The sequence below is a fragment of the bacterium genome (assembly GCA_008933615.1).
In the GTDB taxonomy this organism is placed as follows: Bacteria; CLD3; CLD3; order SB21; family SB21; genus SB21.
In genome coordinates this window covers 1-57,671 of record WBUR01000021.1, presented here as the reverse complement: position 1 = coordinate 57,671, position 57,671 = coordinate 1, and the positions used below count along the sequence as shown (strand labels likewise).

General features: G+C 40.6%; 50 protein-coding genes (1 of these 50 running past the window's edge). 23 read left to right on the top strand and 27 right to left on the bottom strand.

Going from position 1 to position 57,671, the window contains the following annotated elements:
- The 18 genes from F9K33_09345 to F9K33_09260 all read left to right on the top strand — a co-directional run.
- Positions 1–506 carry the end of a peptidoglycan DD-metalloendopeptidase family protein gene (locus tag F9K33_09345; GenBank protein KAB2879457.1) on the top strand. Its footprint begins 1,678 nt before the window's first position, so only the last 506 of its 2,184 coding nucleotides appear in the window; the start codon falls outside the window, past its left edge; the stop codon is at positions 504–506.
- A 59-nt stretch (positions 507–565) separates the two neighbouring features.
- Complete coding sequence (locus tag F9K33_09340) at positions 566–1,828, top strand: hypothetical protein (GenBank protein ID KAB2879456.1); 1,263 nt, start codon at positions 566–568, stop codon at positions 1,826–1,828.
- Positions 1,816–2,439, top strand: coding sequence for a tetratricopeptide repeat protein (locus F9K33_09335; protein ID KAB2879455.1), 624 nt, complete (start codon positions 1,816–1,818; stop codon positions 2,437–2,439). The genes F9K33_09340 and F9K33_09335 overlap by 13 nt, the downstream gene beginning before the upstream one ends.
- 107 nt (positions 2,440–2,546) lie before the next feature.
- On the top strand, positions 2,547–3,242 hold the full coding sequence (locus F9K33_09330) for an ABC transporter ATP-binding protein (protein ID KAB2879454.1): 696 nt from the start codon (positions 2,547–2,549) through the stop codon (positions 3,240–3,242).
- Between the two features lie 3 nt (positions 3,243–3,245).
- On the top strand, positions 3,246–4,478 hold the full coding sequence (locus F9K33_09325) for an ABC transporter permease (GenBank protein ID KAB2879453.1): 1,233 nt from the start codon (positions 3,246–3,248) through the stop codon (positions 4,476–4,478).
- Between the two features lie 40 nt (positions 4,479–4,518).
- A complete protein-coding gene (locus F9K33_09320) occupies positions 4,519–5,238 on the top strand; it encodes an outer membrane lipoprotein-sorting protein (protein KAB2879452.1) in 720 nt (239 codons plus the stop codon).
- Complete coding sequence (locus tag F9K33_09315; protein ID KAB2879451.1) at positions 5,238–6,521, top strand: hypothetical protein; 1,284 nt, start codon at positions 5,238–5,240, stop codon at positions 6,519–6,521. The genes F9K33_09320 and F9K33_09315 overlap by 1 nt, the downstream gene beginning before the upstream one ends.
- A 293-nt stretch (positions 6,522–6,814) precedes the next feature.
- Positions 6,815–7,432, top strand: coding sequence for a TetR/AcrR family transcriptional regulator (locus tag F9K33_09310; GenBank protein KAB2879450.1), 618 nt, complete (start codon positions 6,815–6,817; stop codon positions 7,430–7,432).
- Positions 7,429–8,679: a TolC family protein gene (locus F9K33_09305; GenBank protein ID KAB2879449.1), complete on the top strand. Its 1,251-nt coding sequence runs from the start codon at positions 7,429–7,431 to the stop codon at positions 8,677–8,679. Before F9K33_09310 ends, F9K33_09305 begins: the two co-directional genes overlap by 4 nt.
- A 2-nt stretch (positions 8,680–8,681) precedes the next feature.
- Positions 8,682–9,569, top strand: coding sequence for an HlyD family efflux transporter periplasmic adaptor subunit (locus F9K33_09300; GenBank protein ID KAB2879448.1), 888 nt, complete (start codon positions 8,682–8,684; stop codon positions 9,567–9,569).
- Between the two features lie 15 nt (positions 9,570–9,584).
- Positions 9,585–10,019 carry a hypothetical protein gene (locus F9K33_09295; protein KAB2879447.1) on the top strand — a complete coding sequence of 145 codons (435 nt, stop codon included), beginning with the start codon at positions 9,585–9,587 and terminating at the stop codon, positions 10,017–10,019.
- A gap of 14 nt (positions 10,020–10,033) precedes the next feature.
- Positions 10,034–10,438, top strand: coding sequence for a hypothetical protein (locus F9K33_09290; GenBank protein KAB2879446.1), 405 nt, complete (start codon positions 10,034–10,036; stop codon positions 10,436–10,438).
- Entirely contained in the window at positions 10,438–11,358 is a 921-nt protein-coding gene (locus tag F9K33_09285) for an ABC transporter ATP-binding protein (protein ID KAB2879445.1), read from the top strand. The genes F9K33_09290 and F9K33_09285 overlap by 1 nt, the downstream gene beginning before the upstream one ends.
- Positions 11,351–12,100: an ABC transporter ATP-binding protein gene (locus tag F9K33_09280; protein KAB2879444.1), complete on the top strand. Its 750-nt coding sequence runs from the start codon at positions 11,351–11,353 to the stop codon at positions 12,098–12,100. The genes F9K33_09285 and F9K33_09280 overlap by 8 nt, the downstream gene beginning before the upstream one ends.
- Positions 12,097–13,203, top strand: coding sequence for an ABC transporter permease (locus tag F9K33_09275; GenBank protein KAB2879443.1), 1,107 nt, complete (start codon positions 12,097–12,099; stop codon positions 13,201–13,203). Before F9K33_09280 ends, F9K33_09275 begins: the two co-directional genes overlap by 4 nt.
- Positions 13,204–13,210: 7 nt before the next feature.
- The gene (locus F9K33_09270) at positions 13,211–14,323 is read left to right on the top strand and encodes an ABC transporter permease (GenBank protein KAB2879442.1); all 1,113 of its coding nucleotides are present in this window, start codon (positions 13,211–13,213) and stop codon (positions 14,321–14,323) included.
- A gap of 31 nt (positions 14,324–14,354) precedes the next feature.
- Complete coding sequence (locus F9K33_09265; protein KAB2879467.1) at positions 14,355–14,642, top strand: cupin domain-containing protein; 288 nt, start codon at positions 14,355–14,357, stop codon at positions 14,640–14,642.
- A gap of 91 nt (positions 14,643–14,733) precedes the next feature.
- Positions 14,734–15,351, top strand: a complete 618-nt coding sequence (locus tag F9K33_09260; protein KAB2879441.1) for a hypothetical protein — start codon at positions 14,734–14,736, stop codon at positions 15,349–15,351.
- 54 nt (positions 15,352–15,405) lie between these two features.
- On the opposite strand, the gene F9K33_09255 is transcribed toward F9K33_09260, so the two are convergent.
- The 12 genes from F9K33_09255 to F9K33_09200 form a co-directional block, all read right to left on the bottom strand.
- On the bottom strand, positions 15,406–16,878 hold the full coding sequence (locus F9K33_09255) for a glycogen synthase (protein ID KAB2879440.1): 1,473 nt from the start codon (positions 16,876–16,878) through the stop codon (positions 15,406–15,408).
- 37 nt (positions 16,879–16,915) lie between these two features.
- Positions 16,916–17,629, bottom strand: a complete 714-nt coding sequence (locus F9K33_09250) for an esterase family protein (GenBank protein ID KAB2879439.1) — start codon at positions 17,627–17,629, stop codon at positions 16,916–16,918.
- Between the two features lie 99 nt (positions 17,630–17,728).
- A complete protein-coding gene (locus F9K33_09245) occupies positions 17,729–18,487 on the bottom strand; it encodes a DUF3108 domain-containing protein (GenBank protein KAB2879438.1) in 759 nt (252 codons plus the stop codon).
- A complete protein-coding gene (locus tag F9K33_09240) occupies positions 18,484–19,335 on the bottom strand; it encodes a hypothetical protein (protein ID KAB2879437.1) in 852 nt (283 codons plus the stop codon). Before F9K33_09240 ends, F9K33_09245 begins: the two co-directional genes overlap by 4 nt.
- A 24-nt stretch (positions 19,336–19,359) precedes the next feature.
- Positions 19,360–20,472: a radical SAM protein gene (locus F9K33_09235; GenBank protein KAB2879436.1), complete on the bottom strand. Its 1,113-nt coding sequence runs from the start codon at positions 20,470–20,472 to the stop codon at positions 19,360–19,362.
- Positions 20,473–20,763: 291 nt separating this feature from the next.
- Positions 20,764–27,696: a cell surface protein SprA gene (gene sprA / locus F9K33_09230; protein KAB2879435.1), complete on the bottom strand. Its 6,933-nt coding sequence runs from the start codon at positions 27,694–27,696 to the stop codon at positions 20,764–20,766.
- Between the two features lie 193 nt (positions 27,697–27,889).
- A complete protein-coding gene (rsmG, locus tag F9K33_09225; GenBank protein ID KAB2879434.1) occupies positions 27,890–28,534 on the bottom strand; it encodes a 16S rRNA (guanine(527)-N(7))-methyltransferase RsmG in 645 nt (214 codons plus the stop codon).
- Positions 28,531–30,438, bottom strand: coding sequence for a tRNA uridine-5-carboxymethylaminomethyl(34) synthesis enzyme MnmG (mnmG, locus tag F9K33_09220; protein KAB2879433.1), 1,908 nt, complete (start codon positions 30,436–30,438; stop codon positions 28,531–28,533). Before mnmG ends, rsmG begins: the two co-directional genes overlap by 4 nt.
- Before the next feature lie 144 nt (positions 30,439–30,582).
- Positions 30,583–31,971, bottom strand: coding sequence for a tRNA uridine-5-carboxymethylaminomethyl(34) synthesis GTPase MnmE (mnmE, locus tag F9K33_09215; protein KAB2879432.1), 1,389 nt, complete (start codon positions 31,969–31,971; stop codon positions 30,583–30,585).
- Position 31,972: 1 nt separating this feature from the next.
- Entirely contained in the window at positions 31,973–33,709 is a 1,737-nt protein-coding gene (gene yidC / locus F9K33_09210; protein ID KAB2879431.1) for a membrane protein insertase YidC, read from the bottom strand.
- Position 33,710: 1 nt separating this feature from the next.
- Entirely contained in the window at positions 33,711–33,971 is a 261-nt protein-coding gene (gene yidD / locus F9K33_09205; protein ID KAB2879430.1) for a membrane protein insertion efficiency factor YidD, read from the bottom strand.
- 73 nt (positions 33,972–34,044) lie between these two features.
- Positions 34,045–34,191 carry a 50S ribosomal protein L34 gene (locus F9K33_09200; protein KAB2879429.1) on the bottom strand — a complete coding sequence of 49 codons (147 nt, stop codon included), beginning with the start codon at positions 34,189–34,191 and terminating at the stop codon, positions 34,045–34,047.
- Positions 34,192–34,789: 598 nt separating this feature from the next.
- On the opposite strand from F9K33_09200, the gene dnaA reads away from it, so the two are divergent.
- Positions 34,790–36,259 carry a chromosomal replication initiator protein DnaA gene (gene dnaA / locus F9K33_09195; GenBank protein KAB2879428.1) on the top strand — a complete coding sequence of 490 codons (1,470 nt, stop codon included), beginning with the start codon at positions 34,790–34,792 and terminating at the stop codon, positions 36,257–36,259.
- 124 nt (positions 36,260–36,383) lie between these two features.
- Here the strand turns inward: dnaA and F9K33_09190 are convergent, their stop codons facing one another.
- The 8 genes from F9K33_09190 to F9K33_09155 all read right to left on the bottom strand — a co-directional run bounded on the left by F9K33_09190 (position 36,384) and on the right by F9K33_09155 (position 44,768).
- Complete coding sequence (locus F9K33_09190) at positions 36,384–36,734, bottom strand: hypothetical protein (protein ID KAB2879427.1); 351 nt, start codon at positions 36,732–36,734, stop codon at positions 36,384–36,386.
- Between the two features lie 69 nt (positions 36,735–36,803).
- Positions 36,804–37,463, bottom strand: a complete 660-nt coding sequence (locus F9K33_09185) for a hypothetical protein (GenBank protein ID KAB2879426.1) — start codon at positions 37,461–37,463, stop codon at positions 36,804–36,806.
- A gap of 89 nt (positions 37,464–37,552) precedes the next feature.
- Positions 37,553–38,668, bottom strand: a complete 1,116-nt coding sequence (locus F9K33_09180) for a hybrid sensor histidine kinase/response regulator (GenBank protein ID KAB2879425.1) — start codon at positions 38,666–38,668, stop codon at positions 37,553–37,555.
- A gap of 19 nt (positions 38,669–38,687) precedes the next feature.
- Positions 38,688–40,790 (bottom strand): methionine--tRNA ligase, encoded by a 2,103-nt coding sequence (gene metG, locus F9K33_09175; GenBank protein ID KAB2879424.1) that lies wholly within the window; start codon positions 40,788–40,790, stop codon positions 38,688–38,690.
- Between the two features lie 100 nt (positions 40,791–40,890).
- Positions 40,891–41,703, bottom strand: coding sequence for an MBL fold metallo-hydrolase (locus tag F9K33_09170; GenBank protein ID KAB2879423.1), 813 nt, complete (start codon positions 41,701–41,703; stop codon positions 40,891–40,893).
- Positions 41,694–42,596 carry an MBL fold metallo-hydrolase gene (locus F9K33_09165; protein ID KAB2879422.1) on the bottom strand — a complete coding sequence of 301 codons (903 nt, stop codon included), beginning with the start codon at positions 42,594–42,596 and terminating at the stop codon, positions 41,694–41,696. The genes F9K33_09170 and F9K33_09165 overlap by 10 nt, the downstream gene beginning before the upstream one ends.
- Positions 42,597–42,632: 36 nt before the next feature.
- Positions 42,633–43,610 (bottom strand): hypothetical protein, encoded by a 978-nt coding sequence (locus F9K33_09160; GenBank protein ID KAB2879421.1) that lies wholly within the window; start codon positions 43,608–43,610, stop codon positions 42,633–42,635.
- Between the two features lie 24 nt (positions 43,611–43,634).
- Complete coding sequence (locus F9K33_09155) at positions 43,635–44,768, bottom strand: hypothetical protein (GenBank protein ID KAB2879420.1); 1,134 nt, start codon at positions 44,766–44,768, stop codon at positions 43,635–43,637.
- Between the two features lie 124 nt (positions 44,769–44,892).
- Here F9K33_09155 and F9K33_09150 point away from each other — a divergent pair, with 124 nt between their 5' ends.
- Positions 44,893–45,615 carry an SDR family oxidoreductase gene (locus tag F9K33_09150; protein ID KAB2879419.1) on the top strand — a complete coding sequence of 241 codons (723 nt, stop codon included), beginning with the start codon at positions 44,893–44,895 and terminating at the stop codon, positions 45,613–45,615.
- A gap of 1 nt (position 45,616) precedes the next feature.
- Positions 45,617–46,390, top strand: coding sequence for an acyl-ACP--UDP-N-acetylglucosamine O-acyltransferase (lpxA, locus tag F9K33_09145; GenBank protein KAB2879418.1), 774 nt, complete (start codon positions 45,617–45,619; stop codon positions 46,388–46,390).
- Positions 46,391–46,413: 23 nt separating this feature from the next.
- On the opposite strand, the gene F9K33_09140 is transcribed toward lpxA, so the two are convergent.
- The 7 genes from F9K33_09140 to F9K33_09110 form a co-directional block, all read right to left on the bottom strand.
- Positions 46,414–46,623 carry a hypothetical protein gene (locus F9K33_09140; GenBank protein KAB2879417.1) on the bottom strand — a complete coding sequence of 70 codons (210 nt, stop codon included), beginning with the start codon at positions 46,621–46,623 and terminating at the stop codon, positions 46,414–46,416.
- Positions 46,624–46,633: 10 nt separating this feature from the next.
- Positions 46,634–48,928 (bottom strand): copper-translocating P-type ATPase, encoded by a 2,295-nt coding sequence (locus F9K33_09135; protein KAB2879416.1) that lies wholly within the window; start codon positions 48,926–48,928, stop codon positions 46,634–46,636.
- 70 nt (positions 48,929–48,998) lie between these two features.
- A complete protein-coding gene (locus tag F9K33_09130) occupies positions 48,999–49,544 on the bottom strand; it encodes a DUF4396 domain-containing protein (GenBank protein ID KAB2879415.1) in 546 nt (181 codons plus the stop codon).
- A gap of 299 nt (positions 49,545–49,843) precedes the next feature.
- The gene (locus F9K33_09125; protein KAB2879414.1) at positions 49,844–50,440 is read right to left on the bottom strand and encodes a helix-turn-helix transcriptional regulator; all 597 of its coding nucleotides are present in this window, start codon (positions 50,438–50,440) and stop codon (positions 49,844–49,846) included.
- The gene (locus tag F9K33_09120; GenBank protein KAB2879413.1) at positions 50,437–51,666 is read right to left on the bottom strand and encodes an ABC transporter permease; all 1,230 of its coding nucleotides are present in this window, start codon (positions 51,664–51,666) and stop codon (positions 50,437–50,439) included. Before F9K33_09120 ends, F9K33_09125 begins: the two co-directional genes overlap by 4 nt.
- 187 nt (positions 51,667–51,853) lie before the next feature.
- Complete coding sequence (locus F9K33_09115) at positions 51,854–52,360, bottom strand: DUF255 domain-containing protein (GenBank protein ID KAB2879412.1); 507 nt, start codon at positions 52,358–52,360, stop codon at positions 51,854–51,856.
- 163 nt (positions 52,361–52,523) lie between these two features.
- A complete protein-coding gene (locus F9K33_09110) occupies positions 52,524–54,101 on the bottom strand; it encodes an amidohydrolase (GenBank protein ID KAB2879411.1) in 1,578 nt (525 codons plus the stop codon).
- Positions 54,102–54,468: 367 nt separating this feature from the next.
- On the opposite strand from F9K33_09110, the gene F9K33_09105 reads away from it, so the two are divergent.
- Both F9K33_09105 and F9K33_09100 read left to right on the top strand, forming a co-directional pair.
- The gene (locus tag F9K33_09105; protein ID KAB2879410.1) at positions 54,469–55,626 is read left to right on the top strand and encodes a S8 family serine peptidase; all 1,158 of its coding nucleotides are present in this window, start codon (positions 54,469–54,471) and stop codon (positions 55,624–55,626) included.
- Between the two features lie 196 nt (positions 55,627–55,822).
- Positions 55,823–57,671 (top strand): aconitate hydratase (locus F9K33_09100; GenBank protein ID KAB2879409.1); only part of this gene is annotated, 1,849 nt, incomplete at its 3' end.

Genomic DNA, 57,671 nt, shown 5'->3' with positions numbered 1-57,671 from the left:
ACAGCGCAGAACATGAAGCCGATTGGGAGGTCAAAATCGATTACTTTTTAAATAAGTATATTGAATGTGAGAAATCAAAGTCTAAGGCGTATTTCAAAATAGACGATGCGATGATGCACTTTATCCATTTTGAAGGCGATAGAAGATCATTACTGTATTATTTTTATTTGGCGGCGTACAAGGTTTGTTTAGGTTTTAATAAAGAATTTGTTCTGCATGACGCTTATCCCCTCAATATGGTATTCAACCCAAAAAACCTCGTTTTACAGGATTTCGTCGCGCCTTTTTTTCGCTATAAGAGTGGAGAATTCAGCTTAACTTATGCCGGTTCACATGACGCCTTATCAGATACGCGGCTTGTACTAAATTCAAAAACAACAACAAAAGTTTTCGGTAAGAAAAGCAAAGAAATAAGTTTTTTTTTCTACGTCGACAAGAGAGGTATAAAAGAGTTCGAGATACAAACCAATCAAATTAACATACGAGCTATATGTATAAACGACTAGGGGTATTCTTTTTAATACTGTTTTCAGCTTACAACGGCGCTTCGCAAGAAGTCGTGAATATGGCTACAGTAGATAAAATAACGTATTCTCTTTGGTTAGAAAAAGAATGGGATAAGTTGATTATCGAAGGGAAAAAGTCGCTTGACCACGGAATCGATTTTTATTATTTGAGAGTACGCATGGGGATAGCGTATTTTGAGAAACAAAATTATCATCAATCCATTCGTCATTTCGAAAAAGCGTATGCCGTTAACTCGGTTGAAACCTTTCTGAAAGAATACTTGTATTATTCTTACTTATATTCAGGCCGTCAAACGGAAGCTGAAATTTTAGCGGCTACATTCTCATGGCAATTGAAAGAAAAAATCGGAATCAAAGAAAATAATTTAATAGATCAATTGGATTTTACTTACAATTCAGGTTTTATCGCAAATCCATCCGTGACGAATAAATATTCTATCAATATTGATTCGCAAAAAAACGGGGCACAATATATTTCAAAAGGGCATCATTATTTCAATCTAAGCTTAAAGCATAGTTTGAATCCAAAAATTTCAATATTTCACGCTTATAGTTATATCGCCAAAACCTCTTTTGTATACTCACAACAAGGCGGCATTTTCTCTTCCAATCCTGACTATAAAACATCTTTGCACCAGTACTATTTATCGGGAAATGCCCGCTTGGCAAAAGGATTAAATATGCTTTTGGGGCTACATTACATTAATATCCGATATCCTGTTGAAGTTACGGATTTCAGGCAAGGGCAGAATCGGATTACTACCCAAACATTTTCGGAAAATGATATCGTAAGTTTTGTATCCATCTATAGAAACTTCAGCTATTTTACCTTGGGTGCATCCTTTTATTATGCAGGATTGAATAATGCCCGGCAGATCCAGGGTGACTTTTTACTTACGTTATATCCTTTGGGAAATTTAAATTTGTATACTGTTTCAACGGTATCCTATCAATCTGAAACAAATTCCGGCGATAGGTCTCAAAACAGATTAATTTTTGACCAGCTCATGGGCTTTAAATTGACAAGCCGGATATGGATTGAAGGATATGGAAGCCTCGGCGACATGCATAACTTTTTGCGCAACGATGGATTTGTCGTTTACAATGGTACTGATATTATCAAACGACGTTATGGTGGGCGACTGATACTTCCGCTAAAGCCGGCATTTAAAATTAGGTTTGATTATTCGATGCTTGCATATGAAAGTTCATTTATTCCGGCATTGCCTGATCATAATATTTATAATACTATTCAATACACTAACCATTCAATTACTGGAGGCATTATATGGAACTATTGAAAAAGCACACAAATCTATGGACGATTATTTTGTTTGTTCTATTCCCTATTTCTTTGTTTGGACAGGACGAAGTAATCAAGGCGTTTAGAGAAAACTATGTATTAGAGAAAAGCGGAAATTACATCAAAGCCATTGATCAAATCAAAGCGGTGTATCAGGCTGACTCTTATGAAATGAATCTTCGGCTTGGTTGGCTGAATTACCTCGGTGGACAGTTCAACGAATCCATCGGCTTTTATAGTAAAGCTATCTCATTAAAACCTTATGCCATTGAAGCGCGATTTGGCATGACTTACCCCGCTTCTGCGCAGGGAAAATGGGAGGAAGTGATTGACCTTTACAATAAAATTCTTGCGATCGATCCCCAAAATACAATTGCCAATTATCGATTAGGACTCATTTATTATGGCCGGGAAAATTACGAAAAGGCAGATGGTTTTATCGAAAAGGTTGTGAATCTCTATCCTTTCGACTACGACTCAGTGCTTTTGCTTGCCTGGAATAAGCTTAAATTACAAAAAACCCGTGAGTCAAAAGTTCTTTTCAATAAGGTCTTGATGTATAGCCCGGATGACAAATCGGCATTGGAGGGTTTGAAATTAATCAAGTGATAACAGAAAGAATAAAGTTTAAAAAGATTGGCTAAGCTCGTTTTACTCGATTTTGATTTTATGAGAATTTTAGTATACTTTTTATCAAACATTATTGAAAGGCACCCATGAGTTTGATTCGTCTGGAAAACGTGAGGAAGGTCTACCAAACGGGAGAAATTCCTGTTCATGCATTGAAGGAGATAAATGTAGAAATCCTGAAGGGAACGTTTGTGTCGTTTATCGGCCCATCAGGAAGCGGAAAGTCTACCCTGCTGAATCTCATCGGCTGTCTGGATAAGCCTTCGGAAGGAAAAGTGTTTGTGAACGGTGTCGACGTAGGATTGTTCAGCCGCGCCGAAGCGGCGGCGTTTCGCGGAAAAACCATTGGGTTTGTTTTCCAGAATTTCAATCTCATTCCGGTTCTGACGGTATATGAGAACGTCGAGTATCCTCTCCTTATGCTCGACCGGCTTCCTTTAAAGGAGCGCCGTGATCGTGTGCTGCGACTGCTGGAAAAAGTAGGCATGACCGATCAAAAAGACAAATATCCGAACAAAATTTCCGGCGGTCAAAAGCAACGTGTGGCGGTGGCTCGCGCATTAGTAACGAATCCGCAAATTGTACTTGCCGATGAACCCACCGCTAACCTCGATCATACCACCGCGTTTAAAGTTATAAGCATCATGCACGAGATGACGAGCGAATACGGCACCACGTTCATCTTTTCAACTCATGACCCTAAAATTGTCGGAGAAGCAGAAATTCTTTACACTTTGGAAGACGGAAGCATCGTCAACACGGAAAACAGAAAGGCGGGATGAACTATGAAGAATCTGATCATAATTGCGCTCCGAAATTTGTTTCGTAACAAACGACGAACGCTCTTGACTACATCGCTTATTGCGTTTGGAGTGATTCTCGTGGTGGTCTTCGGTGGTTTGGCCATTTCCTTCAAATCACAAATGGTTGGCGTATTGACAAACACAGTGATGGGCGATCTGCAAATACACGTAAAAGGGTATGTGGAATCTATTGATAATCAGCCCCTCAACCTCATTCTCTCAGGAGCGGAGTTGGCGAAGATCGAAAAGATGCTGAAAAACATGCCTGAAATAGCGGCATACAGTCCGCGGATTAAATTCGGCGCGATGATCAGTAACTACGCTCAGACATCCAACATTCGCTTGAGCGCTGTTTATCCGGAAATGGAAAACCGCACTGTGTCAGGGTTCGTAAAACGTATCAAAGGAGACGTACCGGATCCCGACCAATTTCTAAAACCGGGAGAAATCTTGGTTCCGGAAAATCTCATGAAAGGGCTTTCGCTGAAGACGGGAGATGAAATTGTTCTTGTCGCAACGAATAAGGAAAGCTCGGTTAACGCCGTAACGCTGCGTATTGCTGCGGTAACGGAGAGCGTCTTCGGTCCGTCCGGCAAGGATGGCTACATACACATCCAGGACGCACAGACGCTTCTGCGAATGGATCAGCCGGAGGTTGTTGAAATTGCGATTCATTTACATAAGTTCGATAAACTTAGCGCGGTTTCTTTGCAGCTGAAAAAAGAATCCGCCGCGCCGGATGCCTTATTTGAAGTGCACACATGGGAACAACTTTCACCGTTTGCCAGTATTGCACGTATCGTTGACCTTCTGATCTTTGTTGTGAAATTCATTTTGATTACCATTGTTCTGGTTAGCATTCTCAACATTATGACGATGTCAGTGTACGAGAGAATCAGTGAAATCGGGACCATCGCGGCAATCGGAACGCCGCCCCGGCGGATTCTTTCTCTTTTTCTGATCGAAGGATTTGCTATGGGATTGCTTAGCACGATTGCGGGCATAGTTGTCGGACTCGTCATGTTATGGGTGATGAACATAACGAAGATTGATTTCACGTTTGGTCAGATGAATGTGTCTCTCGCGCCGAGTATCCCTACAGGCGAAATTGTTTGGCTTGCGGTTATCGTCATGCTCGTGTCGCTCTTCGCAGGATTCCAACCCGCGTATAAGGCGTCGAAAATGGAACCGGTGGATGCGTTAGGACATGTGTAAGATAAATCACTACTTTTAATATGAAAGAAACGAGAGTTTTATGAAAAAACTAATTATCATGGCGCTTTTCTCATATACTCTTTCAGCGCAAGACGCCAACAGCCTCTTAAAGGATGTTGACGACAATCTCATGCCGGAATCCTATGAGGCTAACCGCAAACTTATCAACGAAGAGCCAAACGGATCGAAGAAAGAGTTCACGTTCTACACGATAAAGAAAGGAAAGGATAAGATTGCGATGCTCTATCTACTCCCTGCGAGTGAAAAAGGAAGGGCAACGCTTCGCTTGGGGGAGAATATGTGGCTTTACGTCCCGAGCGTAAACAAACCCATACGCATTACAAGTTTGCAGTCCGTTGTTGGCGGCGTTTTCAACAATGCGGACCTTATGCAGTTGGAGTATTCTGAGGAGTACGACGCGGCTTATGCGGAAGGAACGGATTATGAGTTCATTCTCGATTTGAAGGCGAAGAACAAAACGGTTGCGTACGACAAACTGAAGATGTGGATTACGAAAGACAAGAAAATACTTCGTAAAGTTGAAGCGTATTCGGCCAGCGGCATGCTTATTAAAACACTCGAGTTCAAAGATGACAAAAATTTTGGAGGCGGATTGACACGGCCTTCCGTAATCGAAACATACAGTCCTCTATACAAAGGGTATCGTTCCTTGATGATTTATCAAACCATCAAAAAACGGCAATTCCCCGATGAAGTGTTCACGCTGAATTACATGGGGCGGTTAGGAGATCTAAAATAATGCGACTTGCTGGAAAATTTATATCTATTTTGGTCTTCGTGTCATGGGGTGTTGCGTTTGGGCAAGTCGAGACGACTGGAGCGCCGGCCGAAACTCAAGATGAAAAAAAACTTGACTGGAGCGGCAACCTCGATGTGAAATACACGCTGTTTCACATGGACCAAAGCTCGGCGCTATACAAACTTCAATTCCTGAAAGAGCGTCCGTCATCATCATTGCTCTCGCAGTACAGGTTAGAGCCTTATCTCAATGCCGACTATCGCACGAAAGATATCGGCTTTCATTTGAAAACACACGCAACCTATTACAACGATGCCGATATGCGATTTGATTTGTTTGAGGCGTACGGCAGCTACAATCCATCCTTCAATACAACATTGCAGGCGGGAAAGCGCACCTACAATTGGGGAAAGGGCTACGCGTTCAATCCCGTCGGATTTGTCAATCCGGTGAAAGACGCTGAAAACCCGGAACTTGCACAAGCAGGACTGCTTTCGGCCAATGTCGAGTACATAAAAAGTTTGTCATCCGAAGCCTTGCAGAGTTTCGCTCTGACGTTTGCTGTGATCCCTTCCTCAGAGATCCCGAATAGCCGATACGGCGAGTTTAAGAAAACGGATCTTGCGTTGAAAACGTATTTTTTGTTATGGGACACAGACATTGACCTGATGACTTATTATAGTAAAAATGAAACGAAAAGATACGGATTGGATTTTGCCCGGAACGTCAGGGAGAACTTTGAAATTCACGGTGAGCTAGGCCTCAACATGGATGCACCGCGGTATACAATTTTTAACGATTCCATTAATATTCGACGTGCCGATAAATTCTCATATCTGTTTGGCGTTCGCTACTTAAACGCCTTCAATATTACCCTTATTGCTGAATATTATCATAACGGTCTTGGATTGAAAAGACACGAGTACAAACAATATATCGATTTTTTACAAAAGAGCGCCGATAATAGTAGTTTCTTAGCAGCGCAGCAGGCGCTTAGTATCAGTCAAACATACTTTAGAACCGGTACACTGATGCTGGATTATCTGTACGTCAAACTAACATATCCCGAGCCTTTTGACTGGCTTTACTTCACCCCGTCTCTATACACGATTTACAATCTGTCTGACAAGAGTTATCTTCTCTCGTTACAAGTGAATTACAAGCCTGTTACGAACGTAGAATTCATTTTTTGGCCAAGCATACTCGTCGGCGGAGGTCAGACGGAGTATGGAGATAAGCAGATGAAGGAGCGTGTCGAATTGTGGATGAGGGTATATTATTAAATTAAGAGATATTATTTTAGTGCATGTAACTTAATGAGATTGGACTTTTGGGCATTGGCAACGATCCAAATAGCGACAAGAAAGCAAATAGATATTTTAGTTCTCAGCCATGATTTCCCGTCTCATCGACTTGTCTGGGATTCAGTTTTCGAAAAACACACTTCATGGGTATTTTTTAACAAAAACTTGCAATTGATGAATTTTTTTCTTGACAAACAGCGTTTTATGTTTTATATTCTGTTTAACCAAATGATTTAACTATATAATTTGACCGTAAGGTTAATTAAAAACATATGATTAATAATGGTTTAGATAGCAAAACAGAGGACAAAATAATAGAAGCGGCGAGGAAAATATTCCATCGACGGGGTTTTGATGGCGCCAGAATGCAGGAAATTGCGGATGAAGCACAGATCAATAAAGCTATGCTTCATTATTATTTTCGAAGTAAAGATCAGCTCTTTGAAGCGGTTTTCAGAGAAGCGGCACTGAAAATATTGCCGCTGGTTGGTTCCATAATTGAGTCCGACTTGACTTTGGAAGAAAAGATAAAAAAACTTATTCATAATTACATTGATCTTATCAAATCCAACCCTTACATCCCCGGATTTGTTCTGCATGAGTTAACTCAGAATCCGGAGCGAATGAAACAATTCATCGCCAACAATGCACTCCTGCGTCCGCAGAAATTTTTCACTCAAATCCAGGAAGGAATTGATACGGGAAAATATATTCCAATTGCTCCATTGCAGCTGATGGTCACGATAGTTTCGTCATGCATTTTCCCTTTTATAGCCAAACCGATGTTACACGCTGTTTTCGGCCTTGATCATGATGGTTTTGACGAATTTATCGAACAACGAAAAGAACAAATGACCCAATTCATATTAAACGGATTATACAAAAAATGAAGATTCTTTTTTTATACTGGTTTTTCCTCTCGCCCCCGACAGACACCCTGAGGCTGGAGGAGTGTTATCAAAAGGCAATGGAACAATTTCCTCTGAGCAAGCAGATCAAACTGTACGACAACATGCTCGAACTGCGTCTGAAAAACCTCAATGCGAAATATCTTCCTGAGCCGACATTGAATGCGCAAACATCCTATCAGTCGGACGTAACCGTACTTCCAATTTCGCTGCCAACAGTCTCAATCCCTCAGCAGCATAAAGACGGGTACCAGGCTTCGCTTGTGGCCAATCAACTTATCTACGATTTCGGAGTCATTTCAAAACAAAAAGAAGTCGAAAAGGCTCAGACAGTTGTTGATAAAAAGTCCGTTGAGGTGGAACTCTACAAGCTCAAAACTCAGGTCAATGAGGCCTATTTTTCCGTATTGCTCTTGCAGGAAAAAGAACGTTCACTCAGGTTAACCGATGAGGATGTGCGCACCAAACTTACGAGTATCCGATCAAAAGTAAAAAACGGGACCATACTCCCGAGCAATGCAGACATTCTCGAAGCGGAACTGCTGAAGATCACTCAAACCGTAGCAGAGACCAAAGCGAACAAAATGGCCTCGATCGATATTTTGTCGCAATTACTCAATACCCCGCTGGACGAATCGCTGAATCTTGCGATCCCCCATGATGTTACTGCCGGCGGTTCCGGTACATCACTAAAACGTCCCGAATACGCGGCGTTCGATCTGTCACGAAAAAAGATCGGCCACTCGATCGATCTTACCGGCCGGCGCAATTTGCCGAAGGTCTCGGCATTCCTCCAGCTATCCTATGCGCGTCCGGGTATCAATGCGTTTGACAATACATTTCAGAAATACTATATCGCCGGCCTCCGCGCAACCTGGACTTTCTGGAACTGGAACACCGATAACCGTGACAGGGAGATCCTGAAACAACAACAATCAATAATCATCACTCAGGAAGAGGTTTTTACAAAAAACATTAGCATTGCCGCTCATAAAAACCTGTCGGAAATCGACAAACTGCAGGAGCTTATAAAGCTGGACCAGGATATCATCGCGCTGAGAAAAAAAGTTACGCAACAGTTGTCAAGCCAGCTTGATAACGGCGTGGTCACATCGTCGGAATATCTGACCGAACTTAATGCCGAACATCAGGCATCATTGACTTTAGAATCACACAAGATACAACTCATCAAAGCTCAAAGAGATTACCTCATTACCATAGGAGAATAAAGGTGAAAAAATTATTCTTAGCGCTCACATTGTTAACCGTCATAAGTTGTTCTGGAAATAACGATAAATCGGACGCGTACGGTAACTTCGAAGCCACAGAAATCATTATTTCCGCTGAGGCCGGCGGAAAGTTGCTTCGTTTTGAAGCAGAAGAAGGGTTGACGCTCAATGCTAATGCCGTTGTGGGTTATATCGACACGACCCAGCTTGCTCTGAAACGCGAACAGCTTTTGGCATCACAACAAAGCATCCGCTCAAAGTCAGCAAATATTCTCGCTCAGATCGACGTCGTGCAGGAACAAAAGAATGTTGCGCTGATCGAAAAACAGCGATTGGAAAAACTGTTCGAAGAGAACGCGGCAACGCAGAAACAGCTCGACGATATTAACGGACAATTGAACGTGCTGGATAAACAAATGGCTTCTATCGAAACACAAAACGCAGCGGTTTTGTCGGATATACGTTCGTTGGATTCTCAAATTCGCCAGATCAATGACCAGATTCAGAAAAGCATCATTATCAATCCTGTCAAAGGAACGATTTTAACGAAATTTGCTGAACCTTTTGAGGTCATCGGTTTCGGGAAACCGCTATACAAGATCGCGGATCTTTCCACGATGTTTCTCCGCGTGTACGTTAGCGGCGACCAGTTGCCCAAGGTTAAGATCGGCGAGAAGGTGGAAGTTCTGATCGACCAAAACAAAACGGAAAACATAAAACTCGAGGGCGAGATCAGCTGGATTTCCTCTAAGGCGGAATTTACGCCCAAGATCATTCAAACCAAACAGGAGCGTGTAAATATGGTGTATGCCGTGAAGGTGCGTGTGACCAATGACGGATCGCTCAAGATCGGCATGCCCGGAGAAATTAAATTTAAACAACCTTATTAAATAAAGGAGGCAGTTATGAAAACATTACTCACATTAGTGATTGTACTCAGCTTCGTTTCTCTCGGAAGCTGTAAACACAAACACAGCGAAGATGAAAGTTCGCACAAGATCGAACCCGTACAACTAGACCAAGGGAAAAAATGGAAGGCGGATCAGCAGACAAATGAGGGCGTCGCCAAGCTACAACGTCTTGTTACCGTATTCAAAACGGAAACTCCGCGTCCGGGCATCGAAGACTATAAACGTCTTAATTCACAACTTCAGACTGAATTGGACTTAGTTTTCAAAAAATGTACGATGACCGGAAACGCCCATCAACAATTACACAATTTTTTGGCGTCGGTTATCAAAGAACTCAACACACTCAAAGAGGATGACTTGAAAGCCTCCGAACATGCGGTTCTTGTCATGGAAAAGAACTTATTCTCCTATAGCAATTTTTTTGAATAAGGATGTAAACAAAAATGAATCATGTACTTTTTTTTAGAATCTTGGCGGCTTTTGCTTTATTCTTCGGTATCGCAACGATCAAAGAAGGCGGCGCCGTATTGTTTTTTAACGGGGAGGCTAGGTTGGCTGCAGGACAATATGTTCCTTTTGTTCTGTGGTTCAATTTCTGTGCGGGCTTTCTCTACATATTGTCTGGTATCGGGCTTTGGTTTATCAGATCCTGGGGCGTAAAGCTCGCATTTTTCATTTTCATTTCAACCGGAGTGATTTTCATCGCGTTCGGTATTCATGTGTGGTCTGGAGGATTATTTGAAAACCGGACAGTCATGGCTATGACGATAAGGACAGTCGTGTGGGCATTGATCAGCTTTGCCGGATATTATTTATATCAACGGAAACAAACAGATTTGGTGAAATAATGCCTGCGGTTGTCGTTAAAAATCTGACTAAAAAGTATGGCGATATTGTTGCTGTAAACACTTTAAATTTCTCCGTTGAAAAAGGCGAGCTTTTCGGTTTCATCGGGCCGGACGGTGCAGGAAAAACGTCTTTGTTTCGAATGCTTACAACTCTTCTTTTGCCTGATGATGGAGAAGCGTCCGTCAACGGTTTGGATGTTGTAAAGGATTACAGAAAACTGCGCACTCAGATAGGATACATGCCGGGGCGTTTTTCTTTGTATCAGGACTTGAGTGTCGAAGAAAACCTTAAGTTTTTTGCTTCCGTTTTTGGAACAACCGTCGAAGAAAATTATGACCTGATCAAAGATATTTATGTTCAGATCGAGCCTTTTAAAACCCGGCGCGCTGGGAAATTATCCGGCGGCATGAAACAAAAGCTTGCTCTTTCGTGCGCATTAATTCATAAACCTGAAATTCTTTTTCTGGACGAACCCACAACCGGCGTCGATGCGGTTTCACGAAAAGAATTTTGGGAAATGTTGAAACGTCTTCAGCAAAAGGAGATTACGATCGTGGTTTCAACTCCTTATATGGACGAGGCCGGTTTGTGCGACCGGATCGCGTTGATCCAGAACGGGAACATTCTTGGAATTGATACCCCGAAAAGCATAGTAAAGACTTTTGACCGGCCGCTTCTGGCGGTTAAAGCTCAGAGTACACACGAGCTGATCGTTGCGCTTAGAAAATTCCCTCACACCCATTCGGTTTATCCATTCGGCGAATTTCTGCATTATACCGACCGGAGAAATAGATTTTCGAACGATGAGATCGGTAATTATTTGTCGGAACAAAACATAAAGCAGGTCGAAATGAAATTGATCGAGCCCAACATCGAAGATTGTTTTATGTCTTTAATGGAGTCTCATAACAATGGTTGATACTGCTTATGCCATTCGGGCGGAAAAATTGACCAAACGCTTCGGCGATTTTATTGCGGTCAATGAGATTACTTTTGATGTCAAACAAGGCGAGATCTACGGGTTTCTCGGCGCTAATGGCGCCGGAAAAACCACGGCAATTCGTATGCTCATCGGGCTTCTTTCGCCTACATCGGGAATGGCAACCGTTGCAGGATTTGACGTGTTCAAAGAAACAGAAAATATCAAAAGAAATATCGGCTATATGAGCCAGCGGTTTTCTTTATACGAAGATCTGACAGTTAAAGAAAATATACGCTTTTATGGCGGTGTGTACGGCCTCAGTGATCTGCAGATCCGCGATAAAACAGATTCTTTGTTGAAAAGACTTGAATTGGAACATGCACGTAATATGCTGATCAGCGAACTCCCCCTCGGATGGAAACAAAAACTGGCCTTTTCCATTGCGGTGATCCATGATCCAAAAATAGTATTTCTTGACGAGCCTACGGGCGGCGTGGATCCGATCACGCGACGCCAGTTTTGGAACCTGATCTATGAGGCGTCTTCCGACGGCGTAACGGTTTTTGTCACGACGCATTATATGGACGAATCGGAATATTGCAACCGCGTTTCCATTATGGTGGATGGGCGTATCGCGGCGCTGGATACGCCGCGGGGGCTTAAAGAAAGCTTCCGGGCTTCTTCGATGGATGATGTTTTTCTCAAGCTCGCGCGTCCTCAAAGAGCAGGTGCGATATGAAAAGTTTCAGAGGATTTGTCATAAAAGAGTTTTATCATATTTTCCGAGATAAACGTACCATGCTAATTCTTTTCGGCATGCCAGTGATCCAACTTATTTTGTTCGGTTTTGCCATTCGCAATGAAATCAATGACGCGAATATCTCCATCGTCGATCATTCCAATGACTATGTCACATTAGAAATAAAGCAAAAATTACTCTCTTCAGGATATTTCTTGCTTAAGGACGACATCAATAAAGATTCGGATATGGAAGCGGTATTTCGTAAGGGAATTGTAAAAGAAGTGATCGTATTTGAACCGGAATTTGCGCAGCGGCTCCTGAGAGACGGCCAGGCGCATATTCAAATCATCGCTGACGCCAATGATCCGAATATGGCAAACCTGTTAATCGGCTATACTTCATCGATAATTCAAGAATATCAATTGAGCCTGAAAAATCAAGGTGAGTTAGTTCCACAAATCGTTCCAGAGGTAAAGATGCTTTATAATCCTGAACTCAAAAGCGTTTTTATGTTTGTCCCGGGATTGGTTGCTGTGATTTTGATGTTGGTTTCCGCTTTGATGACTTCCATAACAATCACACGGGAAAAAGAATTGGGAACTATGGAGATACTCTTGGTTTCACCGCTTAAACCATATGAGATTATTGTCGGAAAAGTTCTTCCATATTTGTTTTTGTCATTTGTTAATACGGCCACGATTATTATTCTTGCTCGTTTTGTGTTTGATGTCCCGTTTAAAGGCAGCTATATTTTGTTTTTTATAGAAGCCCTGCTTTTTGTTGTTACTGCTTTGTCGCTTGGAATTATGATATCAACTATAAGTAAAACCCAGCAAACAGCTATGATGATCGCATTAGCTGGTTTGATGCTCCCTGTAATTATTTTGTCGGGATTCATCTTTCCGGTTTCCTCGATGCCTTGGCCACTGCAGATTTTTAGTAACATCGTTCCCGCTAAATGGTTCCTGATTATTGTGAAAGGAATTATGCTAAGAGGAATCGGTCTGGAGTATCTGTGGAAGGAAACGTTAATATTAGGCGGAATGACATTGTTTTTTATGGCTGTCAGCCTAAAAAAATTTAAAATAAGATTACAATAAAAGACTTATGCGCATCATTTGGTTTCTCATTCAAAAAGAGTTTTTACAAATATTCCGAAACAAAGGCATGCTCCCGATTATATTCGGAATGCCCGTTATCCAGTTGTTGATCCTGACTAACGCCGCAACATTTGATATCAAAAATGTACGATTTCACTTGATTGATCGTGATCAAAGTACGATCTCTCGCAAAATGACAGAAAAATTTACATCTTCAAAATATTTTATATTAGTTGATCGGTCTTTTTCAGATGAACTTGGTGAAAATGACCTTAAAAGTAATAATGCGCAGATGATTCTGCAAATTCCTAAAGACTTTGAAAAAAATATTCATAAGCTCGGCGTTTCAAAAGTTCAGTTCGTTATCAATGCGGAAGACGGTAATTCAGCCGGGCTGATACAGTCGTATGCATCCAATATCGTGAGCACTTTTTCTCAGGAGCTTCAGTTTAAACCTCAGGTTGCCAATATTCCGAACGTGATCAAAATAGAGTATTCATATTGGTATAATACGGAGCTAAATTACAAAACGTACATGATACCGGGGATCCTGGTTTCTCTCGTATCTATGATCGGGCTTTTTTTGTCTGGAATGAATATTGTGCGAGAGAAGGAAATTGGGACGATAGAACAATTAAATGTGACACCCATAAAAAAATATGAATTTATAATAGGCAAATTGCTTCCTTTCTGGTTGTTGGGATTGTTTATTCTTGCTTTTGGATTAGCTGTTGCAAAATTGATTTTTCATATTCCAATTGTAGGCAGTCTTTGGCTTGTTTTCGGGACGGCAGCCATTTATTTGTTGGTCGTACTTGGAATGGGTTTATTTATTTCTACTATCACAGATACTCAACAGCAAGCGATGTTCATTGCTTGGTTTATTATAGTCATCTTTATATTGTTGGGCGGACTTTTCACATCCATCGAAAGTATGCCGCAGTGGGCGCAAAATATGACTCTTTTGAATCCAGTCGCACATTATATAAAGATCATGCGCGACATTCTGCTTAAAGGCTCCGGTTTTTACGATATCCGTTTTCATGTTATTGTATTATCTGTGTTTTCAATTATCATGCTCACTCTTTCGGTATTACGGTATCGAAAAGTGAGCGACTAAAAGGAGGGTTGTGGATAAGAAAATTTCTGCAATGACTGAGCTCGGAAATTACCAAGAGGGTTCGATTGTAAGTAAAACGATAATTAACAAAAAAACGGCAACGATTACTTTTTTTGCTTTTGATGAAGGTCAAACTTTGAGTGAACATACCGCGCCTTTTGATGCGATGGTTCAGGTTTTTGACGGCGAGGTGGAAATATATATCTCAGGCACACCGTTTCATCTAAAGTCGGGCGACATGATCATTATGCCGGCAAATGAGCCGCATGCGGTCAAAGCGCTTACTAAGTTCAAAATGATACTCACTATGATCAAATAGTGAATTTAAACTTTTTGTTTTTTTTTTGAAATTTTTTGTTATATTCGCGTTATGACTTTTTCTTAAGACCAACTTATTTTACGGAGAAAAAATGAAAAATTTACTGATGTTATTTCTAATTTTCGTTATCGGCTGTAATTCCAACCCAAAAAAAGACGACAAGACTCAACCTGGTGAGGGCGCCTCAAATAAAACGGAAGATGTGCACAGTGGTGGGATGTCTTCTATGCAAAACACCCAAGGCAGTGAGGTTACATTCAAAGCCCCGGACGGTTGGCTAGCGGAGGCCCCAAATAATCCGATGCGTAAAGCTCAATACCGTTTGCCGGGAACAGCGGGCGACGCTGAAATGGCAGCCTTTTTCTTTCCGGGAGCAGGCGGAAGTGTTGATGCTAATCTCGACCGTTGGTATGGACAATTTAAGCAGCCGGACGGCAGACAAACAAAAGATAAGGTTGTTTCACAAATTAAAGAAGTGAACGGATTAAAAGTGACCGTTGTTTATGTGACCGGAACCTACTTAAAATCCCGTGATGGAAGCATGATGGGTGGGCCTGTGGATGAAATGGCAAATTACGCTCTGCGCGCCGCCATTGTTGAAACGCCTAACGGTCCTTGGTTCTACAAAGCTGTCGGACCCCAGAAAACGATTGACGGCTGGAGCAAAGGATTTGATGAAATGGTAAATTCATTTAATATCGTCAAATAACTTACGATATTTATTCTGTTTTTGTCATAGAAATGTTCTTAAAAAGAAGAGGGTTTATTGCCCTCTTCTTTTTTTTACGGCCAATTCATAAAGCGCCATATATTTTTTTGCAGAAACCCGCCATGAATAATCTCGATTCATGCCGTTTTCCTGAATTTTCCTCCATGTCTTTTTTTCTCTGAATGTCTCCACAGCGCGCAGAACCGTCGTATGAAGCGCAAATCCTGTTGCATCATTAAAAGAAAAACCGTCGCCCGTTTCGTCCCCTCGTGCTTTGAATTCATGCCAATCCTGTACTGTATCTGCTAATCCTCCTGTTTTTCGAACGATAGGAACCGTACCATATTTTAAACTGTAGATCTGATTTAATCCGCAAGGTTCATACCTCGACGGCATCAGAAACATGTCCGCGCCGGCTTCGATCAAATGAGCCAGTTCATTATTGAATCCGATATATGCCCATACTTTATCAGGAATTGAATGGCTCAATATCGTAAACATTTCTTCATACCTGTCTTCTCCGCTTCCCAATATTACCCATTGTGCGTCCAAAAACATGAGTTCATTGATTGCCTCAGCAACGAGATCAAATCCCTTTTGTGCAACTAACCGAGATACAATTCCAATAATCGGCTTATTCTTGTCAAAAGGTAAATGGGTTTGCTTTATTAAATATTCTTTGTTCCTCAGCTTATTTGACAAGTCCGCTGTTGAATAGTGGTAAGGAATAAACGGATCGCCTTCTGGATTCCACTGATCATAATCTGCGCCATTCAGTACGCCAAAAAGGTCATCCCTGCGCGGCAACAACTCTTTCTCCATTCCAAATCCATATTCGCCGGTCAGTATCTCATGTGAATACGTTTCACTCACCGTGCTAATGATTTCAGAATAGACGATGCCTGTTTTCAAAAAACTAAACGTATTGTAAAACTCCAGCGGTCCTCCGGGATAATATAGACTTCCTTTTAATTCGGCTTTATGAATTGTTTGATTTGGAAATCGTCCCTGATAGGCGATGTTATGAATAGACATGAGTGTGGCGGTTTCGTCAAACATCCTGTCCCAACTGTAATTGTCCTTGATAAAAAGCGGGATCAGGCCGGCTTGCCAGTCATTACAATGAATGACGTCCGGCGCCCATTTCAATCGTTGCATGGTCTCAATAACCGCTTTGCAAAATAAGATGAACCGTTCGTCCTCATCGGGATCCATTGTGTAAATATGTCTGCGATAAAAATAGTGCGGACAATCAATAAAATAAATATCAACTTCAGAGCCATTAATTTTGGATTTTTGAACATGAACAGATCGTGTATGACCATTTACACGAATCGGCATTTCGCCTATGGCAGGTTCGTATGTTAGTTTATGCTTGTTTTCATCGATGAGAGAATACTTGGGCATGAAGACTTTGACGTCATTACCTAATTTTTCCAAAGTCTTCGGTAGAGCCTCTATCACATCGGCAAGTCCGCCCGTCTTAGCGTAGGGAGCAACTTCTGTAGCCGCTACAGCTATTTTCATGATTTGTTCCCTATTGAGAATTCAAAAGTTATTCGCATTATAGATAATGACCTATCATTCTCTGCCATGATGGCCAATCGTGATTAACGTGGCCGTCCCAGAAATAATAGTTATGCCGTATTCCTTTGTCGGTCAACAATTTATGAAAATATTCATTCCGATCTCTACAAACATCCCAGTCGCTTGTTACTAATGACAATTCCGTCGAGTGATTATAGCGATCTATATAGTACGGGTCGCGCATGTTTTGCATGTAATGCGCCGGATTATTGTAATAGCAAAGATCGTCATAATATCCGTTTAGAAAACCCTCGATTGTAAATGAACCGCTTAGACTAATTGCTTTGTCTACGAGCTCCGGATGCCGTAATGTGAAGTTGATGGCATGAAAACCGCCAAAACTGCAGCCAAATAAGACAAGGTATTCCGTTCCCGTTTTTTGGCGAACATAGGGGAAAAACTCTTGAATGAGGTATTCTTCATAAGAAACGTGGCGTTTCACCTTTTCATGAGGATGAATTTGGTTGTTGTACCAGCTTTCATTATTAATAGAGTTCACACAAAAAACCTGTATAAGACCTTGTTCAATTTTCCACACAATCGGGTCAATCATATTCCTGTCAGAGAATTCATAATGATTACCCAGGGTTGTAGGAAACACAATTATCGGCGCACCTGCGTGTCCAAAATGCTGAAAGTCCATTTGTCGGTTTAATCTTTCGCTGTACCATCCATATGTATAGTGGTGCATCTTTTTCTCCTGAGCAAAGCGTGGACTAAATTTTGTTCTAATTAATTATATGGCCTTCAAATGAGCGATAATAGGGAAGCCGGTCTGAGTTTTATAGGTTTATTCAGCGGAAATGGATTCTAACTCTGCGCGAACTGAGCCGATAATTATTTTACTTTTCATGAGAACAGGAATACGCCTCACGTCATCGGTAAGCCAGATATTCAGATCAGATTTGTTGCTAAACGGGCCAATGGGTGTTTGAACTAGAATACAGTCAAATTCCCCTGCGTCTACGGAAATCCGCTCTTTCCTTATGACTTTGACAGTAACGTTATTGTATCGTCCATTATCAAAGACAGATAATTGAATGTCTTGTCCTTCAACCATTGGCTGGGTTCTCACAAAATAGAAAGACGAAATTATATCCTGTAAGTATTGAGGAATTTTTATTTCTCTATTCCCGGAATCGGCATCAGAAATCAATGCAACTTGCGATTCGTGATGAAAATTGACGGTAAAATTCCTTTCATATCCCCCTTCGTACGTTTTTTTAATGTATCTTAACGGATAGATTCCATTTACATCAACATAGGATTCCAGACGATCTCGAACTTTATAGAGCGTTGAAAAAAAAGTATTAGAATTTGTAACTGCGGAGATGTGGTAACACGGGGAATTATTGATACTGACAATCTTCTCTACATTCAGAATCGCCGTACCGGCATTAATGAATTCCCAGCCTATTGAAAAAGTCAGTTTTTCTCCAACTTTGAATGCGTTATTTTCAATTTTTCGCTGGTTTTGGCCAATTAGCTGTGAAATTGAACAAGAGAGAAAAAAAATAGCGGATAACGCTATTTTTTTGAAAGAAATCATAGACTTAAATTATTTTTTTGAAATATTTTCTGTTGCGCTGCCGCTACAATCATTGGAAACGCAGAATCAATCGCGTTTTTTATTTCAGTAAATGTTTTTATATAGAATTCCATCGAAAAACCTATCGGGTCCGGAATCGAATCGGCGATCGTTATGCTTCTTTCTTTTCCGTATGTTTTAAGTAATGTAGATTTATGCCTTGCCGTAGGAAAGTTCTCAAGTATGAAGTTCAGATGATCTATTGAAAGCGCAAAGATTAAATCAGACTGTTCGATTTGAACCCGGTTGATCGGCTTAGACCTAATTTGTGATATATCAATAAGATTTTGCAACGCTACTTTAACTGAGTTTTCAGACGGCTTATTTCCTTCGTATGCGTAGATGCCGGAGGAGTGTACGAAAATCTTGTCTTTTAATTCAACAGGTGCCTCTTCGCTGATTTTTTTCTTTAATAAACCCTCGGCGATAGGACTCCGGCACATATTGCCGGTGCAAACAAATAGAATTGAATATATATCGTTAAAACTGTAATCTCCCATATAGCTTTCTATAATATTAAATGGTCTTGTTAGATTTTCCTGAGGAGAGTTGTTAAATTTTTTCTTTTTTTCAATCGGTTTTGTTTGATGTGATTTTGAGCTCTTATTCTTTGTTATTGTTACTTTCTTTGCTGCCCTTTTCTTGGATTTTGTACGTGTTTTCTTGGATGACCGAACAGGTTTTTTTGTTGGTTTTTTCTTTGTTTTAGTCGGTTTTTGTGTCTTTTTTAGTTTTTTTGATGTTTTTTTTGGTTTTTTTGTTGTTTTTTTGACAAGTTTCTTTTGTTTTTTTAATTTTTTGTTTTTCATAATCGATGCCTGCTATTTTCTAAGTTAGATGTGTGCGGATTCAAATGATTTGTATTTATTTTGTTCCTGGATATGTGGATTGTTTATATCATGGCGAACGTTCTCTTTTTCAAAAACCTCGACTTCGAGACCTTCGGAGCAATTGCTGCAAATTGGAATATCCTTCCTTTTAGTAAAGATTTGTTGGCGAAACTTTGCATATTTTTCACTTTTCCATATTTTCTTTAATCCGCCATTGGAAAAGACGTTGCCTAGCCCGTATTCAGCGTTCTTATCAAAACAGCAAGGAGATACGGTTCCGTCCCAATTTATAACGGGGCACAGAAGAACCCACCTACAAAAATTTATCTCTTTTAGTTTTGTCTTGATTTTTCCATGAGCATCTAATTCATACCGTCTATATTTTTCTTTAGTTGGCAAAAATTCTGCAGCTTGTTCTTCTGTGTAAACTTGCGCCGTCTTAATTGATATAACTTGTGCGCCGCACTCATAAGCCAGGCTACGAATTCGATCTGTCTCATGTTCATTATGCTTCATAACGATGAATTGGAGTTCTATCTCCGGCGTTTTGCTGTTTAGTCTTTTTTTTGCTTCGGAAACCGCTTTCATGCCGTTCCGGACTTTTTCGAAGTTGCCGTTAACACGGTATTTTTCATATGTTTGTTGTGATGCCCCATCCATCGCGACGATAAGCACATCTAGACCTGAGTTGACAATTTTATCAGCGTTTTCAATCAGAAAATGACCGTTGGTGCTGGTCATTGTTTTGATTCCTTTATCCTTTGCAATACGTATCATTTCAGTAAAATTGCGATTCACAAAAGGTTCACCTTGACTCCATAGCGTCAGATGAACGAGATAGTCGCCAACTTCATCCATTAGCCTTATAAAATTATTAAGCTCCATGACGCCGTCTTTGCGCGTCATCTGATCGCTTCCTGTAATACAGAGCGGACATCTCAAATTACATATGTTGGTTGGTTCCAGCATTAACATAAACGGATATCCAAGAACAAAATTTTTTTTAGTTAATTTACATATGAAGTAGGAAAGAACTACAAGAAAAATATTCGGGAGTTTAGTAAAAGTTTTTGGCCGCTGTAATATTTGAAAGGCTTCTTTAATTAGATAATTCATGGCTGGAATATATTAAAACAATTGGTCTATAAAATCAAGTTTATACTCATATCATATATATATAATTGTTAATTTATTTAATTAGTAATAATAGTAGTGTTACAAAGTTGATATGTTAATAAACAAAATGATGCATTGTTTTTATTTGATTTAGATTTAGTGTTTTGTTGATTCGATCTAGCTAAAATGTTAATATTGATTATTTTTGTTGTTCTGCAGTCTCGCTCTGCTTTTTACCCGAAGTCTATTAACGCTAACTAAGAAGTTACCAACAATTTAATTGAGTGTCAGTTATGTACCAATGGTAATATTTATAACAATACCGGCAAGGATTCTCGTGATTTTTCCCGTTCGTAAAGTTTTTGAACTTTCGTATCTGAAAAAACTGCCTCCGGTTATCCATTTTGTAAATGAATAATCAACACGCGGCTCAACCGACCAAGTTATACTATCATCAATTTTTGTTTTATCCGAAGTTTGATCGGTTTTTTTGCTTTCATTGTATGCGATTCGTTTTGTATACGAGGCAACAGCCCCAACTCTTATTTCATTATCAAGTTGCTTTTTTTTGAGGAACCAGATTGGCACTTTAAACCCTCCGCGTTTTGTGTAACTTATGTTTGTTGTTATAGATTTCGTGTTTGAAGTTTGAATAGAAGACTTGTTTTCACCCGTAGTATTAGTGTTGGTGAATACTATGTTTTGCGTAATATTCCCTTTCCATATAATATCGTAGTTAATTTGAGGAAATGTTTGTTGATTAGATACACTTTCGAGCTGTATACTTCTTCCATTCAGCTTAGTAGAATCAATACCGGTAAAATTATTTCCAGTAAAACTTATCCAGTTTTCAGTTTCTTTAGAATTAAAGGTAAACCCGAAACCCATATTATTGGTGATTCCAGCCATAAGATTGAATATCGGCCAACGCCCGATATTATTTGCACGGATTGTAATATCGTAGAACATCGGTATCGGAGAAAATTTCAACCAAGGGAATAGTGCTGACCTGGAAACGGTTCGCCGCAAAATGTTTGGAGGGCTAAGAGTTCTATTTTCCGCATAATCGTAACGAAGGTCCACCGTAAAATAGACAAAATTAAATCCGTAGTTAAACCCATAATTGATGCTTTTACCGGCGCTGTAATTGAAAAGATTTTTGCTCGTGTCGAGTTTTGATTTATTGAATTGTTTGATCGTATCAAGATCAAAACTGAAAATATTATCAACAAAACCCGAATTTTGAGTTGTAGTATAGCCAAACCATTGCAGGGAAGGATTTATTTTTTTATCAGTGTTGTTTATTTGAAAATTATTATCAAAACCAATTGTAAATCGAACGTCATTAATCATCTTCAAGGCTCTTTCGGTAGCAGACCCAACTTTTCTAGACACATCTAGAATTGAGGTTTTGCTGTTGTCTTTGGTTGTATCGGCCCCGTCTCTTCCGGTTTGCACGCCCGTACCTTGGTTAAGATTTTTAAATTTATCCCTTCGGCTTTTTTTGGAGTCGTCGGGCTTGGCCTGATCTTTACGACCTTGTTGACTGAACGGCTCTTTCACAGATGAAATAAAAGATCTAATACTGAAGCCCATGTCAACTTGAACTCGTCTGCTTATGGAAGAAGACTCATTGTAGATTGAAATGGGTGGTTTTTGCCTTCTTCCAGTGTTTGAAAATGTATAATTGAGCGTGTGTGTCAAAAAGGGAAATGTTAACGGATTATAATTGACGTTGAACGTATTCGTAGTTGCAAAATCGCGATTGTATATTAAAGAGTCGAGGGTCTTGCCTCCTTTTATGGTATCAATGGACCGATCAAAAACAAAATCGTTAAAACCGTCGAAGGGATTTAGTCCGTTTGCAACGCCTTTTAGAATTTGACCGGCGGACAATCCGCGTAAGTCGGTTTGATATTTCACTCCGATAGACGAATTAAGAGTCTGCCATGGGCTAAGAGATAAACCATATCCTCGTGTGGAGGATAGCGTTGCAATAGTCGGTTTGTTTATAGGGTTGCCCAATTGATCCCGCTCAATGGCTTCGCTTTTCGTGGATGTAATCGAAAAATCTGTAGTAGCCCCAGTAAAAAGCATGTAGTTGAATTCTGTATCCTTAATGTTCTTGAAGACTGTGCCCAACATTGGCATGCTGCTTAACGGTATCCAACTCAATGGTTTAAAAGGTTTTCTCTTGAAGCCAAGATTATAAGAGGTTGCACTGGTCCATGATATGTTGCTGTTTGAAATGAACTGTGGGTTTTTCTGTTCTGACGTATTGTAATTAAAACTGGACGTAATATTGTCAATAGTGTAGCGAAGTAGCCAAAAATTTTTCTCATTTTTCGCTTTGGAAAAATTTAAGCTAAATCCTTTAGTGACACTTGATGTTCGCAACGTTGATTCAAAATTTTCTGCTAAAGTTAAAATATTATTTTGACGAACACTGTCTCTGACAAACGGATTTATCAGTGCCGTATCAGAAGTAACAGATCTTAAACTATCAGATCTTCTCCTTATTTCATCAGACTCTAATCGAAGTAAGATTAAATCTTTATCGTTTTGGTCTTTTGCAGATTCAACTAATATATCATTTCCTGGCAAGTATTTTGGATCGGACCGGCTATTGCTTATGTTGAAGGTAAAGGGTAAATTAATTCCCCAATTTTCCAAATAAAATTTATGCAGAGCAACGCTTGTATTAATATTCCAATTACGCGTGTCGCCGGAATTTGCATTAAACCGCTGGTCCACGGTTCTGAATTCGGACGTTTGATATTGTACAAACCCATTAAAAGATGCAAAATCTGCAAGATTAAATGATAAATTAGCTTTAACTGCCTGACCGGGTTTATCATTTGCATCGGTAAGACGTAATTCGTCAAACCAGATATCGCCGGTGTACGTATATACCGTTTCGTTATTAATCGCGCCTAAATATAACTGTGTAATACCGGCAATCGTCGGGCTTCCTTTAATTCGTAGGGTTTTACCGTCCGTTAATATAAATGTTCGTATGTCAGTCAAAGCATCGGGTACATTCGTTTTATCAAACTTAAGCGCTGTTATTTCATCAAAACTTATTTCCACAAAATTTCTCTCAGCCCAGCCTGCAAAGAGCGGATATTCAATCTCATAATAATTTGTTGAATTATTGCCAAACCTAAAAAAGAAATTGATCGGACTATTGTTTGTGTTTTCATTTTCATCCGGAAGAAGCACATTGCCTTTAGGTATGATATCGCCATGAACGAACATCTTGATTCTGCCGTAATTTCTAAGATCAGACGATGAAATATTTTTTACAATTAGCGCGGTAGATCCCGCGGGAAGCTCGTTAAGCTTCAAAGACAGCGACTGCTCTTTTACTTCCCTTTTGCGCCCGTCGCTGGATCCTTGTATATATTCTCGTCGAACACCGGGTGGTTTTTGATATTCACCGCCTTCTTCTGTGCTGATGGAGGAAATTTCGACAATCTTCTTAATATCATTACTATCAATTTGTTTCCCGTTAGGGTCAACAATGACCCCGCTGGGGTTTTCTTTTGTAAATGTCCACTCACTGGTCACAAATTGAAGTTCTGCGATCTGTAAGGCGATGACATCGTCTGAATTGTCTTCTGGATTAATCCATATGCGTGCGTTGGTAATATCAGGCAGAACAACGGCGTTAATGGCACTATCCGGACTTAATATCGGTATCCTATACAAGAGCCAATCATCCTTTCCTCTTCCGATAACAAAAGACGTATCTTTGCTATTTCTATTCGTTGAAAATGAATATCGAAAATAGGAATTGGTCTGTTGGTCTATAACGCCATTGCCGTTGAGGTCTTCGGTATCACCTATTCGTGTTGTTCCATCCTCGATGTTTTTTTCAAGGCCGTTAACTTTTATTCCGGAGATATCGTTATTAGTAATGGCATTTTCTATTTCTTCTATGTTTTGAGGTTGTGCTTGTTCCCTATTCCAGTTATCACCGAAAGGGTCGTCCGCGCTTTTGTTTATTATGCCCCAAGGATATCTAATTTGAAGTGAGTCAATGGTCGACTGTTGAGTTGGTGTTAAGTTCGTGGATCCCGGCGTAATTCCCAGCGATAGCAATGTATCGGCTTCCTGTTGATCGTTAAGGCCGTCCAATCCCACATCCTGCTCTTCAGTTACACCTACCTGCAGAGCTGATTTCACTTCGCGATCCGGTTCCCCGCGATTGCCGTTTTGATCTTCAGAAATCGCTCCCAGATCAATATTGATGAGAGATGTTCCTTTAATGTTTTTCACCCATAGTTCTATAAATCGTGATTCAGATAGTTCTTTTGCGGCCGATGAAGAAAATCCCCTTATAATTCCACCCCATGAATTAATGGGATCATCGGATTTAGGTTTCAAAGCTAATCCGAGAGTTAGCACGTTATCGGTTGGGTTGGTCCTAATAAGCGAAATTTTTTCGCGCGCCTCTTGTTTTATAAACCAGACAATTTGCCCACGATCAGACGCCCGTCTCTCAAGCGGCGTGCTTGCTAATGACCAGGCTTTTCTGGTGGTGCCGAGAGGAAATGTTCTTTTAACAGCCTCAAAGTCATCAAGATAGGCTACGCCGTTTTCATCGTTTTTCATTAATCCGTTACTTGTGTTCGGAGTGGGAAATATTTTGGCGTATTCACCGCGAATATTTATTTTTGAAGGCTGGTTGCTTGAAACAAGGGGAATGTAGTTGACCAGCTTAGTCAGAAATTTAGCGTTAAATTCAAGGTTCGTGTTAACATCCCATACAAAATTGCTAAATGGTTCTTCGCCCAGTTGAACTCGCTTGTTGATAGTGGATTGGCTTTGAAAAAGCGCCGTAGTTCCAATGAACGAATTCGCCCCCATTCCATAATCGGCTAAGCTATACTCTGCACGAGCGCCGAAAATAGTCCTTTTGTTAATCTGGAATAGCTGGGCTTGTTCGTATTTTATTTCAATATCTGCGGACGGGAGTAAAGCGCGAGGGTCAAGCAATTCAATATTTCCTGAAAAATAGTCAATCGCATATCCTATATCTTTTTCCAGTTTTTCACCGCTTAATAGAACCTCTTCACTGCCTTCAAGAATATTTATTCCTAATGATATGGTTGAACTTTTTTTACTTGAGGACAGATATATATTAAAGGTATTTATATTCTGCAGCTGAGTAATATTAGTTGGCGTGCGATCAAGGTCGTAAATGGAATTTGTTTTCCATATTCTCAAAGTATCCGGATAAACCTCTTCGGAAAAGCCATCCAGCTGTTGAGTGCTGGGGTCAAATGGCCTTAATTTAGGAAAAATCAAATACCCGTTTGAGAAATCAAGGCCGTATCCGTACAGCGCTTCATCCACGATATCGTCAGGCTCTGAGTTTTGACCCTGCTCATCCACGTGCAGCATTTTGAGCAGGCCTACATCGTTGCCGTTTTTATCTTTTACAATCGTTTGATCCGTTCCGGTTCCATTAGCCCTATAGCTTATTTTTAGTGTTTTTGCATCTTCTGCGCTCAGTCCGGTTATCCCAAAGTCGTAAATATTTTTTAATTCAAGAGTCCATGATGAATCTGCCGGTTTAGGCTTGTTGCTCCATAACATTTTTAACTTAAGATAACTCGGCGTAAAGAGACCTACGGTTTTTGTGGCCGTTTGGTACGTTACCGCAAGAAGATCGCCGTCCGCAATGGGAGAGTGTAATTTAAGAATCCCAAGCCTAGTATCTAAGTCGTACTGCTCCTCACCAATTTCAAGAAAGTTGCCGTCTATCGTTTGGCCATTATCGAGCGTGTCGATTTCATCATTGGTTAGATTTGCCAAATTAGGATCAGTAAGGATTGACATCCTATTAATTGCAATTCCCGGTATGTTACCCGGAATTGACTGATTGTTGGGAGAGTAACGAAAAACACGGATATTCGAAATATCATTTTCGGGATTAGCAACATGAATTCTGCCGCTGTAATTTTCATAATTGTCTCTGTAATAGGATTCAAGGAAGAAAAATTTAGCTTTGGCGTAATCATACACTTTTTTGTTAATTTCCGATTTCAATGCGCCGCCCGATAATGACAATTTCGTTTTTTCACCATTTTGAATACTTGCGATAGTAGTTATGTTCAGATTGGCAAGTTTGAACAACGCTTTGATGCCAAAGAGGCCTTTATTTTGTCCGCCGGTTGTAACAAACTCTGTTCCTGGAAGGGACAAATCAATATTACCCGCTTCTAATTTTTGGAGAACTTCATCGTCAAAACCGGTATAAGTTATTTTGATGTTGTTTTCAAAATCAAATTCACGCTCGCTGTCCTGGTCAAACAAGATTTCGACCTTTTTACCGATGGTTCCGCGTAAATTAAATCGTTGGCGTTGTTCGAATTTTGGGGTAAAAGTGGAGTTTTTACCTGTGTTTGAATTTTGATTTGATGATTTTTCAGAGGCACCGGACACGCTCAAGTTGATATTTCCGGTAGCGTCAACAGCAACTTCGTCGCCTCCAAATATTTTAGTAAAAGTTTCGTTTGTTGTAACTGAAGCGGTAAATAAACGAACCGCACCTGAGGTTCTCTCGTCCTTTCCCGACAAATTTGCTAATACAGACTTGGAGAAAGTGTTTCGAATCTGATTGTTAAAGTTTGATTCAATGTAAGTCTGTTTACCAATGATAGTTGGTTTTCTTAACGCTTGTTTCGAAGTGCCGTAGCTATCTGAAAAGACGTAAAATCGCCCCGTTGAATCCAATTTCACTTTAACAATATAGTTTGGCAACAGCGTATGGGTTTGTGAATAATCGATGAGCGGGCCTTTAAGCAGTAAAAAATTTTCATTTGGGTTGGTTGAAATCGATGGCAAATATTTAAACGGATATAACATGAAATCACTTTGGATGACGGTGTCAGGAGGCATATACTGAGTGGCGGCCTTTACTGCTTCATTTGCCACATTTTGAATAGCGCCGTTGATTCCAAAAGATCCGGAGAAGTTCATTGCGATCTTCTGAAAGAGGTCATCAATATATCTAATTTTTTCCAGAGAATCGGAAATAGAGTGAGATGGGAGCCGGGAAGAGTCGAGACTGGATTTAGCTTTTGAATCTTGGTTGTCGGTCTGGCCGCGCAGAACAGCGGGCGCGACGAGGCAGAATAAAACTACAAGAGTTAATGTTAATTTCTTTGGTAAGTTATTCTTTATAAAGAAAACGATCTCAGAAATAAATCCCACACCATCACCTTACTGTAATATGTAAGCGGTAAGAATCGCGATTGTCCAAAATACATTTTGGAATTAACCAACTCAATATGTTTTTTTCTGGGAAGGTTAACAGTAAAAAGGGTCTTTAGAGGATTCTCCACGATTGATCATAGGTGATAGAAAAAAGTAAGTAACTTAAATGATGATTTCAAGAGAATATTACTTAATAGGCAGAAATGACCAAAAGCACACCGTCTTGACTTTCTGCGATGGAAAACAGTTTGTGTATTTTAAGTTGTCGCGGCTCAACTGAAGCGGCGGTTATTTCATCAGCATAACTTCTCCCTTTCAAGAACACCATATTTCCATTTTCTTTAAGAAACGGTTTTGACAGACCGACAAGATCTTTTAATGAAGAAACTGCACGTGCAGTAACGTAGTCAAAAGAGTTATAAAATTTTTTCATAGAAGATATTTCTTCAGCTCTATCATTTATTATGTCTATTTTAGTCAACCCCAAATCCCTAACAACAAGACGTAGAAAATCAGTTTTTTTTCTCACAGAGTCAACTAAGGTAAAATAAGATTGAGGAAATAATATTTTTAAAATAATTCCAGGAAACCCTCCGCCCGATCCAAGATCAATGATTTTATCATCAGGATTGAATTTTATAAAGTGGGCGATACAAGAGCTATTCAAAAAATGTCGATCAACTATGTTTTTTTCATTCCGAGAAATCAAATTTATTTTTGAGTTCCATTCTACCAATATATTATAAAACGCGTTAAACTGGTTTTTTTGAACATCAGTAGTTTCAAACATATGTTTATCAATATGTTGAAAAAACCCATCTAAAGTGTTGTTCATATTATATTTGTGACATAAGAAATTTCTTTTGTTAAACCTCTAAATCCTTTTTCAATATAAACTAGCAAAAGAGAAATATCTGCGGGTGTAATTCCGGAAATCCGGCTAGCTTGTCCTAGATTTTCAGGCCTTATCTTGTTGAGTTTTTCCTTCGCTTCATTTGATAAAGAAGAGATCATATTGTAATCGAATTGCTTCGGGATTTTTTTCAACTCCATTCGAGTAAATTTTTCGATCTGTTCGTTTTGCCGTTTTAGATATCCATCATATTTTATCGACGTATCAATTTCCCTCATCGTATCTCTGTAATTGAGAGATTCTATAATTTCTTGAGGTATAAGATCCCCGTTCTTGATAAATCCGGATAATGAAACTTCCGGTCTTTTCAATATTTGCAATATAGAAACGGGCTCGGTAATTGGACTAGACTTGATCGCTTGTAAAACAGGATTTATCGAGCTTGGATGAACATTAGTTGTCTGCATCCAGTCACCTATATTTTTTAGCGCCTGTTTTTTACGCGTATATTTGTCATATTGTTCATCACACAATAGGCCTAAATTCTTACCAAAATCGGTCAAACGAAGATCAGCGTTGTCGTACCTAAGTATGAGACGATATTCCGCCAACGATGTAAAAATTCGGTACGGTTCAAGAGTACTCTTATTGACGAGATCATCGATCAGAACTCCGATATAAGCCTCGTTCCGTTTTAGTATGAACGGTTCTCTATTCTGTACCTTCAGTGAAGCGTTAATTCCTGCCATAAGACCTTGTGCCGCAGCTTCTTCATACCCGGATGTCCCATTGATTTGCCCCGCAAAGAAAAGCCCTTCTACAAATTTCGATTCCATATTCAAGTTAATCTGATATGGTGGGAAAAAATCATATTCGACGGCATACCCGGGTCGAAGCATTTTGACATTTTCCAACCCGGGAATTGTTCGAATAGCTGCCTCTTGAATTTCCTGAGGCAAGCTTGTAGAAAACCCATTTACATAATATTCGATTGAATCGTATCCCTCAGGCTCCAGGAATATCTGATGCCGATCTTTGTCTGAAAAACGATTGATTTTATCTTCGATCGAAGGGCAATATCGAGGCCCGACTCCTTTTATTCTTCCCGTAAACATGGGCGATTGATCGAAACCCGCTCTCAATAAATCATGCGTCGTTTCGTTAGTATAAGTTAAGTGGCAAGGAATCTGTTCATTCGTTATTTTTTCTGTTCTATATGAAAAAGGTTCCGGTGACTCATCTCCGAATTGCGCTTCGCATACAGAAAAATTAATAGTTTCTTTATGAACACGAGGAGGCGTGCCGGTTTTCAGTCTGCCGCTTTCGAGGCCCAAACTTACAAGCGCTTCAGTGATCCCTTTTGCTGGAGCTTCTCCGTATCTGCCGGCGCTTTGGTTCGTTAGGCCGATGTGAATGATTCCGTTCAAAAATGTTCCGCAAGTTAGAATTGCAGTTTTACAAGATATTACATGGCCATCAGAAGTAATGATTGCGCATATTTTGTTGTGCTCAATTTTAAGATCAACTATATTAGCACTCAAGAGCTCCAGATTTTTTTCTTTTTTCAGGAGCATCTGAGTTGTACGTGGATATTCTGCGCGATCTACTTGTGCACGCGGAGACCAGACAGCCGGCCCTCTTGATTGATTCAAAATACGAAATTGAATTCCAACCTGATCGGTTATGAATCCCATCTCACCCCCAAGAGCATCAATTTCTTTGACAAGATGGCCTTTAGCTGTTCCTCCGATCGCGGGATTACACGAAAGAGTTCCAATCTTTGAAATCTCCATGGAAACAAGCAGCGTCTTGCAGCCCATTCTTGATGAAGCAAACGCGGCCTCGTAGCCCGCATGACCGCCTCCAACTATAACAACATCATACATATTACTCTGTTTTTAAATAATTTACATTTGTTTCACGTGAAACACGAAGGCAACTCAAGGAGCATCCATTTTACAGATGTTTCACGTGAAACTTTTAGATAATCTATCTATACATGTTATGATGAAGATCTACCTCAAACAAACTCATTTACCAATGCAAAAATTAGAGAAAATATTTTTCAACACATCGTCAGATGAAACGTCGCCAACAATTTCCGCCAAGGCTTGAATAGCGTTATGTATGTCCAACGCAACGAACTCAAAAGACAAATTATCAGCCAAGGATTTTTTTGCAATCTCCAGGCTAGATAAACTCTTTTCTAACGCGATTTTGTGCCTCAATCTTGATATCATTGGCGAACTAAACGAAACATTGGAATTAAATAAAACACCGATCTTTGTTTTTAGTTTATCAATGCCTGATTGTGATTTTGCGGATATTTTTATGAAATCTGATCCAATATCAGAAACGAATTTACTTCTGTCGAATTCTCCAAGATCCGTCTTGTTTCCTACATATATGGTTTTAACCGTCTCATTTTGCAACACGGCGTCGTGAATAATATTTTTGACTCTATCATCATCAGCGTCTAATGGAGATGATATGTCGAACATAGCAATAATAAGGTCACTTGAATGGATAATTTCTTTTGAGAAATGAATCCCGTGAATCTCTATATCATCTTTTGTATCTCTTATTCCGGCAGTGTCAACGAATGTAAATGGAATACCGTTAATATCTATGGTTTCTTCGATATAATCACGCGTCGTGCCGGGCAGATGGCTCACGATTGCCCTGTCCTTCTGTAGCATGGCGTTCATAAGGCTCGATTTCCCAACGTTGGGTTTGCCAAGAATAGAAACCCTGGCACCTTCCCGAATGATATGTCCGGTATTGTACGTTGACAGAAGCTTTTTGATCTGATTTTCTACAGCGTACAATTGATCTTTTATTTTCATTGTATCTATTATTAACAGATTTTCTTCGGCGAAATCCAGGTCAATTTCTAAAAGTGAACAAAGTTGAATGAGTTGATTCCGTAGATTGGAAACTTCATTTCTTAAGTTGCCTGTGAATTGAGACATTGAGGCTTTACGGGCGCCTTCAGTTTTAGCATGAATAAGGTCGGCGATAGCTTCAACTTGAGAAAGGTCAATTTTACCGTTTAAATAAGCGAGCTTTGTAAATTCCCCCGGCTCTGCCAGCCGTGCACCTTGTGACAAGACGAGATCAAGAACCTTTTTTGTGTTTACAATTCCTCCATGGCAGCTAATCTCAACCGAGTCAAAACCTGTATAAGATTTTGGAGAGCGCATGACGCTAAGTAAAACCGAATCAATTTTTTCTGTATTTTCCGGATCGATAAGGTAACCAAAATGGATAGAATGAGATTCAGCAACGGAAGGTTTTACTCTTCCATTAAAAATCTTATCAGCAATAGAGATAGAGTCTTTTCCGGAAATACGTACCATACATACGGCGCCTATGCCCAAAGGTGTCGAAATTGCCGCTATAGTATCTTCGAGGAACATACTATTTTATCACATGTTTTGCCATCAAAAGCTGCTGTGCCATTGTAAGAACGTTGAACATGGTCCAATACAGTACGAGTCCTGAAGCGAAATTATTGAACAAGAAAAAGAACATGATAGGCATGCCATACAGGAGAAATTTTTGATTGAATTTCTGGGAAGGATCAGAATTGTCCATCGGAGTCATCGGAGCAATTTTTTGCTGAACAAAAGTCAAAACTGTCATTATGATAGGCAGCGGGTTTACATGAAAATCTCCGATAAACGGTAATCCGGTATGTAAAATCGCAACTGTATCAGGAATAGAAAGATCTTTGATCCAGCCGAAGAAAGGCGCCTGCCTTAAATCGAGGGATTCATTGAATACCTGATAAATAGGAAACAATATTGGAAGCTGAATGAACATGATAAGGCAGCCCGAGAGAGGATTATATCCAACTTCTTTATAGAGCTTCATCATTTCTTGCTGCATTTTTGTCGGGTTGTCTTTGAATTTCTTTTGAATCTCTTTTTGTTTTGGCATGACCTCTTTCATTTTCTGCATACCAACAAAACTCTTATGCGTAAGAGGGTATAGCACAATACGCACTAATAAGGCGAAAACAATAATTACCCATCCATAATTCGGAATTATTCCGTATAGAAAATTGAATGTGTACAGAATTGCTTTTGTAATCGGACGAATAATGGCCCACCCCCACTCCATTATCACGGTGAGATTTTCATCATATTTATTGAGCGTTGAAAAATCCATAGGTCCAATATAAATCTTGAACCGGTCTTTTTTGTTTGATTCGAATTTCATACTCATGGAGAGTAGGTATTCTTTTTTGTCCAGTGCCCCGTTTTTCGTAAATGCCTCGCCTCTGAGTTTGCACCCCGTGCCGTCCTTTTCCTGTGGAATAATGAAGAGAACGAAATACTTAGTACGCGAAGCCAACCACTTTGTTAAACCTGAAAAAGCAAGTTCCGATGAATTCTCGCTTACATCAAATTCTTCTTTCTCATCACCCAATAGTGAATACGCTTTAAAATAAGTCAGATCGCCATGTAAATCTTTTTCAGTTGAATGAAGGCCCGACAACCATTGCAACTGATATTCAGAATTAATGACTTCATCGCCAAAATTTTTGAATTCAACATCAACATCAAAATCATACCGGTCTTTATAAAATGTGAACGTTTGCACGATCGCCCGTGTCTGATCGAATACGAGCGTATAACTAATTGACCAATTACCGACATAATCTAGATCAATTTCACTCTGATTTGAAGAGGTTTCGAAAACAGCATCGCTTAGATTAATAACTTGATTGTGATAGTTGAAAGAAAAATTGATGTTTTTTTGAGAGTCAACAAAACTAACTTTATTGCCATTGCCGTCGTTGTAATTTTGTAGAATCCATTCTCTGATCGTGCCGCCCGATTTATTGGAAATTTTTGTTGTGTATAGTTTGCTTTTTATTGAAATAACCTTTTCGGGAGCGTTGGACCATAACGCATTTTCTTTTATCGGAATATCGGTTCTTGTTTTTTGAGTTTCATCTGCATTTACTTTTTTTGCTATGACAGAATCGCGTTTTTCATAAATTGATTTTGCCGTATCTATCTTAACTGCAGCGCCTTCTTTATTATATTTCACCGGTACGGGTTCCGGCGAAATAAGCTTCGTATAAAAAGGCCAAGCAATAATAATGACCGCAATTAGGATCATTCCAATAATCGTTCTTCTGTCCATCTTAATGAGACTCCTTACAAAATGAATGCAAATGATCTTTAGTTGGAACCGGATCGTAGCCGCCCGGATGGAATGGATGACATTTGAGAATTCTCTTTACCGATAGCCAGGAACCGCAGACAACACCGTGTGATTTGATAGCCTCAACTGAATAATGGGAGCACGAAGGAAAAAAACGACAGGTAGACGGCAGGACAACCGAAATGGTGTTTTGGTAAATTCGGATGAGGAAGATAAAAATATGTGTGAAAAAAAAACTCATATTAACTAATAAGGCTTCCTCCGATACGAAAGAAGCCTTACTTTCAGAATGATATTATAAAACTGATGCGACACTAAAACTCATCGCTAACAGAAAGTTTTTTTCTGCCCTTTGCCCTTCGGGATGCAAGAACCCTTCTTCCCCCTTTAGAATTCATCCGTTCTCTAAACCCGTGTTTATTCTTTCGTTTTCTCTTGCTAGGCTGATAAGTTCTTTTCACTACATCTCCTTCATTCCATCAAATAATTTATTGATTTATATAAGCTTACAGAAATTTTGCCTCTAATAGCCTAATATAAAATTAGGGTAGCAAATTTAACATAAATGATATAAAAAGTCAAGATAAAACTCAAAAAAAATAAAGAATTACACCACAGCACTTAACTTATTAAAATTAATAGTTTAAATCAAACGACCATGTGGGCAATTTAAAAAAAAATGTGAATTGAAAAAAATTATTTGTTTATTAACATATTCATAAATATAAGGATATGATAATCTCAAAACAGGCGCAAAGCTTTTTTCTTGACAATCATATGCGGATTCGTAAATTAGGCTTAGTTCAACCAGCCGAACATATAATGTTGATAAAATGTTAATTGTTAATAATTTGTTGCATGATAGTCTATAAAAAAACAAAAGTTCTTACGCTTTACACGACCGGTAACGGACACAAACCCATATTCTAAACACCTGTTTATCAATATTTTATAATTGAAAATCGCTGCCTAAGGAACGATGCCTGTAAGCACATATTTAAAAAATGTTTCATGGACTTGATTCATATTATTAAATGTGAATAAGGCATAAAAAATTAGATGATAGAGTCTCAAAGTCAAAATAAATTCAGTTTTTCTACGTTTTCCACAACTGATAAAGAACAGGATCATTCAGTAGTTTCTCAGAAGTTATTGGATCCTAAAGAGATATGGGGCGGTTGTTGTGAAATAATACAAAACCAAATTTCAGGGCCTTCATTTCGTACTTGGATAAACCCAATTGAGCCGATAAGAATTGAAAATAACAAATTAATTGTATCTATTCCGAACCAATTTTTTATCGAGTGGCTTGAGGGGCGTTACAGCGAATTTATACTATCGGCCTTACATGAAATTGTGAATGAGAATTTTGGTATTTCTTATTTGATAAAAGATTCTTCGGGCGCTTTTACAAATGATAAATCGAATTTCATACACGAGACGCCCGGACAGACGCAAACCATTGTATTGCCTTCAAAAACTCCGGCCGATCGATTTGAAACGTTTCTGAATGCGCGTTATACATTTGAAAGCTTTATTGAGGGAAACGGAAACAAATTTGCGAAGGCCGCAGCACTTGCTGTTTCAGAGAAACCAGGTCTTACGTCTTTTAATCCACTCGTGATCTATGGCGGGGCAGGTATGGGTAAGACGCATTTGATTCAAGCAATCGGGAATTACGTTAAAACAAACTATCCCAATAAAAAGATTGCGTATGTAACGAGTGAAAACTTTACGAATGATTTCGTCGGCGCAATTCGAAACGACAAAATTCAGGAATTCAGCAAACTCTATCGAAATTTTGACTTATTAATGGTTGATGACATTCAGTTTTTTGCAGATAAGGGAAAAACCCAAGAAGAATTTTTCCACACCTTCAATACGTTGCATCAGATGGGTAAGCAGATTGTTTTGACCTCAGATCGCCCGCCCAAAGAACTCAAGCAGGTTGAAGAAAGGCTTATTTCGAGGTTTCAATGGGGTTTGGTTACCGACATTCAACCGCCCGATCTTGAAACACGTATAGCGATTTTACAGAAGCGAAGCGAAGAGGATGGCGTATATCTGCCTCCGGAAGTTTGTGAGTTTGTTGCGATGAATATCACAGCGAATATTCGTGAACTGGAAGGCGCATTGATCAAATTACTGGCTTACTCTTCCATTGCCAATACGGAATTGAATCTCGATTTGGCAAAATCGGTTTTGAAAGATACGATAGCGATCAAAAAGAAGAATTTATCCATAGATATGATTCAAAAAACCGTCGCGGCTTACTACAATATACCGGAAGACATGTTGAGAGCGAAAACGCGAAAAAAAGAAATTGTTGAGGCGCGGCAGATTTGTATGTTCCTGACAAAAGAAATATTAGGCTCGTCGCTAAAAACAATAGGGTTACATTTTGGCGGGCGGGACCATTCAACCGTAATTTATGCTTGCAGACTGGTCGAAGAATCTATGGGCTCTAACCCAAAAATAAAAGACGATGTAGAAACGATGAAACGCAAGATCGAATTAGCGGGTTACTAATTAAGATATTTCCTTTCACCTTCAGATAAATTAATAGAGGGGCTTGAGCAATCTTGCCCCTTTATTATTTATTATACCATAAGTGGCAAACGACTAACGAATCAGGCGGCGTGGCTTCACCTGATCATTGTTTAAAAGTAATTAACATTTTAACATACTTACCCTTTTCACCATCTACCTTGACGGAAGCCTGATATGGAACCAGGGCTTCAACCACCTGATCGCTGATTGCAGGAAACTCCAATTGGGATGTGAATGCGGTAAAGCCCAAAAGATAACCGCTTCCGCCAGCATTAAGCGAAATCTGCATTGGCTGATCCGTTAATTGACTTACATAGTTAATTGCGTAATTGATCACCTTGACCAAAGGTTTGTAATCTTCAACTTCCAATCTACAATCAAATTCCAACGCAAGGTTGGCATTCATTTCCTTCTTTTCTTTGATCATCATGATCAGGTCTCGTAGATCGATCATCTCTTTCTCCATTGGAACAGCCCCTTTCTGTAAGTTAGAAAAACGTAAACTTCTAATATAAGTCATAATTCAAATCTTTAAAACCGCAATCCGATGGCGGTCAACCCAATATGCCCAAATAACGAATAGCCAAGCGGCGTTGGCAACAATCGCTAATGCAAATTCGTTTGGAGGCGGCGGGCCAAGAAAATTACTAACGTAAATAAGCAGCAACACACTTAGCAAAGACCAGAATCCGTAAACGCCAACGCGGTCTATAGATTTCGTCGCTCGAACATAAATAAGAGTACCGGTCATAAACAAACCAAGTTCAATCAAAATGGTTCCAATCGGAGAATTCCATAGCCCGAGCCCAAAGTACATGTCCTTGTCGAAGGCCAAAGGAAGGTCGGGCCGGTGCGTGATAAAATCAAGGATCCAATGACTAAAAACACACAACCCAACAACGAAAGAGCTTTTCTTGTCCCGTTTGATAGAAAAAATCAAAAAACCAAGCACCCCGGACCACACGATTGCAGCAATAAAACTATGCGAAATAGGATAATCGTAAAAATCTATAGGAGTAAGAATCGTGTTGCCCGGATCAATGCGAACGTGCTCGAGACCGACGAGCAGCAGCAGGGGCCATAGTAAATCGACAAATTGTGCTGCCAAAAATAAAGTGCCTAGCGATACTTTTGGCGCAGCTTTTTTTACCGCAAATGCAACCGCGTAATGACCAACAAACATCGATTACTCTATAGTTTCTAAAACAGAAAACTGTCTAAAAAAAATGTAACAAATAGCATCGAAAAGATTAAGTTGGAGAAAAAAGGATTTTAAATTAGAAATGTCAAGATGAACTTGCTGCCAACCCCTTCTTCGCTCGTGACGGAGATCTCGCCGCCATTGATTCGCGTAAGATCGCGAGCAATATTTAGGCCGAGGCCGGCGCCCTGTTGTTCCATTTCGCCGCGATTAACCTGAAAAAATTTATTAAAAATGAGCGGAATATTATCAGCAGAAATTCCAATTCCGGAATCCTCGATAACGATTACAATTTTTTCTTCATCATGAGAGGTGTTAATTTTTACAAAACCTTTTTCTTTGTTGAACTTAATCGCGTTGCCGATCAGGCGTTCCATTACGTCTGCAATTTGATCTACGTCCAACTTTAGCGACGGCATATTAGCTGTAAAATGAGATGTTATACTAACATTTCTTGTTTTAGCGTCGTTATCAAATCTAGGTAAGAGGTGTTGTATGATGAAATTCAGGTCCACATCTTGTTTTGTCTTTTCAAACTCATTTTTTGCTTCACCGGTCGCAACACGCACTGTTACCAAAAAATCTTTTAGTAGAGAATCAAGGCGTTCACCGCTGCGTTTGATTCGCAGTAACAACTCCTGAAGTTCGTCCTGTTGAAAATCCATTTTTTCGTCAAGCAGTAAATTTGATGTTAACTTGATAATAAAAAGCGGAGTATTGACTTCGTGTGTAATAGTTGACAGGATTTCACGTTTTAATTGATCAACTTGATTTAGAATTTCTGTTTGTGTAGAAGCCTTAATTTCATTGACGCGTTTGAGCTTACCGCGAATCGACGCCAGGAGTTCTTCCTGTTCGATCGGTTTGGTCAGAAAATCATCGGATCCGATTTCCTTACTGTGCCGCCGTTTTTCGGTGTCTGAATAAGCTGTTAAAAAAATGAAAGGAACCGATCTAAGGTGTGGAAAGCCTTTGACTTTATCGTAAAGCTCAAAGCCATCCATAAAGGGCATTGCAATATCGCTGATGATAAGATCGGGCGTATAATTTTGCAGTTTGTCCAGAGCCGCAGTTCCATTGATTGCCGACACAACCTCGTATCCGGAACGGCTCAGGTAAATGTTAATGAGTTGACGATTTTGAAAATCGTCTTCCACTACTAAAATTTTTGTTCGATCAATTTCCATAAACAAAGTAGGTTATAGATTAGCTGACTTTCGATCCGGATGCAATGAGATTTTCAGGCATTAATATTTTTAAGTTTTGTCCGTCACCAACCGTTAATATCATCCCATTAGATTCCACACCGCGAATTTTTGCAGGTTTCAGATTAGCAACAATGATCACCTGTTTACCGATCAATTCATCGGGCTTATAGTATTCCGCCAGTCCGGAAACAACTTGCCTCTTTTCACCTCCAAGATCGAGCTGTAATTTGAGTAACTTAGACGTTCCCTCAATTTTTTCGCATTGAAGCACTGTTGCAGAGCGCATATCTACTTTTGCGAAATCATCAATGTCAATCGGGGCTGATAATGGCTGCATTTTTGATGGCTCTGATTTATCGGATCCCTTGTGTTCTGTAATCTGATTTAAAGCATTCGTTTCTTTTAATATCATGTCATCCTCAATTTTTGTAAAGAGAATCTCTACATTGCCTAAGATATGTCCGGCTGAAACTCTATTTTCTGAAACCTGATTCCAATTTTGACCGGCAACCTGTTCTTTCATGTTAAGCATTTTCCAGGCTTTTTCAGATGTAAACGGCATAAACGGATGCATGATCACGGCTAACGCCTTTACAATCTGAACGCTGACATACAGCGTATTCTGACATTTTACACGATCCGATTTCAGCGTTTTCCACGGCTCGCTATCGTTGAAGTATTTGTTTGCATTACGCGCTAAATCCATGAATCGGCGGCACGCGTCTCGGAACTTAAAGTCTTCAATAAATTCACCAACTTCAGCCTGAGCACGGTAAATCTCGCTCAACATTTCATTGTCCATTTCGCTAAATGTGCCTGGCGCGGGAACTTTGCCATCAAAGTTTTTTATAGTAAATGCCAGGCTTCGATTTACAAAATTTCCCAAAATATCAGCAAGTTCATTATTATTTTTTGCTTGGAAATCTTTCCAGGAAAAATCTGAATCCTTGTTTTCCGGTAAATTGGATGTCAATGTATATCGCAGCGGGTCCGGGGGAAATTTTTCCAAATAATCTTTGACCCAGACTGCATAGTTTCGACTTGTCGAAAGTTTCGCACCTTCGAGATTCAAAAACTCACATGCAGGGATTTCGCTGACCAAAACAAAGCGATCGACGCTTTTATTTTTATTGTATGCCATCATGATTGCGGGAAACATGATCGCGTGAAAAACAATATTATCTTTTCCGATGAAATGAACCAATTTAGTATCTTCCTGCTGCCAATATTCCTTCCATTTACTTGGGTTACCGATCTTCTGTGCCCATTCCTTTGTTGAAGATATATAGCCAAGAACAGCTTCAAACCAAACATATAATACTTTTCCACTAACCCCTTCAATAGGTTTTCCATTATTGTCTTGTTGCGGAAGAGGAACTCCCCAGTCAAGATCACGCGTAATAGCACGATCGGCCAATTTTTGATTAAACCAGCCTTTGCAGTAATTTATGACGTTGTCTTTCCAATGGGTTTTACTCCCAATCCATTTTTCCAATTCCGGTTGAAAATCGCCCAAGGGCATGTACCAGTGGGTGGTTTCCTTTGCAACCGGGGTTGAGCCCGACACTTTGCTGCGCGGGTCGATCAACTGCATTTGATTGAGATACGTTCCGCATTTTTCACATTGATCGCCGCGGGCGTCTGTGTTTCGACAGATGGGACACGTTCCTTCAACATAACGATCGGACAAGTACATTTTCGCCGTCTCATCATACCATTGCATTTCAGGTTTTTTTCGGAGAATAGCTTTTCCTAAAAGATCCAAAAAAAATTCCTGCGCGGTCTCGCGATGAATGAAGCTGGATGTACGGGAATAGTGGTCAAAACTGATTCCCATTTTGAAAAACTCATCTTGGATCATCGCATTATAGCGATCCACAAGCTGTTGCGGCGTAACGCCTTCCTTTTCAGCCTGAATGGTAATCGGAACACCGTGTTCATCGCTACCACAGATATAAACAATGTCACGTTTCATCATGCGTTGATAACGGACATAAATATCAGCAGGTAAATAAGCGCCGGTAAGGCGTCCTATGTGACTTGGGCCGTTGGCATAAGGCAGTGCGCTGGTAACCAATATTCGTTTGAAATCTTTTTTCAAGGCAACTCCGTTGTGATCAGGATAAAATATAGTTGATGCATCAGTAATATGCACAAGATCAGATAAAAAAACAAATTACCGGCGGGTAACGTGAAGGAGCCTATGAAGAGTATGTTACAACCTGTTGCGCACAAATTAGATCAAGGCCCGGATATTTCTTCTTTAGCTCCGATTCGATTCGATCGAGTTCTTTGTCCGAGCGCAGAGGTTCATGATGCGTAAGAAGCAGTTTTTTTGTTGCAATTTTTTTTGCGTTTTCACAAGCCATATCAAATGTGCTATGACCCCAACCGATCTTATGCTCATATTCGCTATCTTCATACATGGCGTCATGAATGAGAATATCACAACCCTTTGCCCAGTCGATAAAATCCCGGTTTACCTGATTATTAATGGCTTCGTGATCGCTTGCATACACAACGGATGAATTCCCTTCGCTAATTTTATAAGCATAACACGGATCGGTGTGATTGACCGGCATCATTGAAACGGTAAATCCGTTAATCTCAATGTCACCGGTAAGTTTATGAAATTCAAATTTGGAGTTCAGAGCTTCCCATCCGTTAAACGGGCCGTAGGAGCCGTCAAAATAAATATCCATGACTTCCTGTAGCTGCTCAACTTTAAACGGTGAATAAAAATTATTGGTACTTTTTGGATGATGAACAGGGCCGAAATAATTCAAACCCTGAATATGATCCCAATGAAAATGAGAAATAAGGACATGAAAACTTCCCATTTTATTAGCGAGGTGGTCTGAATAAAAGCCAATTCCAAAACCGGCGTCTATTACAATACTACGATCACCGCTTTTTACGACAACACAGGATGTGAGCGATCCGTATCTTAAAATGTCTTCGTGCGGGGCGCTGATGGAGCCGCGCGTTCCATAAAACACGACATCTAAAGGCATACTTCATCTCCTTCACTAAGGGCGACAACCTCAACCGAATTCAACTTACCGACGGATTTCAAATAGTCCTTGGCCGACTTAATCTTAATTTCAACGTCATTGTCTTTATCTTCAGGTGCATGATGCCCAAGAACCACTTTTTTGACATTAGCTTTTAAAGCCAGATCCACGGCCATTTCAGGAGACGAATGCCCCCAATTTTCTTTGCCTTTGATTCCTTCTTTCGTAAAATGCGTATCATGCATCATTAAATCGGCGTCTTTTACAAATCGAACCAATGTATCATAGAAAACTTTTTCCTTCGCGGTAAAGTCGTCTTTTTTCCATCCTTTCATTAAAACCCCCAGATGGTTGTTTTCAATAGGCGCGTGGTCAGTAATGATACAAATAGATTTTCCGTCGTGTTCTATTCTATACCCCAATGTCAATCCTTGATGATTAAGTTCCACTGTTTTAATAGTTGCATTTTCTATCATAAACTCTTCATTAGGATACAACTCTTTGAAATCGATTCTTTCCTTGAAAATTTCAAACGGAATGGGAATGAGCCCTTTATTGTGTTGATGTTCGAAAAGCGATTTTATATCATATTTTTCAGATCGGGGGCCCATGATCGTGAGTTTTGTTCCGGGCATGAAAAGTGGCGCGAAAAACGGAAAAGCAAGAATGTGATCCCAGTGCGTATGTGTAATGAGAAAATGCGCATGAAGTCCTCGTGAATTCGCTTTTGTGATGGCGACGCCTTCACGAAAAATTCCCGTACCTCCGTCTACATAAATAGGATCCATTCCGTCGATAGAGATTTTGAAAGCAGTAGTGTTTCCGCCGTATTTAACCTGCTCATTAGTCAAAATTGGTCTTGAGCCACGTGTTCCAAGAAGCGTGAATATCATTGCATACTCCTCTTGATTCTAACGAAAAGAGATGTATTAGTTCTTTGGTCTCGGGAAGTTGTGCTCGTCGAAATAAGGATCTTTTTCCATAAAATCTTTCAGAGGGTTTTGCATTTCACCATCTTCCACTTTGTCATGTGTGCTGCATTTTCCGGAACTGCAGCCGCCTCCATTTACAGAACATCCGCCAATATCATCGAGGTTAATTCCCAGTATCTTGGCCACATCTTCCAGTGTCAGAGTTTCCCATTCATCATCCTTATGATGGTGCACAAAAATCTTGTTTCCTATAATATCAATATGCTTGATCTCGCCCGCGCCTTTGGATGTCTTTATAGGCGCTCCGACTCCAGGAAATTTAGATAGAGTATTGACGTAAAAATCGCGTTCGTAGGCCAGGCAGCATTTTAGACGGCCACAAAGACCTGTTAATTTTGTAGGATTAAGCTGCAATCCCTGATCTTTGGCGAAGTCGGTTGTGATGGGTTTAAATTCAGTCAAATGCGAAGAGCAGCATAGTTCTTTCCCACAAGGGCCGTAACCGCTAACGCGTTTTGCTTCATCACGAACTCCGATCTGGCGGAGTTCGATTCGCGTTTTAAAAAGACCGGCAAGATCGCGCACCAGATTTCTAAAATCGACGCGCTTGTCTGCAGTAAAAAAAAAGACAAGGCGCTTACGGTCAAATTGGTATTCTGCATCGACTAATTTCATTTTTAGTCCATGCTCGCCGATCTTTTGTTTAACTACCGATTTTGCTCTTTCTTCTTCATTCCGATTTTCACCGAGTCGGGCAATTTCATCTGGATTGGCAACGCGGACAAATGCCCGTAATTCCCGGCCTTCGATTTCATGAATTGGAATTTTTTCAGGGGTAAGACAGATCTTTCCGAGATCAACGCCGGATTCAGCCTGAACAACAACGTGCTCGCCGAGTTTTATGTTCAAATTATGTTTGTTATCAAAATATTCTTTGCGCAGAGCCTTAAATTCAACTTGTATAGGGTTGGTCATATATTAAAAATCTCTCAAAAGTCGTCAGTTTTTTGGATCAAAAATGATTTTTCTTAGTTGTAAACCTAAATTAATCAAGATTAAATTAAGATAGACATTTCGCGAAATAAGGTCAACAGCTTTTTCTATCTCAGTTATTGCCAAATCCAAATTTGTTCGCGGGAAATTGGAGATGAATTTTTCAACACGATCGATTTTATCGCGATTAATCACAAAAGATTCTAAAAGCTCCGAATGACTTCGCAGATTATTTACATAAAACGCATCCTGGAACCAAGTGGCCATGATATTCAAAACGTCGATTATCATTGCTTTATCTTTTTTGTTTTCAGCAAGAAGTGTGTCGACGGCTTCAACGATTGAAGATGACCTTGTTCCTACGATGCCGAGCAAAAAGCCAATCATCAATTCGCGTTTATTTTTAAGATCACCTGACAAAAGCTGAAGAGCGGCGGCATAATTTCCATCCGCTAGTTTTGCAATGATTCGGGATTCTTCGATTTGCACATGATTTTTTATCTGCAATGCGGATTCAATTATTTCAGGTTTGATTTTATAAAGTTTGGCTAATTGGCACCGGGAAACAATGGTTGGAAGCAATGTCTGCAAATATCCCGTAGTAAGAAAATAAAGCGTATTTGGTGGCGGCTCTTCCAGGATCTTAAGTAGTGCATTCGCCGATTCCTGGTTCATCTCTTCAACAAACGTAACAATAAAGACCTTTATATTTCCCTCATACGAGCGCAGGCCGATTTCGCGTAATAATCCGCGGATTGAATTTTTTTCCGGATTATCCTGGTCGCCGATATGAAGGCTTCCGCCGGCAATCTTTACCTTGAAATATAATTCCTGTGATTTTTCTTCCAACATTGTGAGAATTTCGGAGTTGTCGGTTGACTTCAGAACAGGAAAATAGTAATGGACGTCCGGATGCTGAAACGCAGAAATTTTTCTGCAATTGGAACATGTCTGGCATGGCTCAGAATTGGTTTTATCAGGCCGAGCGCACATAATAAACTTTGCCATTTCAATGGCTAGTTCTTCAGCGCCTAATCCCTCCTCACCGGCAAGAAGATAGGCGTGCGCAAGTCGTTGATGATTAAACGCGGCGAGTAATTGTCTCTTAGCCGATTCCTGGCCTATTATATTGGAAAGCATGATCTAAACTGTTTTTTTGAAAAAGGTAATTTGAAAAAGGTAAGGAGTAAAGACAAATTAATATACTAATAATTTTGAATTATAAAATATTATTAATAATCTTTAAAGAAAAAGGAGGCATGAGGTGCTGGAAAACAAAGTTTGTATTGTGACCGGTGCATTGGGCGGGTTGGGGCAAACGGCTGTAAAAACGTTTTTACATAACGGGGCAACAGTTGTTGGTGTAGACAGCGAAAAAGTTTTAACCGATGAGTTTAGAAAAAGCGTCTTTTGGCAGACCGTGGAAAAGCATAATAAGTGGAAGTTTAGAGCGACGGACGTTTTGTCTGAGTCTCATGTAAATGAACTTACTAAGGAAACCATCCTGAAGTATTCTAAGATAGACATTTTAATTAACCTTGTTGGCGGGATTTATCCATGGTCAGAAGTCACGGAAGTGGAAACCAAAACATGGGATTTTACGATCGACCTAAATTTAAAATCAACTTTTTTATGTTCGCGCGAAGTACTGAAAATAATGAAAACACAAAAAAACGGTAAAATTATAAATGTTGGCGCAATTGCAGGATTAAAAGGCGGGTCAAAGGCCGGCCCCTATGGCGTCGCCAAGGCGGGTGTAATAAACTTGACCGAAACGATGGCTGAGGAAAACAAAATTCACAATATTCAGATAAACGCCATTGTTCCAAGTATCATCGATACGCCGGCCAATCGTAAATCCATGCCGGATGCGGATTTTTCAAACTGGGTCAAGGCGGAAGAAATCGCGGAATTACTTTTGTTTTTAGCTTCTGACAAATCATCGGGCGTTACAGGATCGATTATCAAAGTTCCAGGCAGGGTATAAATTGAAAAGTATACATCCCACAGCCATTGTTTCAACTAATTCGCAGATCGAGCCTTCGGTTACGGTGGGGCCGTTTTCGATCATAGAAGAAAATGTTTCTATCGGCGCCGGAACGGAAATTTCTTCACATGTCAGAATCGAGAAGTTTACGCGCATAGGCGGTGAATGCAAGATCTTTAACGGCGCAGTTGTGGGGGCTATGCCGCAGGACTTAAAATTTAAAGGCGAACATTCCGTACTTGAGATTGGTGATCGCACAATCATACGTGAGTTTGTCACGATCAGCCGCGGTACAGCCGAGAGTGGAAAAACACTGATCGGATCCGATTGTTTGCTGATGAACTATGTCCATGTTGCGCATGACTGTAAAATCGGAGACCACATTATATTATCCAATTCGGTTACCTTGGCTGGACACATTGAAATTCAGGATCACGCAGCCATTGGCGGACTGGTTCCGGTACATCAATTTGTTCGGATCGGGAAACATGCATTTGTCGGCGGCGGGTATCGCGTTGCCCAGGATGTACCGCCGTATATTTTAGCCGCAGGCGAGCCGTTAAAATTTAGCGGATTAAATTATGTAGGATTGAAACGAAATAATTTTTCTGAGGAACAAATCAAAACGCTGGAGAAAGTATATTACATAATTTATCAATCGCACCTCAAGCGATCGGATGCTTTAACAAAGATCAAAAACGAAATGGAAATGAGCGCAGAAGTGAAAACAATCATTTACTTTTTTGAAAACAGCGAACGAGGAGTTATTAAATAAGAAATAAGTACTGACAAAAAGAACTAAAAATCCTCTATTATAAATCCCGCCTCTTTGACTTTCGACACTACCATGTCTTTTGAGATCTTTTCGCCTTCGACCATCAAAATTTTATTCGGATTTTGAATATCTACGTTCCAATTTTGTATGGCTGCTTCTGAATTCAGAAACGGCGTGACGGTTGCGATGCATCCGTTACAGTTGATATTTGTCTTAAATTTGAATGTAGTCATGGAATTGCTCCTATATTTTCTGATTTTTTAATCGCAGGCTATTGGACACCACTGAGACGGAACTCATAGCCATAGCCGTTCCGGCTATCATCGGGTCGAGCGTGAATCCGAAGAACGGATACAGAACACCGGCGGCAATCGGAATTCCGATAAGATTATAAATAAAAGCCCAAAACAAATTTTGACGAATCGTAGCCACAGTCGCCTTTGATAATTTGATCGCGCCGAGAATGTGCTCCAGGTCTGATTTCATCAGCGTAATTTTTGCAACGTCCATCGCGATATCTGTTCCTTTGCCCATCGCAATACTCACATCAGCCTGCGCGAGCGCCTCGGAGTCGTTGATTCCATCGCCGACCATCGCGACAATTTTACCCTGTGCTTGCAATTCACGAACACGGGTAGCTTTTTCAAAAGGCAATACTTCCGCGAAATAGCGATCAATACCGGCATCCTTGGCAATCGCGGAGGCTGTTTTTTCATGATCTCCGGTAATCATATAAACGTCAAGTCCGATATTCTTAAGATCGTCAATTGCCTTTTTGGAGGTGTCCTTGATCACGTCGGCGACGGCTAGAATTGCTAACACCTTTTTCTCGTTTGAAAAATAGACTACGGTTTTCCCGGCGGATTTAAATTCGTCCGCACGACGGATTAACAATTCAGATATTTTGATACGGGATTCCTCAACCGACTTTTCACTGCCAACAAAAAATTCATTTCCTTCAAATTTCCCTCTAACACCTATACCGGTTATTGACCTGAATTCAGTTATCAAAACATGTTGTACATTTTGTTCTTGTAATTTCTTCACCACTGCTTCAGCGAGGGGGTGTTCGGAATGCTTTTCCAGGCTCAATAAAATAGATTCATGCAGCTTGTTGTTGATCGAATCCCCCCAAACAATATCAGTTACTACTGCTTCACCCTTGGTGATAGTTCCGGTCTTGTCCAAAACGATCGCAGTGACCTTATACGCGAGCTCAAGACTCTCCGCATCCTTGATGAGAATGCCATTTTCAGCGCCTTTACCGACCCCAACCATTATCGCAGTGGGTGTTGCAAGCCCTAAAGCGCAAGGGCAGGCAATGATCAAAACCGTGATCATTGCAAGCATGCCGCGAGTGAAAGCGGGCTCCGGACCGACAAAATACCAGATGAAAAAAGCTATAAGAGAGGTAACGATCACAACCGGAACAAAAACGCCGGCAATTTTGTCCACCAGCTTTTGGATCGGCGCTTTACTGCCTTGCGCTTCCTGAACCATTTTGATAATTTGAGCAAGCATGGTATCGCTGCCAACTTTTTCCGCGCGGATCTGAAAACTGCTTTTTTGGTTAATAGTTCCGGCATAAACGAAAGAAGCGATATTCTTTTCAACAGGAATCGGTTCTCCGCTGATCATACTTTCATCAACAAAAGACGAGCCAAGAATAATTTTACCGTCGACCGGAATTTTTTCACCCGGGCGGATCACGATAATTTCGCCGATTTGGACATCTGCGATTGAAACTTCAAATTCCTGTGAATCTCGTATAACGCGGAGTGTTTTCGGTTGCAATCCCATCAATTTTTTGATAGCCGTTGAGGTTCGACTCTTGGCGCCTTCTTCCAGCGTTTTTCCGAAAAGTATCATTGCGATGATCACTGCGGCGGATTCAAAATAGACATGCGGCTCTAAACCTCGGCTAATAAAAAATTCCGGATAAATGGTATTAAACGCGCTGAAAAGAAACGCAATTCCCGTGCTCAGCGCGACGAGCGTGTCCATGTTGGAGGTACGATGTTTAGCCTGTTTGTAGGCATTCACAAAAAAAGATTGACCCGACCAAATCATCACAGGTATGGTCAAAATGAACATAATCCCATTCGCATACGGTAGGCTCGTGTGAAAAAACATACTAATAATCGCGGTTGGTATTGCAAACGCAACTGCGAATAATGTTTTTATTTTTAGAACGCGAAAGTCTCTTTCATTTCGGTTTTCGATATTTTCTTTCTCAAAATTATCTATCAATTCGTATCCGATGCTCTTAATCGCTTTTTGCATATCCGGGAAGGAAATTTTGCCCGGCAGATATTGTACCAGAACGGTATTGTTGGCAAAATTGACGTTTGCATCAATGACACCATTCTGAGAACTTAGCATCGATTCCACGCTCGACGCGCATCCGGCGCAGGTCATTCCGCGGACGGGAAAAGTGTTTTTGATCGAGTGGCTATCATCATTATTTTTTTTTGAATCAGCTTTTTTATCAGCTATTGGCGAATTCAATACGGGAAGTTGTATTTTATGACTGTTCATTTTCTTTGTTTGTGTTATGTATAAATCGCAAGTAATATACAAAATAGAATCAAAACTCAAATCATTTGAATCAGTGATGCGAATGATTCATTTGTTCAGGGGCTCTTGTACCAGCTCTCATAACATGCACAGCGGATGTATCATTAGTGGATTTATGATGATTATGCACCACTGCATGTCCGCGATTTCGTGAAATCAATAGGCGATTGACAGGGAATGCAACTAGCCCCGCCAGAAGCAATGATAGAGTCATACTGCTCCAGAATATCGGATCGGTAAGGCTTGAATTCATTGCCCCGGGAATCATCAACATAATCGCGTTATCAATAACTTCCATGACTGCAATTGAGATAGTGTCAGAGGCAAAAACCAATCCAAGGGCGGACTGAAAATCGACATTTGCGCGTAAAACAGAGATTAGAGTCAGTGTATAGCCAAACACAAAGGCCAGCGTTACGGATAACGCGATCGTAGCCCAATTCCCCCAGCTCAACGAAATACCAACAAACATTCCGAGAATTTCCCCGATAGCACAACCTGTCAGACAATGGACTGTTGCACTGAATGCCGTTCGGTTTAATGATGGTTGATTAATAGCAGGAGAGGTCAGTTGCATTTTTGTTACCTCCATAAGTTAATTTGTTTGTTTAAGAAAATATAATGTGCTTGTCGGGTTTACTCACATACGTCATGGTGAGCCCTTCGGCAGGGCTCAGGACAGGCTTGTCGAACCATGACCAAGTTTAGTAAAATCAGTCTTCGACTTCGCTCAGACTGAAGGGCTCTCTTCCATTTGTGAGCCAACCCGATAAGCACGAAATATAATAACAAATGCCTACGGAGACGTTACAAAATTAGGAGAAAATGTTGTAATTTATTCAGATCGTCTGATCTAAAGGTTGCAATGAAAGGGAACTATGTTTTTTTGATCAGGTCAATAGACTGCCTGGAAGACGTGGTCATGCTTTTGAAAGCGCTCGGTGTAAAGCCGGTTACTTTTTTGAATTGGTTTGACAGGTAGGCAACGCTGCTATAACCCATCTGATACGATATTTCACTCAATGTCAGCTCACCGTATTTTAGAAGTTCCTTTACACGTTCGATTTTTTGCAGGATAATATATTTTTCAATAGTAATGCCTTCAATAGAAGAAAACAAAGCGCTGACTTGATGATAATCCGCATGAACTTCTCCCGCGATATATTCTGAATAGCTCATTTCAAACGCTTCCAGATTCTCATTGTGGTGTATGAGACGAATAATAGCGTTTTTAATTTTTTCCACCGTTTTGGCTTTCCGGTCATCCACAATATCAAAGCCGTTTGAGTTTAACACGCCCTTTATTCTGTTCATGTCAATTTGAACATGGCCTGACGCCACAGTAGCCTCACCAAGGATAACACTTCGAACATCCAACCCCAGTTTTTCCAGTTCCTCCCGCACCACCCGCACGCACCGATTACACACCATATTTTTGATAGTCAAGGTCACCGTGCCACGCTCATTCTTCATGCCCGCGCCCATCTAATAACCTCATTTAATGTTGGTCTTTTACCATGCATGAGCAAAGAGACATGGAATATCTTGCTTGCGAGTTTTAGCATAAAAAGTAATGATAATAAGAGAACGATCATGGTTCCGATAACCTGTATCAAGGAAGGCTCGGAAATAACTAGCCGTAAAATCATTAGCGTTGGTGTCAGCAACGGAATATACGAAAGAATGGTAACAAGAACCGAATCGGGGTTTTGCAGAACCAGGATGGCAAGCGCTATCGGAAGAATACCAATCATTGAAAGAACGGCTTGAACGGGTTGTATATCATGTTCCGATGATAAAACGGAACCGACAATCGAAAAAATTCCTGCAAACAATAAATATCCTAAAACAAAATAAGCAGCAAAACAAAAAAGCAGGAAAGGCGTTAAAAAGCCCAACGCTTCCCGTCCAAAAAGTGCGCCTAATAATCCCCATACAAAGATCTGAGTTAATCCGACACAGCCTAATCCCAAGATCTTGCCGGTCATAAGTTCCCTAGGTGAAATGGACGAGATCAGAATTTCTATAACACGATTGTTTTTTTCTTCACTGATGCCGCGCATGAAGGAGCCGCCGGAATTGAAAATAGCAAAGAACAACATCATAACCAGTATTATTCCGGCCAAATATTTTTGTATAAGTTCCGTATCTTCCGATCCGATAAGGATCATTTTAACGTTAATAGTTTGTGTGATACTTTGAATTTGAAGAGGCGACAAATTAAGTTGTTTTGCATGATGTTCAATGATGACGTTGTTTATACACCGCTCGAGGTTTTGAAATGTTCTGTTGTTGCCCGCTCCTTTAACAAAGTATCGAACTTGTTTCTGTCGAATGGCTTCATCATCAACGACGAGGAACCCATCCACGATGCCTTTATGAATTAAGTGCTTGCCGGTGATTAAAACACTGTCGGCCGTTGTGTAGGGAAGAGGTACGAAATTAACGGGACTTCTACCGTTTTGGAGGGGGAATTGGGTTTCTAATTTGAATGATAGTTCATCTGTGGCAAAACCCGTTTGATCTGCGATGGCTATATTGAGCGCTCGTTCCGGTTCCTGATCGGCGAAATACGTCGGAATAAGGGTGAACCCTATGATCACCACCGGCATGAATATCATCGAAAAAATAAAACCTTTTGATTTTACCTTTTGAATGAACTCCCATGCGAGAACGGTGAACATTTTTTTTGTGAACATGAAGGCGCCACTTAGTTTTAATGTCTTTCCCGCAGACAGCGTTAATGCATGCAGATAAAACCGGATGAAGAATACGACGGAAGATGAGTCTGCAAGTTTCGATTACATTCAAGCCAAAATAATCAAAACAAAGTCAAAAGCAAACCCATGAAAGGCAAAAAAAGACGAATATTATCCGTCCTGCTGATTAATTTTTTTCTCTTTGTTTAATAAAGTCATCGAAGCCGATGTCGTTGTATCTTTTTTCGCCGATGTATTCCAGAATAGGTAAAAATTCATCGGCTTTCAGATAACCGGGAACGAGTGTGATCAATTTTGCGTCGGATTCAAAAAAAGCCGTAGCGGGATAACCATTGACGCCGATACCTTGCGCGAAATGGTCGGCATTGTATGTTTTGCCGTTGAACATTACAGGGCCGTCTTTTTCCGGGTTAAGTTTGATCAACACGAATTTTGAGTTAAGGTACTGTACAATCCGAGAATCAGTGTACGTTTTTTCGTCCATGACCTTGCACCAGCCGCACCAGTCGGTGTAGATGTCGATTAGAACCTGCTTGTTCTCATTCTTCGCTTTTTGAAGGCCTTCATCAAAACCATACCAAGTTAACTGTGAAGCAGAGCGAAAACCGACGGCAACGATGATTAAAACTATCAAAAAAACCGGAATCGTTACTTTTAACACATTGTTTTTCATATCATATCCTTATTTATTCTTAATCATCAAACTTGCAAAAGACCAAAATATTCCTGTATAATTATATTGTTCCTAATGAAACTAAAAACGAAGAATAAAATTGTCGAAACACTTTTCAGTTTTGGATTTTCCCTTGCGCTATTTGCGGCGAAATTGATTTCTTTTAGGCTTCAAAAACCATTTCACCGCCAACAATCATTTTTTGCACTGAGATGTTTGGAATATCATCCGGTACGCAAGTAAAAATATCATCTGACAAAACCATCATATCCGCAAATTTGCCACGGGATATCGAACCTTTTATTTTTTCCTCACCCGATGCGAAAGCGGCGCCCATCGTATAGGCATAGATTATTTCATGGAGGTTCAATATTTGTTCCGTAAACCAGGGCTTTATTTCATTTTGTTTTACCCGTCTCAACGCAGCATGAATTCCTTTAAAGACATTACACGTTTCTATCGGCATATCGGAACCCATGGCGATAACAGCTCCGGAATTTAATAATGAACGAAACGGATACGCCCATTGCGCCCGCTGACCCCAATATTTATTAGCGGCATCAATGTCCTCAGGAATATGCACGGGCTGCATTGATGCTATAACGCCTAGTTTTCCAAATCGCGCAAGATCATCCGGATGAATGAGCTGGCAGTGCTCGATTCGCTGGCGAAGGTTTTTTTCCGGCAACAAACTTTTTTGATATTCATATGCATTCAAAGCTTTCCGGTTTGCCATGTCGCCGATAGCGTGAATCGCACAAGCTATATCGTGACGCGCTGCATTCAAAACAAGCTCATTGACCTTATCTTGATCAATAATCTCTGTTCCCCACGTCTTAGGAAAAACGTGATCAAATGGAGCGATCATGTGGGCGGTTTGCGAACCAAGCGTTCCATCTAAGAAGATTTTCATCCCGCCAAAACGAACCCATTCATCACCGAACCCGCTTTTCAATCCCAGATCAATGACATGATTCAAATAACGGATTGGAAAATAAAAATTAACGCGAAGTTTCAATTCGTTTCGCGCCTGTAAAATCTGATACGCCTCAAAATCTTTAATCGTTTCCATGCAGTGCACGCCGCCCAATCCGTTTTGATAAGCGAGCTTCATCCCACTTTTCAGCGCAACGACACGTTCCTCGACAGACTCTTCACCCATCACATCCCAAATCAATCTGCGCGCTTCTTCTTTGATAATACCGGTGGGTTCAGCCCGGATGTCTTTGACAATTTCGCCGGTCGAATCAAACGCTGTTGAGGAAGTTATACCGGCTAACTTTAACGCTACGGAATTTACCCAGGACGTATGCGCGTCGCGCGCTTCGAGGCAAACCGGATGGCTCGGCGAAATTTTATCAAGATCGAACCGGGTCGGATATGTAACCGGATTCCATAAGTTATGATTCCATCCACTGCCTTTGATCCATTGGCCTTTAGGTGTTGTTTCAGTTCTTTTTTGAATGATCTGTAAGCATTGTTCCAGAGAATTTATTCCGTTGAGATCTATCTGATCTTGTTTCAGGCAATACGCTAAAAAATGAGTATGCGCATCCGTAAAAGCAGGTAAAACGCGTTTTCCGTTTAGATCGATTCTCTCGAAACGGTAAAATTCCCTCAACAAATCTTCGGAAGAACCGACGGCGATAATTTTGTCTTCCAAAACAGCAACGGCCTCGCATTCCGGTATGGTTTTGTCGCCGGTGTAAAATTTTCCGTTATGGAGTAATAGGTTATTCATTTTGCATTCAATTTTTCATTGTAAAACAAAATATCTTTTTAAAGGCGTATTTCAAATAAGATTCGAATCTAATAGTTATATTACAAAAATGACAAACCTCTTGACAGAGCGTAATAATAATCTTATACTGATCATCATAAAATAAGCGTCTGTCTTTTACGTAATCATATCTTGTCTAAAGTTCTTGTCTAAGAATCACACCCGGTTTTGTAAGATCGAATTAGTCATATCATTTTCGAATAAATCCGTAGGGATACGGATTTCTCAAATTACAACTTTTCGATACGTTATAGCCCAATTGTAATTTTATCGTTTTTTTGTAATTCACTTAATTAACTTATTTTCTAAACTAGAGGAGGAGAGGATTATGCACATTTCTAAACTTTGGCGCAATGCCGCCGCACTTTTTACTGTCGTTTGTTTAGTTGCCCTGATTGGGTGCGACAACAATACGAAAGAAGACGTTCAATTGGAGGACTTCATAGCGGCATCACCGGCCGGCACGCCCATTGAAGGCCAATATATAGTTGTTCTTAAACCCGCTCTTGCGAAGTCCAGTGCGCAAATGGCGACAGAAATGGCAAGTTTGTATAACTTAGAGACAGAGTTTGTTTATGAAACGGCGTTAAATGGATTTTCCGCCAAAGTTCCCGCTGAAAAACTTGAAGCATTACGGAATGATTCCCGAGTGAGTTATGTCGAACAAGATCAGGTCGTGAAACTGATACCCTACATTCAGGAAGTCCATGTTCAGAAGTCTTTAGCACAATCGACTCCTTGGGGAATTACTCGTGTCGGCGGTTCCGGTAACGGGGTCGGCAAACGCGCATGGATCATAGACACAGGTATTGATCTTGACCACCCGGATCTCACCGTTGATCTGGCCAACAGCAAAAGTTTCCTGAGCGGTAACCAATCAACCAATCCGGATGATCAGAACGGACACGGGACCCATGTTGCGGGAACAGTTGCTGCAAAAAGCAATACAATAAATGTTGTTGGTGTCGCTGCCGGCGCAACGGTTGTATCGGTTCGAGTACTTGATCGTCGCGGAAGCGGAACGACATCAGGGGTCATTGCCGGAGTAAACTATGTGGCAAGCAAGGGTGTGACAGGGGAAACTGCCAACATGAGTTTGGGCGGCGGTGTTTCTACAACGCTTGACAATGCCGTTCTGGCAGCCTCTTCCAAGGTCAAATTTGCACTTGCCGCAGGTAACGAAAGCGATAATGCCAACAATCATTCTCCTGCTCGCGTGAACGGTGCAAACATATATACAGTTTCGGCTGTTAATTCCAGCGATGTTTTTGCGTCTTTCTCCAATTACGGCAATCCACCGGTAGATTATGCTGCACCGGGCGTAAGCATTTTGTCTCTGTGGAAAAACGGCGGCACGAATACCATCAGCGGAACCTCAATGGCAACGCCTCATGTTTGCGGGATATTGCTTTTAGGAAATATCACGAGCGACGGAACAGCCGTCAGTGATCCGGCAGCTCCTGCAGATCCAATTGCACACCGATAGCCATTAGATTGAAAATAGGACTTAACGAAAAGTCTCCGCCAAAAGCGGAGACTTTTTTATTGTTAACACGCACCGACTCCGCATAAGAGTGAAGATCTATACCAATATATGCTTGATAAAAAAGAGATAATTGACTAACTTCCTCGCGTTGAAACAATCTTACGATCATCAACGATTCACATAAGGAGTTACGAAAATGTTTGATCTCGATATGATAAAAAATGTTTATAAAAACCTGAAAGTAAAACAGGAAAAAGCGCGACAACTTTTCGGAAGGCCGCTCACGTTAACAGAGAAAATTCTCGTCTCGCATTTTACGGAACCGCCTAAAACGGCTCCTGAAAGACTAAGAACTTATACAGATCTCTCCCCCGACCGCGTTGCGATGCAGGATGCGACTGCGCAGATGGCATTACTTCAATTTATGTCTTCCGGGCGCTCAAGGGTTGCCGTACCGTCCACTGTTCACTGCGATCACTTAATTCAGGCCGAAGTTGGGGCAGAAGACGATCTGTCAAAGGCAAAAACGGATAATAAAGAAGTTTATGATTTTTTAGCAAGCGTGTCGAATAAATACGGAATCGGCTTTTGGAAACCGGGTGCGGGTATTATTCACCAGGTTGTTCTTGAGAACTACGCATTTCCTGGCGGTCTCATGATCGGAACGGATTCGCACACACCCAATGCGGGAGGACTCGGCATGTTGGCGATCGGCGTTGGCGGAGCGGATGCGGTGGATGTCATGGCGGGATTGCCGTGGGAACTGAAATGGCCGGGGATTACCGGCGTTAAGTTGACCGGAAAACTTAACGGCTGGACTTCACCGAAAGACGTTATTCTAAAATTAGCCGGTATTCTTACGGTGAAAGGCGGCACCGGTAAAATTATCGAATATTTCGGGCCGGGCACGGAGTCGATTAGCTGCACAGGCAAAGGAACGATATGCAATATGGGCGCGGAAATTGGCGCGACGACGTCGGTATTTCCGTACGATAGCCGGATGGCAGCGTATTTAAAAATTACGGAACGAGAATCATTAGCAAAACTGTGTGACGAATATGCTGATTTGTTGATTGCGGACCCTGAAGTTTTTGCAAATCCAGAAAAATATTACGATGAGATCATTGAAATCAATTTAGACGAATTGGAGCCGCATGTGAATGGGCCGTTCACACCCGACAAAGCGTGGCCTATCTCGCAATTAGCAAAAGCAGTTTCAGACAACGGATATCCGGAAGAAATAAAAGTTGCGCTCATCGGAAGCTGCACCAACTCTTCTTACGAAGACATCGAGCGTTCCGCCAGCATCGCGCGATTAGCGTCCGCGAAAGGCGTTATGGCAAAAGCGGAATTTGTGATCACACCGGGGTCGGAACAAATTCGCGCCACGATCGAACGCGACGGGCAACTTTCTGATTTGACAAAGATAGGCGGGAAAGTTCTAGCCAACGCCTGCGGGCCATGCATCGGCCAATGGAAACGTCACGATGTCCAAGACGGGGAGAAAAACACGATCGTGTCCTCCTATAATCGAAATTTCGCAAAACGAAATGACGGCAATTCTGCAACTCATTCCTTCGTTGCGAGTCCTGAGATCGTAACAGCGCTTGCTTTGTCGGGCAGGCTCACATTCAACCCGTTGAGGGATTTTCTGACCAATTCACAAGGCGAGCAAGTTCGTCTGAATGCACCGTCAGGAGATGAATTACCCAAAAACGGATTTATTACAGGTGAGAATGGATATCTCGCCCCGGCAAAAGATGGTTCACAAGTTAAGGTAGCCGTTGATCCTACAAGTAATCGCCTGCAACTGCTCGCGCCTTTCACCTCCTGGGATGGAAAAGATATTATTGATGTACCTTTGCTTATGAAAGCAAAAGGCAAATGTACGACTGATCATATTTCCCCCGCGGGCCCGTGGCTCAAGTACCGAGGCCATCTGGATAATATTTCCAATAATCTTTTTATCGGCGCCGTGAATGCCTTTGGGCATGAACCGGGCAAAGGCAAGAATGTAATCTCCGGTGAAGTAAAATCATTTTCCG

Excerpts from the sequence above, each read along its gene's own strand:
- F9K33_09340 (KAB2879456.1), top strand. The coding sequence starts at position 566 with ATGGCTACAGTAGATAAAATAACGTATTCTCTTTGGTTAGAAAAAGAA.
- F9K33_09335 (KAB2879455.1), top strand. The coding sequence starts at position 1,816 with ATGGAACTATTGAAAAAGCACACAAATCTATGGACGATTATTTTGTTT.
- F9K33_09330 (KAB2879454.1), top strand. The coding sequence starts at position 2,547 with ATGAGTTTGATTCGTCTGGAAAACGTGAGGAAGGTCTACCAAACGGGA.
- F9K33_09325 (KAB2879453.1), top strand. The coding sequence starts at position 3,246 with ATGAAGAATCTGATCATAATTGCGCTCCGAAATTTGTTTCGTAACAAA.
- F9K33_09320 (KAB2879452.1), top strand. The coding sequence starts at position 4,519 with ATGAAAAAACTAATTATCATGGCGCTTTTCTCATATACTCTTTCAGCG.
- F9K33_09315 (KAB2879451.1), top strand. The coding sequence starts at position 5,238 with ATGCGACTTGCTGGAAAATTTATATCTATTTTGGTCTTCGTGTCATGG.
- F9K33_09310 (KAB2879450.1), top strand. The coding sequence starts at position 6,815 with ATGATTAATAATGGTTTAGATAGCAAAACAGAGGACAAAATAATAGAA.
- F9K33_09305 (KAB2879449.1), top strand. The coding sequence starts at position 7,429 with ATGAAGATTCTTTTTTTATACTGGTTTTTCCTCTCGCCCCCGACAGAC.
- F9K33_09295 (KAB2879447.1), top strand. The coding sequence starts at position 9,585 with ATGAAAACATTACTCACATTAGTGATTGTACTCAGCTTCGTTTCTCTC.
- F9K33_09290 (KAB2879446.1), top strand. The coding sequence starts at position 10,034 with ATGAATCATGTACTTTTTTTTAGAATCTTGGCGGCTTTTGCTTTATTC.
- F9K33_09285 (KAB2879445.1), top strand. The coding sequence starts at position 10,438 with ATGCCTGCGGTTGTCGTTAAAAATCTGACTAAAAAGTATGGCGATATT.
- F9K33_09280 (KAB2879444.1), top strand. The coding sequence starts at position 11,351 with ATGGTTGATACTGCTTATGCCATTCGGGCGGAAAAATTGACCAAACGC.
- F9K33_09275 (KAB2879443.1), top strand. The coding sequence starts at position 12,097 with ATGAAAAGTTTCAGAGGATTTGTCATAAAAGAGTTTTATCATATTTTC.
- F9K33_09270 (KAB2879442.1), top strand. The coding sequence starts at position 13,211 with ATGCGCATCATTTGGTTTCTCATTCAAAAAGAGTTTTTACAAATATTC.
- F9K33_09265 (KAB2879467.1), top strand. The coding sequence starts at position 14,355 with ATGACTGAGCTCGGAAATTACCAAGAGGGTTCGATTGTAAGTAAAACG.
- F9K33_09260 (KAB2879441.1), top strand. The coding sequence starts at position 14,734 with ATGAAAAATTTACTGATGTTATTTCTAATTTTCGTTATCGGCTGTAAT.
- F9K33_09255 (KAB2879440.1), bottom strand. The coding sequence starts at position 16,878 with ATGAAAATAGCTGTAGCGGCTACAGAAGTTGCTCCCTACGCTAAGACG.
- F9K33_09250 (KAB2879439.1), bottom strand. The coding sequence starts at position 17,629 with ATGCACCACTATACATATGGATGGTACAGCGAAAGATTAAACCGACAA.
- F9K33_09245 (KAB2879438.1), bottom strand. The coding sequence starts at position 18,487 with ATGATTTCTTTCAAAAAAATAGCGTTATCCGCTATTTTTTTTCTCTCT.
- F9K33_09240 (KAB2879437.1), bottom strand. The coding sequence starts at position 19,335 with ATGAAAAACAAAAAATTAAAAAAACAAAAGAAACTTGTCAAAAAAACA.
- F9K33_09235 (KAB2879436.1), bottom strand. The coding sequence starts at position 20,472 with ATGAATTATCTAATTAAAGAAGCCTTTCAAATATTACAGCGGCCAAAA.
- rsmG (KAB2879434.1), bottom strand. The coding sequence starts at position 28,534 with ATGAACAACACTTTAGATGGGTTTTTTCAACATATTGATAAACATATG.
- mnmG (KAB2879433.1), bottom strand. The coding sequence starts at position 30,438 with ATGTATGATGTTGTTATAGTTGGAGGCGGTCATGCGGGCTACGAGGCC.
- mnmE (KAB2879432.1), bottom strand. The coding sequence starts at position 31,971 with ATGTTCCTCGAAGATACTATAGCGGCAATTTCGACACCTTTGGGCATA.
- yidC (KAB2879431.1), bottom strand. The coding sequence starts at position 33,709 with ATGGACAGAAGAACGATTATTGGAATGATCCTAATTGCGGTCATTATT.
- yidD (KAB2879430.1), bottom strand. The coding sequence starts at position 33,971 with ATGAGTTTTTTTTTCACACATATTTTTATCTTCCTCATCCGAATTTAC.
- dnaA (KAB2879428.1), top strand. The coding sequence starts at position 34,790 with ATGATAGAGTCTCAAAGTCAAAATAAATTCAGTTTTTCTACGTTTTCC.
- F9K33_09190 (KAB2879427.1), bottom strand. The coding sequence starts at position 36,734 with ATGATCGATCTACGAGACCTGATCATGATGATCAAAGAAAAGAAGGAA.
- F9K33_09185 (KAB2879426.1), bottom strand. The coding sequence starts at position 37,463 with ATGTTTGTTGGTCATTACGCGGTTGCATTTGCGGTAAAAAAAGCTGCG.
- F9K33_09180 (KAB2879425.1), bottom strand. The coding sequence starts at position 38,668 with ATGGAAATTGATCGAACAAAAATTTTAGTAGTGGAAGACGATTTTCAA.
- F9K33_09170 (KAB2879423.1), bottom strand. The coding sequence starts at position 41,703 with ATGCCTTTAGATGTCGTGTTTTATGGAACGCGCGGCTCCATCAGCGCC.
- F9K33_09165 (KAB2879422.1), bottom strand. The coding sequence starts at position 42,596 with ATGATATTCACGCTTCTTGGAACACGTGGCTCAAGACCAATTTTGACT.
- F9K33_09160 (KAB2879421.1), bottom strand. The coding sequence starts at position 43,610 with ATGACCAACCCTATACAAGTTGAATTTAAGGCTCTGCGCAAAGAATAT.
- F9K33_09155 (KAB2879420.1), bottom strand. The coding sequence starts at position 44,768 with ATGCTTTCCAATATAATAGGCCAGGAATCGGCTAAGAGACAATTACTC.
- F9K33_09140 (KAB2879417.1), bottom strand. The coding sequence starts at position 46,623 with ATGACTACATTCAAATTTAAGACAAATATCAACTGTAACGGATGCATC.
- F9K33_09135 (KAB2879416.1), bottom strand. The coding sequence starts at position 48,928 with ATGAACAGTCATAAAATACAACTTCCCGTATTGAATTCGCCAATAGCT.
- F9K33_09130 (KAB2879415.1), bottom strand. The coding sequence starts at position 49,544 with ATGCAACTGACCTCTCCTGCTATTAATCAACCATCATTAAACCGAACG.
- F9K33_09125 (KAB2879414.1), bottom strand. The coding sequence starts at position 50,440 with ATGAAGAATGAGCGTGGCACGGTGACCTTGACTATCAAAAATATGGTG.
- F9K33_09120 (KAB2879413.1), bottom strand. The coding sequence starts at position 51,666 with ATGTTCACAAAAAAAATGTTCACCGTTCTCGCATGGGAGTTCATTCAA.
- F9K33_09115 (KAB2879412.1), bottom strand. The coding sequence starts at position 52,360 with ATGAAAAACAATGTGTTAAAAGTAACGATTCCGGTTTTTTTGATAGTT.
- F9K33_09110 (KAB2879411.1), bottom strand. The coding sequence starts at position 54,101 with ATGAATAACCTATTACTCCATAACGGAAAATTTTACACCGGCGACAAA.
- F9K33_09105 (KAB2879410.1), top strand. The coding sequence starts at position 54,469 with ATGCACATTTCTAAACTTTGGCGCAATGCCGCCGCACTTTTTACTGTC.